41 protein-coding genes (2 of these 41 cut by a window edge) are annotated in these 57671 nt (G+C 69.4%); 23 read left to right on the top strand and 18 right to left on the bottom strand.

Going from position 1 to position 57671, the window contains the following annotated elements; translation table 11 throughout:
- Positions 1-47: the 5' end (the start) of a hypothetical protein gene (locus tag HUA74_RS40310; RefSeq protein ID WP_174458786.1), read on the bottom strand. The gene continues 211 nt to the left of window position 1, outside the view; only the first 47 of its 258 coding nucleotides appear in the window; the start codon lies at positions 45-47; its stop codon lies beyond the left edge, outside the window.
- 155 nt (positions 48-202) lie between these two features.
- On the opposite strand from HUA74_RS40310, the gene HUA74_RS46975 reads away from it, so the two are divergent.
- Positions 203-499 carry a transposase gene (locus tag HUA74_RS46975; protein WP_174458845.1) on the top strand — a complete coding sequence of 99 codons (297 nt, stop codon included), beginning with the start codon at positions 203-205 and terminating at the stop codon, positions 497-499.
- Between the two features lie 569 nt (positions 500-1068).
- On the opposite strand, the gene HUA74_RS40300 is transcribed toward HUA74_RS46975, so the two are convergent.
- Positions 1069-1518 carry a hypothetical protein gene (locus HUA74_RS40300; protein ID WP_174458844.1) on the bottom strand — a complete coding sequence of 150 codons (450 nt, stop codon included), beginning with the start codon at positions 1516-1518 and terminating at the stop codon, positions 1069-1071.
- 250 nt (positions 1519-1768) lie between these two features.
- Between HUA74_RS40300 and HUA74_RS40295 the strand changes: the two genes are divergently transcribed.
- Entirely contained in the window at positions 1769-2731 is a 963-nt protein-coding gene (locus HUA74_RS40295) for a hypothetical protein (RefSeq protein ID WP_174458843.1), read from the top strand.
- A gap of 36 nt (positions 2732-2767) precedes the next feature.
- Here the strand turns inward: HUA74_RS40295 and HUA74_RS40290 are convergent, their stop codons facing one another.
- Entirely contained in the window at positions 2768-3427 is a 660-nt protein-coding gene (locus HUA74_RS40290) for a pentapeptide repeat-containing protein (protein ID WP_174458842.1), read from the bottom strand.
- A gap of 208 nt (positions 3428-3635) precedes the next feature.
- On the opposite strand from HUA74_RS40290, the gene HUA74_RS40285 reads away from it, so the two are divergent.
- The 3 genes from HUA74_RS40285 to HUA74_RS40275 all read left to right on the top strand — a co-directional run bounded on the left by HUA74_RS40285 (position 3636) and on the right by HUA74_RS40275 (position 5988).
- Positions 3636-4307 (top strand): carbonic anhydrase, encoded by a 672-nt coding sequence (locus HUA74_RS40285; RefSeq protein WP_141642377.1) that lies wholly within the window; start codon positions 3636-3638, stop codon positions 4305-4307.
- A gap of 114 nt (positions 4308-4421) precedes the next feature.
- The gene (locus HUA74_RS40280; protein WP_174458841.1) at positions 4422-5462 is read left to right on the top strand and encodes a cytochrome-c peroxidase; all 1041 of its coding nucleotides are present in this window, start codon (positions 4422-4424) and stop codon (positions 5460-5462) included.
- A 139-nt stretch (positions 5463-5601) separates the two neighbouring features.
- On the top strand, positions 5602-5988 hold the full coding sequence (locus HUA74_RS40275) for a hypothetical protein (RefSeq protein ID WP_174458840.1): 387 nt from the start codon (positions 5602-5604) through the stop codon (positions 5986-5988).
- 6 nt (positions 5989-5994) lie between these two features.
- Here HUA74_RS40275 and opgC read toward each other — a convergent pair whose 3' ends face one another.
- Complete coding sequence (gene opgC / locus HUA74_RS40270; protein ID WP_174458839.1) at positions 5995-7083, bottom strand: OpgC domain-containing protein; 1089 nt, start codon at positions 7081-7083, stop codon at positions 5995-5997.
- Positions 7084-7130: 47 nt separating this feature from the next.
- Entirely contained in the window at positions 7131-9005 is a 1875-nt protein-coding gene (locus HUA74_RS40265) for a CotH kinase family protein (RefSeq protein ID WP_254625474.1), read from the bottom strand.
- A 291-nt stretch (positions 9006-9296) separates the two neighbouring features.
- Here HUA74_RS40265 and HUA74_RS40260 point away from each other — a divergent pair, with 291 nt between their 5' ends.
- Positions 9297-9602: a hypothetical protein gene (locus HUA74_RS40260; protein ID WP_141642372.1), complete on the top strand. Its 306-nt coding sequence runs from the start codon at positions 9297-9299 to the stop codon at positions 9600-9602.
- Between the two features lie 37 nt (positions 9603-9639).
- On the opposite strand, the gene HUA74_RS40255 is transcribed toward HUA74_RS40260, so the two are convergent.
- Entirely contained in the window at positions 9640-11649 is a 2010-nt protein-coding gene (locus HUA74_RS40255) for a S8 family serine peptidase (RefSeq protein ID WP_174458837.1), read from the bottom strand.
- 242 nt (positions 11650-11891) lie between these two features.
- On the opposite strand from HUA74_RS40255, the gene HUA74_RS40250 reads away from it, so the two are divergent.
- Positions 11892-13220: a ferritin-like domain-containing protein gene (locus HUA74_RS40250; protein ID WP_174458836.1), complete on the top strand. Its 1329-nt coding sequence runs from the start codon at positions 11892-11894 to the stop codon at positions 13218-13220.
- 29 nt (positions 13221-13249) lie between these two features.
- Positions 13250-14584, top strand: a complete 1335-nt coding sequence (locus HUA74_RS40245) for a ferritin-like domain-containing protein (protein ID WP_174458835.1) — start codon at positions 13250-13252, stop codon at positions 14582-14584.
- A 109-nt stretch (positions 14585-14693) separates the two neighbouring features.
- Here HUA74_RS40245 and HUA74_RS40240 read toward each other — a convergent pair whose 3' ends face one another.
- From HUA74_RS40240 to HUA74_RS40225, 4 genes are all read right to left on the bottom strand, one after another.
- Complete coding sequence (locus tag HUA74_RS40240; RefSeq protein WP_174458834.1) at positions 14694-15965, bottom strand: RNA polymerase sigma factor; 1272 nt, start codon at positions 15963-15965, stop codon at positions 14694-14696.
- A 52-nt stretch (positions 15966-16017) separates the two neighbouring features.
- Positions 16018-16380, bottom strand: a complete 363-nt coding sequence (locus HUA74_RS40235; RefSeq protein WP_174458833.1) for a YciI family protein — start codon at positions 16378-16380, stop codon at positions 16018-16020.
- Between the two features lie 102 nt (positions 16381-16482).
- Positions 16483-17307 (bottom strand): bifunctional hydroxymethylpyrimidine kinase/phosphomethylpyrimidine kinase, encoded by an 825-nt coding sequence (gene thiD / locus HUA74_RS40230; RefSeq protein WP_174458832.1) that lies wholly within the window; start codon positions 17305-17307, stop codon positions 16483-16485.
- An 87-nt stretch (positions 17308-17394) separates the two neighbouring features.
- A complete protein-coding gene (locus HUA74_RS40225; protein WP_174458831.1) occupies positions 17395-21834 on the bottom strand; it encodes a hypothetical protein in 4440 nt (1479 codons plus the stop codon).
- A 108-nt stretch (positions 21835-21942) separates the two neighbouring features.
- On the opposite strand from HUA74_RS40225, the gene HUA74_RS40220 reads away from it, so the two are divergent.
- From HUA74_RS40220 to HUA74_RS40165, 12 genes are all read left to right on the top strand, one after another.
- Positions 21943-23271, top strand: a complete 1329-nt coding sequence (locus HUA74_RS40220; RefSeq protein ID WP_141642364.1) for a glycoside hydrolase family 2 TIM barrel-domain containing protein — start codon at positions 21943-21945, stop codon at positions 23269-23271.
- A gap of 135 nt (positions 23272-23406) precedes the next feature.
- Positions 23407-24624, top strand: a complete 1218-nt coding sequence (locus HUA74_RS40215; protein ID WP_174458830.1) for a hypothetical protein — start codon at positions 23407-23409, stop codon at positions 24622-24624.
- A 7-nt stretch (positions 24625-24631) separates the two neighbouring features.
- Positions 24632-25630: a HEAT repeat domain-containing protein gene (locus HUA74_RS40210; RefSeq protein ID WP_174458829.1), complete on the top strand. Its 999-nt coding sequence runs from the start codon at positions 24632-24634 to the stop codon at positions 25628-25630.
- Positions 25631-25677: 47 nt separating this feature from the next.
- Entirely contained in the window at positions 25678-26196 is a 519-nt protein-coding gene (locus HUA74_RS40205) for a hypothetical protein (protein ID WP_141642361.1), read from the top strand.
- 160 nt (positions 26197-26356) lie between these two features.
- Complete coding sequence (locus HUA74_RS40200) at positions 26357-27739, top strand: ATP-binding protein (protein WP_141642360.1); 1383 nt, start codon at positions 26357-26359, stop codon at positions 27737-27739.
- Positions 27726-28277, top strand: a complete 552-nt coding sequence (locus HUA74_RS40195) for a response regulator transcription factor (protein ID WP_174458828.1) — start codon at positions 27726-27728, stop codon at positions 28275-28277. The genes HUA74_RS40200 and HUA74_RS40195 overlap by 14 nt, the downstream gene beginning before the upstream one ends.
- 170 nt (positions 28278-28447) lie before the next feature.
- Positions 28448-28918 (top strand): hypothetical protein, encoded by a 471-nt coding sequence (locus HUA74_RS40190; RefSeq protein ID WP_174458848.1) that lies wholly within the window; start codon positions 28448-28450, stop codon positions 28916-28918.
- Between the two features lie 11 nt (positions 28919-28929).
- The gene (locus HUA74_RS40185) at positions 28930-29124 is read left to right on the top strand and encodes a hypothetical protein (protein ID WP_174458827.1); all 195 of its coding nucleotides are present in this window, start codon (positions 28930-28932) and stop codon (positions 29122-29124) included.
- Positions 29125-29222: 98 nt separating this feature from the next.
- Positions 29223-29876 carry an Isoquinoline 1-oxidoreductase subunit gene (locus tag HUA74_RS40180; protein WP_141642357.1) on the top strand — a complete coding sequence of 218 codons (654 nt, stop codon included), beginning with the start codon at positions 29223-29225 and terminating at the stop codon, positions 29874-29876.
- On the top strand, positions 29873-30337 hold the full coding sequence (locus HUA74_RS40175; RefSeq protein ID WP_141642356.1) for a (2Fe-2S)-binding protein: 465 nt from the start codon (positions 29873-29875) through the stop codon (positions 30335-30337). Before HUA74_RS40180 ends, HUA74_RS40175 begins: the two co-directional genes overlap by 4 nt.
- A 10-nt stretch (positions 30338-30347) precedes the next feature.
- Positions 30348-32612, top strand: a complete 2265-nt coding sequence (locus HUA74_RS40170; protein WP_174458826.1) for a molybdopterin cofactor-binding domain-containing protein — start codon at positions 30348-30350, stop codon at positions 32610-32612.
- Between the two features lie 205 nt (positions 32613-32817).
- On the top strand, positions 32818-33768 hold the full coding sequence (locus HUA74_RS40165; protein ID WP_174458825.1) for a hypothetical protein: 951 nt from the start codon (positions 32818-32820) through the stop codon (positions 33766-33768).
- A gap of 10 nt (positions 33769-33778) precedes the next feature.
- Here the strand turns inward: HUA74_RS40165 and HUA74_RS40160 are convergent, their stop codons facing one another.
- The 3 genes from HUA74_RS40160 to HUA74_RS40150 form a co-directional block, all read right to left on the bottom strand.
- Positions 33779-34309 (bottom strand): hypothetical protein, encoded by a 531-nt coding sequence (locus HUA74_RS40160; protein ID WP_174458824.1) that lies wholly within the window; start codon positions 34307-34309, stop codon positions 33779-33781.
- Between the two features lie 288 nt (positions 34310-34597).
- Entirely contained in the window at positions 34598-37912 is a 3315-nt protein-coding gene (locus HUA74_RS40155) for a PAS domain-containing protein (protein ID WP_174458823.1), read from the bottom strand.
- A gap of 105 nt (positions 37913-38017) precedes the next feature.
- Positions 38018-39013 (bottom strand): hypothetical protein, encoded by a 996-nt coding sequence (locus HUA74_RS40150; protein ID WP_174458822.1) that lies wholly within the window; start codon positions 39011-39013, stop codon positions 38018-38020.
- 206 nt (positions 39014-39219) lie between these two features.
- Between HUA74_RS40150 and HUA74_RS40145 the strand changes: the two genes are divergently transcribed.
- The gene (locus HUA74_RS40145; RefSeq protein ID WP_254625473.1) at positions 39220-40758 is read left to right on the top strand and encodes a M28 family peptidase; all 1539 of its coding nucleotides are present in this window, start codon (positions 39220-39222) and stop codon (positions 40756-40758) included.
- A gap of 15 nt (positions 40759-40773) precedes the next feature.
- Here the strand turns inward: HUA74_RS40145 and HUA74_RS40140 are convergent, their stop codons facing one another.
- Positions 40774-43779, bottom strand: a complete 3006-nt coding sequence (locus HUA74_RS40140; RefSeq protein ID WP_174458821.1) for a tetratricopeptide repeat protein — start codon at positions 43777-43779, stop codon at positions 40774-40776.
- Between the two features lie 391 nt (positions 43780-44170).
- On the opposite strand from HUA74_RS40140, the gene HUA74_RS40135 reads away from it, so the two are divergent.
- A complete protein-coding gene (locus tag HUA74_RS40135; protein ID WP_174458820.1) occupies positions 44171-45121 on the top strand; it encodes a D-2-hydroxyacid dehydrogenase family protein in 951 nt (316 codons plus the stop codon).
- Between the two features lies 1 nt (position 45122).
- Here HUA74_RS40135 and HUA74_RS40130 read toward each other — a convergent pair whose 3' ends face one another.
- From HUA74_RS40130 to HUA74_RS40120, 3 genes are read right to left on the bottom strand one after another with little or no spacing between them, the layout of a single operon-like run.
- The gene (locus tag HUA74_RS40130; RefSeq protein WP_174458819.1) at positions 45123-47426 is read right to left on the bottom strand and encodes an AAA family ATPase; all 2304 of its coding nucleotides are present in this window, start codon (positions 47424-47426) and stop codon (positions 45123-45125) included.
- 1 nt (position 47427) lies between these two features.
- Complete coding sequence (locus tag HUA74_RS40125) at positions 47428-50817, bottom strand: AAA family ATPase (protein WP_174458818.1); 3390 nt, start codon at positions 50815-50817, stop codon at positions 47428-47430.
- 2 nt (positions 50818-50819) lie between these two features.
- Positions 50820-54233: an AAA family ATPase gene (locus HUA74_RS40120; RefSeq protein WP_174458817.1), complete on the bottom strand. Its 3414-nt coding sequence runs from the start codon at positions 54231-54233 to the stop codon at positions 50820-50822.
- Positions 54234-54441: 208 nt separating this feature from the next.
- Between HUA74_RS40120 and HUA74_RS40115 the strand changes: the two genes are divergently transcribed.
- Positions 54442-56139, top strand: a complete 1698-nt coding sequence (locus tag HUA74_RS40115; RefSeq protein WP_254625472.1) for an aminotransferase class V-fold PLP-dependent enzyme — start codon at positions 54442-54444, stop codon at positions 56137-56139.
- Between the two features lie 6 nt (positions 56140-56145).
- Here the strand turns inward: HUA74_RS40115 and HUA74_RS40110 are convergent, their stop codons facing one another.
- Positions 56146-57671, bottom strand: the 3' portion of a protein-coding gene (locus HUA74_RS40110; protein ID WP_174458815.1) for a LamG domain-containing protein. Its footprint extends 1066 nt past the window's final position; the window shows 1526 of its 2592 coding nt (coding positions 1067-2592); its start codon lies beyond the right edge, outside the window — the gene reads right to left on this strand; it ends in the stop codon at positions 56146-56148.

Genomic DNA, 57671 nt, shown 5'->3' with positions numbered 1-57671 from the left:
ATGTCACCAGGGCGCTTGTCGGCGGGCATCTCCAGGAGCCACTTCAAGATGACTTCCTTCCGGCTGTCTCCGCAGTTCTCGGCACGGAGGGCGGCTTGCTGCTCGGCTCCCGCCGCTTCCTCGGACGTGAGCCACCACCCCCCTGTGTCAGGGAAGAAGTCGCCTCGGCTGAGTTGCCGAGCTGACCACCCGAAGGGGGCGAGTGCAGGCGGTTGAAGTGCCGTACACAGACGCATTCAAGGCGCAGATGGTGAAGCGGATGGTGGGACCGAGCGCGGTGAATGCCTCGACACTGGCCCGGCAGGTGGGAGTGTCCCAACCGACGTTGTCGCAGTGGTTGCGCGCGGCGAATAGAGTAGCGGCCATGGCGGGCCTGTCGAGGAGCCACCAAAAGACTGCCTCTGGGAGTTTGGGAATTCAATGCCGCACGAGTCCTTCGGTTTTGCGGCAAGCGCCGAAGGGGCTCTTGGATGCCCATGTTGTTAGGAATGTTGTGTGATGCTATGGTTTCTGCGTGGTCGTGACTCGAAAGGAAGGAATCGCATGGCGCGTAATGGGATTGTTGCCGTGGGACTCTCAGCGATCATTCTGTTTGGGTGTGGCGGCATTGAACCGGGCGCATCGCCGCAAGATCCGGTCAGCGATGAGGGCGCCCTGGAGTCCTGTTTGCTGTATCGCGCTGAACGAGAATCATATGCGGCTGCGTGTGCTCAATCACTTCAGTACGGACGGGAAGACTGCGCGCGTCGCGGCAGTAGCGTCAAGAGCTATGGGAAATGCACCGTCGTCAGGGGGGACGAGGGGGGCGGCTACACCGTTGATAGGTCTGTTTGTTGCGTTGACTAGCTGTTCGTGCCCACGCAAAAGGAATGCTGCGGGACGCCCGCCGAAGGCGACCATTTCAAATGTGCGACTCGATTTCGCTCATCTGAGCTGGTCGCGGCCGCCTGAAGCTGCCCACGCCGCCCGCCCACTTCTCGGTGGGCGGGTTCCGACGTTCGTCCGGGAGGTGTCACTGAGTATGCTTCTGCGAGACGTCAAGCACGCTCAGTCATATGCGGCGTGCTGTTAGTTTGGACTCCAGCAGCGGTACTTGACCTGAACCACGTTCGACACGTAGGTGTTGGCGTCGAGGACACGGAACCGGATGTATTTGTCGTAGTATGTCCCGTAGGTGTAGAGCCCCCACTGGCAGTAGTCACTATAGGTGGTCGAGTTGTTCCACCAGTCGTCGCCATACGGCCCATTCCCGAAGTCATCAATGATCGACCACTGGTAGGTATACGGCGCTACACCGTTACTGGCGCTGCCGGTGCAGGAGACCGCATAGGTCTGCGGGTTTCTTCCGCATCCCATGGTTGCCGTTGGAGGAGGGATGTCGAGGGCGGTGACGGTGTCTCCCGTGTCGATTCCCTCTTCCTCGGACGCAAGGGGCTCGCCACAGGCACCAAGCAAGACCCCTGCCGAAACTATCACCGCACCACGTAGAAAGTGCTTCACGATAGTCGGAACTGACATGAGGCGCTCCTGTGTGTTCAGGGTGGAAAGGCAGTCGTATATCAACTGACTTGCATGAGAGTCCTGGTTGCATGAGTGGCGAGTGTCCAGAATCGCTCAGATGAGGCTCTGTGCCCTCGGTGCCGACGCGATTTCGCGGGTCGCAACGCGAACAGGTCTATCCCTAGCCTTAGGGATGTTTGTTCGCGGGCCGTCGGGGTATGTGAATGGGCAGTTGGGCGTGCCCAATGACGTGATTGGAGGATACGCAATGAAGCGCAATGGCCTATTTCGACGGGGGTTCCTGCTGGCGGCCGCACTGGCGTCAACAGGGTGCAGTGATTCTCTGGATGATGGTCAAACGCCGATCAACCTCGCCCCTCCATCACTGGCTGAGGCGCAACTGTCACTCCAGCGCATCGATCAACTCTACGAATCCGACCCGGCGGCCGCATTGGACGCCACGCAGAAGCTGCGGCCGAAGCTCGATGAACTCAACAACCTGGTTGCCCGTGTCGAGATGGCACCCGCGCACTTCGTTGAATTCTACGATGTGCAGCCCGGTGGCCTCCTCGTCGTGGAGCGCGGGCCCGTTGAGGATGGGCGTTTCCTGCGCGACCAGGAGGGGGCCGACCGCTCCGCCGTCGCGCTCTATCGCCGGCTTACGGGAGGCGCCACGCCGCCGGACGCATTGGTCAGGGCCGAATCGCGCCGGGAGGCGCCCGAGGACTTCCATCTTCCTGCGTGGGATGCGGCCGTCCCGAGCCTGGACTACTCCGAGGGATTTGCCCCGGATCCTGGTGCGCAAACGGGAGACTCTGTCACCCAGTCATGGACGAGTGACCAGGGGCCACTTTGGCGAGATTCTGCCTGCTACAAGTGGGGAGAGTTTTTCGACTGTCTGCCCAATAGAACCGGCAATGGTGCGGCCTCCCGTAACGCCAAGACGGCGTTCATCCAGGCCGCACCCTATCGGGGGAGTTTGAGGTTGCAGCTCTCCTACGACAATGTCGCGAGAGGGGCCTGGGCCGTTTTCGCGGGGGAGATGGCGTCGTACTGGTGGCATTCCGCCAGCTATTGGGCCTGCCCGGGTGGCCAGGCCTGCGGCGTGCAGGAGTACTACATCCGAAACCATCGGTGGGATGTCTTGGACGCGGACGGTGATGGATATCACCTGACCTGGGCGTTCAGGTCGAACTGCAACTGGATCTCTTGCGACACGCCCCCCTTCTGACGGCTCCCTGCTGTTCGAGAAGGCTCGGCCCTGTCGCTACCGAGCCTTCTTCTTCGCTTTCGTGGACACCTCGTCGTGATACCCCGCCACGCGCATGCCGAGTGTCTTGGCCAGATTGACCACGGAGTCCAGCGGCACACGGGTGTCCTTCAGCCGGTTGTGCGCCGGGTCCAGGAACGCTCCCTGGGTCTCCGAGAAGTCCGTCCGTGTCAGCGTGCAGCCCCGGAAGTTGCTTCCGGAGAGGTCCGTCCCCTTGAAGTCCGAGTCGGTCAGGTCCAGGTCGTAGAAGTTCACCTCGCGGGCCACGCACCGCAGGAACTCCATCTTCCTCATGCTGAGCCCGACGAATGAGCAGTAGGACAGGCCCGAATCCACGAACGAGAACTCCGGGTTCGAGGCGATGTTGCTCCAGTCGATGCCGATCAGCTTGGAGCCCTCGAACCGGACCTCCCTGAGCGCGATCCGGCCGAATTGCGCGCGCGTGACGTTGCATCCCCGGACGACGCACGCTTCGAGGATGCTGTCCTTCCACCGGCTCTCCTGGAGCTGACAGTTCTCGAAGGTGCAGCGATAGAACTCCTTGTCGGCCAGTTCGGCGTTCTGGAGATCGAGGTTCGTGAAGGTCTCGTTCTCGAAGTACGTCTCTCGCAGCAGGCGCTGCGTTCCCTCGGCCCTGGCTCCGTCGGTCTCGCTCACAGTCCCAGTATCGCCTGTTCCCGCTGACTCAACGGCGACGATGAATGGGGCGATGCCTCACCGCTTCTGGCGAGAATCAGGAGTTCGAAGTTGCATCGCAGGGCCCGAGTGTGCGCAACGCGAGCCCTCCTCGATGTCGCACTGCGGACGACATTCTCCTCGACATCAGGGTTGTCGGCGCCCCCGCTCATGGGGAAGTCTCCGCTCCATGGAGAAACTCATCCCCGGCCTTCACCACTTCCAGACGGAGGTCTTTCGCTCCAAGCAGGAGCTGTACTCCCGGCTCGCCGAGGCGCAGAGCCCCGAGGTGCTCTTCATCACCTGCTCGGATTCGCGAGTCCTCCCCAACGAGCTGACCGGCGCGGGGCCGGGCGAGCTCTTCATCATCCGCAACGCGGGCAACCTCGTCCCGCCACACGGCACCCCCAACAACGGTGAGGCGGCCACCATCGAGTACGCCGTGGCGGCCCTGGAAGTGCGCCACATCATCGTCTGCGGCCACACCCGCTGCGGCGCGATGCAGGGCCTTCTCCACCCCGAGCAGTTGGCCCGCCTCCCGGAGATGCGCGACTGGCTCCGCCACGCTGAGCCCACCCGCCGCATCCTCCAGGAGAGCTACAGTCACCTGACCGGCCCCTCCTTGCAGACCGCGGCTGTGATGGAGAACGTCCTCGTCCAGGTCGAGCACCTGCGCTCGCTGCCCGTCGTCGCCGAAGGGCTCGCACGCCGCCAGCTCAACCTCTATGCCTGGGTGTACCAGCTCGAGTCCGGCTCGGTGCATGCCTATGACCCGGAACTCGGGCAGTACGCCCCCGTGGTCGCCGTGGACGGCGACTCCGCGCGCGCCCGCGGTCGCTTCGGGCTCCGTCAGGTGTTCTGAGCGAGCCCGTTCTCCCGGGTGCGAGTCCCCGGGCCTGGTGGTTGTTCGACACGGCTGGATTGACGTTGGAGAGGCAGGGGGCTTTCGTTGCGCCAACTCTTGAGCTGGGCCGTGATGTCCGGCCTTTGTCTGGCGATGACGGCGTCGGCGTCCGAGCGGCAGCGGGAGGTGCTCGGCCGCGCGCTGTTCTTCGATACCTCCTTGAGCGCCGATGGCCGGGTCGCCTGCATGTCTTGCCATCTGCCGGAGCGCGTCTTCTCCGACAGGGATGGTCGCTCTCTCGGCGCGCATCACCGCGTGGGCACGCGAAATGCTCCCAGCCTGCTCGATGTGGCGGATGCTCGGACGTTGTTCTGGGATGGGCGGAGGACCTCCCTGGAAGCGCTCATCCTCGACCCGCTCCTGCATCCTCAAGAGCACGCGCTGAGTTCTCCCGAGGACCTGGTGGCTCGTGTCCGTCAGCGCCATGCCGCGGCCCACGCCCTGGCTTTTCCCAACGAGGAGGTCTCCACCGGGACCATCACCCGGTCCATCGCGGCCTATGTGCGCACGCTCAAGTCCGGCCCTTCTCCGTTTGAGCGCTTCCACTTCGGCAAGGATTCCGCCGCGCTCGACGAGTCCCAGCGCCGGGGCCTCAAGCTGTTCCTGGGTCGCGCCGAGTGCGGTCGCTGCCACACCGTGGGCCCCCAGGCGGCCACCTTCACGGATGGGCGCTTCCACGCGGGCGAGCCGCGCGAGGACCTCAAGTCGCGGCTGCCCACGGTGGCTCGCGAAGTGACCCGAATGTCCGAGACCGAGCGCTTCTCCGCCGTGGCCACACGAGAGGACGTGGCCGCGCTGGGGCGCTTCGTCGTGACACTTCGCCCGGAGGACATGGGGCGCTTCCGGACGCCCAGCCTGCGCAATGCCGCCCTCACGGCGCCCTACATGCACGACGGCGGTGTTCCCTCGCTGCGCGAGGCCGTGGAGCGCGAGCTGGATTCCCGCGTCGGCCGAGGCGCCCGACGACCCCCGTTCTCCCCTCAAGAGCGGGCCGACCTGGTGGCTTTTGTCGAGGCGCTCACCAGCACCTCGTTCTCCGAACTCACGCACACCGAGGTGATCCAGAACCCCAGGAGTGAGCGCGCCCTCTCTGGGGAGAGGGTGACACCCTGAAGCTTCGCCCACCGATTTCGAGGCACGTTGTCAGGCGACGTGACATGACGGCTCGTCAGGACGGTGCTCCCGTCGAATGCTCGGGCTGCCTTGGCCCTTGTCAGTCCATTCCCGGCGAGTGACCTTGTCAGGAGAACCCATGTCGCGGCACGCAGAGACCACGTTCCTGAATGTCGACCTGGACCTCAAGAGTCAGTTCGGCCTGTCCAGGTTGCTGAGCGCGCTTGGCGACTCGGTCGCCCCGGTTCACGCCGAGGACGGGTTCGCGTGCCTGGAGCTCGACGAGCAACCCGAGTCGCCCGAGGAGGCGGTGATGCGTCTGGCGACCCTCATCACCCGCCTCCCCAAGGATGCGCGGGAGGAGTGGGACCGGTGTTCGGAGCGGACACTCGATATCGGCATCCAAGCTGGCGCCACGCCGCATCAGGTGCGCTACCAGCTCCCCGTGGCGGCACTCGCCCTCGCGGTGAGCATCAACGCGGAGGTCGTCATCACGGTCTACGCGTGCCCCGAGCCGTCGCCCTGACCGCCATCACCCCGGGAGCGCCGTGCGTCGCCGGTGACGCACGGCCACGAGGAGCATGCTGGCGAACGTCACCACCAGCACGGCCAGTTCCTCCAGGCTGTCGAGCGGCGCCTCGTTCTCGTTGATGAGCGCCAGGCTCAACAGGCACAGCACCAGGTGGACGCTGAAGACGGGAAGCGACGCGCTCCCCAGCAGCACCAGCACCCGCGGCTTCAGCCAGTGATAGACGCGCGGTGAGCCCCGGTCCGCGAGCACCGCCAGCGCCAGGAAGTTCACCAGGCGCAGCGGCGCCAACGTCCACTTGTCCAGGAGCACGGGCAGGCGCGTGAGCAACACGAAGGGCTCCACCTCGTACCGCGCCAGCAGGAACAGCAGGCTCACCACCCACGCGCCCCCCAGCAGCACCGAGGATGCGCGTCCCTGGGGCACCTTCGTCCTGGCCCGCTGGCTTCCCGTCCACACGCCCAGCACCCAGAGAAACTGCCAGGCGAACAAGTCGAACGCCCCGGACTGGTCAATCTTGACGGGCAGCCACGTGAGGTCTCCCAGCCATGTGTACAGCGCGCGCTTCAATCCGAGCTGCGCCCAGAGCCACACGAGCCCACTCAGGCACAGCACCTTCGCCCAGCCCGCCTCGCGCGCCGCGAGCAGCACGAACGGCGTCAGGAACAGCAGCACGACATACAGCGGCAGGATGTCGAGCAGTGGCGGGCAGTACAGCAGGACGAGGCTGCTCAGCAGCGCCGTGAGGGGCTCCTGGTGGTAGAAGTCGAGCAGGTTGCGGATGGCGGGCCGGTTCGCCAGCCACCCCATCGTGCCGATGACGGTGAAGGCGAAGAGCAACAGCCCGACATGGTGCGCGTAGACCTTCAGCGCCCGTCTTCGCAGGCTCGCCCACAGGCGCACGGGTGTGTCCCAGCTCTTCGCGTGCGAGCCCCCCACGAGGAACGCCGAGAGGAACACGAACCCCTCGGCCGCCGACACGAAGCCGAACGGCTGGCTGCTGTACGCGTTCAGCCGCGTGGGCAGGTGCGTCAGCGTCATCAAGACGAGAAGCAGTCCCCGCAGGGCATCCAGCTCGGGTCGGCGTGGCATGGAGACGTCGAGCGTCCGGGCGCGGAAGGGCGGGCGCCCTCGGCCCGTTACGGCGCGCCCAGCTCCTGCTCCAGGAACCCGCGCAGCGCGGCCGGTCGCCGCAGCGCGGTGTCTCGCATGAACTGGACGTCCTCACGCCAGCGCTCCATCGAGGTCGGGTACCGCCACCGCCCGATGTGCTCGGGCAGCTCGGGCTCGAGCCGCGCCGCCGCCGCGTCGAGAAACGCGACGACTCGCTCCGGCGCGAAGGTGTTCTCCAGGTGCCAGCGGAAGCGGGCGATGAACAGCCCCTTGAAGTCGGGCGACTTCAGCAGGCTCCGCAGCAGCACCACGAAGGGCTCGCCGAGGCGCTCGTCATGCAGGAGCCGTCCCAGCGAGTTGAACTCCGGCCCCGCGAAGAACGAGGCGTCCAGGTCGTACATCAGCCAGCGCCAGCGACCGTCCCCGGCTCCCGTCGCGCCGTTCCCCGCGCGATTGCGCCAGAACTTGACGTTGTTGTCCGGCCAGTCCTCGTTGCCGAAATAGAGCTGCGCGACGTGGTAGTCGATGAAGTCCTCCACATCCATGCGCTCCACGACGTGTGCATAGTGCTCGGGGACGGAGAGGTCGTGCTCCCGCACGTACGTCAGCAGCTCCGTGTACGGGAGGCTGTCCTCCGGCTCCCCCGTGTCGAGGTCGCCGGCATTCTCCAAGATGACGATGTCCTTCCGGTTCAGCCCATGGTGGCTCGCCAGGTAATACTCGTCATAGCGCTCGCGCAGCTCATGCAGCCCCCAGTACTCGCCATTGAGGAACACCACCGTGGGCCGACAGGCCTGGAGGGCCAGCGTCGTGTCGCGCAGCAGGCCCTGGAAGACGCAGTCCTTGAGCTTGGTGTATTGCTGGTCCTGTCCCGAGGTACGGACCAGCAGGCGCTTGAAGTCGCGCAGCGGATGGCCCGGGAAGATGTCGGCCTGGAACAGCTCGGGGCCATAATCTTCCTTGGCATACAGCCGCAGGCTCTTCTGCGGCAGCGCCGCGCTCCCCGAACCGTGGATGCGCACCCCCGCGTTCTGGGCAATCACAGGCGTGCCCGCTTCCTCGAACCACTCGACGTGGACCGGGCGCTCCCAATCCTTGCCATCCTGCATGTAATTGCCGGTGCCCCACCCCTCGAACCCACCAGGCGTCTCCTCGTAGACGCGGCCCGGGACATAGATTCCGCGGACGGCGTCGAAGAAGTTCTCCGCGTCCGTCACCAGTGACAGGACGGGCAGCGTGTAGGGCCGCTGGCCAATGAGATACGTGCGCGCCTGCCCCGTCTCCACCGGCGTCTCACCCGCGAACCGCTGCACGCGCACCACCGTGCCGAGCGTCACGGGCAGGGTGGGTGGCTTCCAGCGCCAATCCTCGGGCGAAACCTCGGGGTTGGTCCGGATGAGGCTGAGCGGCGCGGGCTGCCCGCTCCGATTCAACAGCGCCAGGGGGGCTGTGTAGACGGGAGAGGAGGGGCCCGGAGTCGAACCATCCAGGGTGTAGCGCGTCGTCGTGTCAGGTGACGTGGGCAGCGTGAGGAGCGCCTCGGATGCATACAGGCTCTCCGGCGACGTGAAGCTCAAGCGCTGGAAGTCGAGCCGGGTGCGGTTCTCCGTCCCGGTGTCGTGATATGCGATGACCTCCAGGGCCTCGCTCGCGTGACTCGGCTGCCAGGGAATGCTCCACCGACCCTCTCCCTCCAGCACCGCCTCACCGAGGAGCATCGAACCCTCGTAGACCTCTACCCGGACGACGCCCGCATCGACCCGGAAGCCGCCGCGCAGGACGTGCTGCTCGTTGTCCATGGCGTCGATGGTGAGGCCGACCGGATGGGGCGCCTCCTCCACCTGCTCACCGGGCTCCTGCTCCTCACGAGGCGTGTCCCGACAGGCACCGAGCGACAGCATGAGCAGGGCGAGCGCCCCAGAGAGCGTCCGTCTCCCGGGTGGGGTGAGGCTGCGCGGGCGCGCCAGGGCACGGTGCCCCGGGACTTCGGGAGAAAACGACTCATTCATGTTCGGGGCACGGTGGTGGGGGGGCCAGGGGCGACAAGCACCACGCGGCCACTCAGCAATACTCGTGCCTCAAACTATCTCCCTGAATTCACGGAGTGGTGTCGGGAGGGCGTGGCAGTGTGCCACGCTGGGGATGGCGGATTGCCATGGCTGCTGCTCACTCGAGCGAGGGTGGGACTTGCGATGACGGAGCCGAGACCCCGGCACTGTGCGACGTGTGGGCGCGCGCTGAGCCCCCGCGAGGTGTACTACCGCTTCAACCTGGTGCTGGAGGGTGAGCAGGACCTGCTCGACTCCGGTGACGAGCCCGGAGACGGGGAGCGGGACGCCCTCGCGGAGCTGGTCCAACGGCTGGAGGAAGGGCCCGAGGACGCCCGCGAGTTGGAAGACCAGGTCCACTGGGAGCGCGCGGGCGTGGTGTGCGGAGCGTGTCGCATCGTGGTGGTGCGCATGCTCGATGCGGGCCCGGGGACGCCTCGACCGCACTGACGTCCCGGGCCCTACGACGAGACTTCACAAGCGTGCTTCAGCGGCCCCGGCGCGCCACGGAGAAGGCGAGGTCGTCGTGGTCCAACCACATCCCGGGCTCGCAACTGGCGTGGGAGGGATTGGTTCCGAGCACGCCCCGAATCGCCTGGAGTCCTCCGTCGGGCAGGGTGAAGGTGGTGGACAGCTCATGTTCACCGGGGACCTCGACCTGGAGCCTCGCGACGTGTGTCCATTGAGGGGTGCGTGCGTCGGGGGCGTGAAAGAGATTCACCTCCTCCAGGAACGGCACGAAGCCAAAGACAGTCGCCGTGAGCGTCACCTGCCTGCCCGCGGTGAGGGGGCCGCCATCCTGGCTGGTGATGCGCAGGCCCTCCAGCGTCGCGGTGACGAGATAGGTGCCCTCTTCTCCATCCGGGCAGCTGCCGCCGAGCGTGTTGGGCGCATGGGGTTCCGGACCGACGCCTCCCATTCCCCGGACGAGCTGCCCGGTGTCGCACGAGGCCGTGAGCGCGGTGCATCGGGGGGCGAGGAGCGTCGAGTCGTAGTCGGCGATGCCAGGGTTGCGCACCGTCACCGTCACGGGCGCGGCCCGGTGGGCCTTGAGCGCCGTGTCATAGGCGCGGACCTCCAGGGTGGTGGGGCCATTGAGTTCCTGTCGCGTGTCCCAGGCGAAGTCGAAGGGGCGGGTGTCGTCGCTGGCGAGGAGCACTCCGTTGACCCAGAGGTCCACGCGGCGGATGGCGACGTCATCCCAGGCCAGCACATGCACGCGCGGCGTGTCTCGGACCGTGGTTCCCGGCAGCGGGGTCAGCAGGTGCGCCCAGGGGCGGTGGTCATCGCCAGGGGAGGGCGCGAGGCGGGCCTGGAGCAGCAGGTTGGGTGAGCGCGGCCCGGCCTCCTTCACCCGTCCCGGAATGGCGGCGCCCGCGAGTGCCTCCATCACCTGCGTCGGCGTGGCGGTGGGGTGCGCCTCCAGATAGAGCGCGGCGGCGCCCGCGACGTGCGGTGTGGCCATCGACGTACCGGAGAGCACCTCGGTCGCGCTGTCGTCGGCGATGCCCGCGGAGATGATTTCGTCACCCGGCGCGAACAGGTCGATGCAGGCGCCGTAGTTGGAGAACCACGCCTTCCTGTCCGCGAGGTTGGTGGCGCCCACGGTGAGGGCTTCCGGCGTACGGGCCGGTGATCCACCGCATGCGTCGCCGCTGCGATTGCCCGCCGCCACCACCGTGGTGATGCCCGCGGCCACGGCATTGCGGACCGCGAGGTCCAGCGCCTCCGAGGGCTCCATTCCCAGACTGAGGTTGGCGACGGCGGGAGACTCATGGTGGGCGGTGACCCAGTCGATGCCCTCGATGATTCCAGAGACGGTGCCCTCTCCGCCGCAGTCCAGGACGCGCACGGGATGCAGCGTCACCGCCCTGGCCACGCCCCACGTCGAACCGCCGAGCGTTCCCGCGACATGGGTGCCATGGCCGTCGCAGTCCTCCGCGCCACCGTCGGGGTCCACTCCGTCGAAGCCCGCTCCCAGGCGCCCCAGGAACTGCGTGTGCGTCGAACGGATGCCCGTGTCGATGACATAGGCGTGGACGCCCGCGCCGCCGTGCGTGGGCTGGTAGAGACCATCGAGTGGAAGGTCTTCCTGGTCCACGCGGTCCAGGCCCCAGGAGTCCGTCCTCGGCTCCGCGTACAGGCGCACCCAGGCGTCCTGTTCGACGAGCGCGACACGTGCATCCGCGCGCAGTGCCGCCACGCTCGCTTCATCGAGCTCGGCCGCGAAGCCCTGGAGCGCATGGGCATACGTGCGGCTCACCTTCGCCGCGTGGGTACTGGCGACGCTCAGTACGTGCTCGCGCGCCTTCTGGGGCAGGAGCATGGCTTGGGTCGCGGGTGGCTTGAGCACGACGATGTAGTGGTGAGGGACGCGCCGTGTCCCGGTGCGCTGGGATGTGGCGGCCTGGGGCGAGAGGTCGGTCGGGTTCGTGCAGCCGCCGAGGACAAACGCTGACAGGACAAGAGACAGGGGTGTGGTGGAACGGAACTTCATGGGTGTGGGCCTGAGAGTGGGCCGACCCCTCTTCCGGGCACAGGGGGGCCCGGAGCGAGGTGGCGTCATGGTGAGCCCGCTTGGACGCCGAAGGACTTCGGGTTGATCAATCCCCGCCTCAGGTTTCTGAGCAGGCTGGGGGAAATCAGGGTGTGCTTGTCAGCGTTCCGGATTGCGCGCCGAGTGACAGCTCGCTGGCACCATCATTGCTGTTGAAAGAGGCTCACTCGATGGGAGCCTTCATGGACTCGAATCAACTGCGCCAGCTCTTCGCGAAGGCCCTGCGAGCCTCGTTGGCTTCCCCCCTGTTGCTGGCCGGTTGCGGTGGCCTGGACCTGAAGGGCTACTCGCCTCCCGTGTGTGAGGACGATTGGAAGCTCGCGATGAGCGGCCTGTCTCCGGCGACCCAGCCGGACCTGGTGCAGCTCCGCCGGAGCCAGGACACCGGGGACGGGAGCAGCAACCCGCGCCTCCATACGGTGCTGTCGTCTTCGGGCACGGCTTGCGCGACGGCGTCCCAGCCCGCGACGTGTCAGGCGGAGCTCGCCGCCCTTGCACCTCAGGAGGGCTTTCGCTCCGTCTGCAACTTGTTCTGCGAGTCGTACTACCTGGCGACCACGGAAGGCGACACGGTGGCGGCCAAGACTTCGTTGGAGGCACTCATCGGCTTCCTGGGCGCCATCGACACGCCCCAGGAAGCCCTGCTGCGTGTCTTCGCTGACGGTTACACCCTGAGCTGCACCACGCTGGAGCGGGGGGCGGTGAAGGCGAACGGCGATGGCAGCTTCAACGTCGTCGCGACCCAGGGCTTCGCCTGCGGAGAGGGGACCCAGGAGACGCAGTTCGTCCTGGGGGTGTCGGCTTCGGGCGAGGTGGTCGAGAAGGAACGCGACGTCCTGAAGCGTGGCGACAAGGGCTGTTCAGTGGGACGTCGGCCCGCGGGACTCCAGTCGGAAGGCTTCGTCGAGTGCGCGGATGCCGTGGGGCGGCACCTGGCCCTCATCGCGCACCTGGAGGCTGCCTCCATCCAGGCGTTCCTTCGCCTGCGCGCGGAGCTGGCGCTGCACGGCGCGGACCTCGCGCTCCAGGACGCGGCGCTGCGCAGCGCGATGGACGAGGTGATGCACACGGAGGTCTGCGGACGTCTGGCCCGGAAGTACGGTGCGACGCCGGAGCGGCCCCAGGTGGCGTCGCTTCCGCCCAGGCCGCTCGCGGAGGTGATGCTCGACAACGCGGTGGAGGGCTGCGTGCGCGAGACGTACGGCGCGCTGGTCGCCCACCACCAGGCCCTGCACGCGGAGGACTCCGAGGTGCGCGAGGCCATGGCGCGCATCGCCGAGGATGAGACGCGGCACGCCGACCTGTCGTGGGCCATTGACCGCTGGGCGAGCACGAGTCTCCCCGAAAGCGAGCGGACGGCCGTGCGTGAGGCCCGGCTGCGCGCCATCGAGGCCCTGCGCGCGCAGGTGGCCGAACCGACGGACTCCGCGCTCATCCGTGAACTCGGCCTGCCCGCGCCCGCGGTCGCCGTGGCCCTGGTGGACACGCTCACTCGCGAGCTCTGGAACTAAGACCTTCTTTGCGACAGGAATCATGCTCCATGAATTCGAATCGATTGCGCGAAATCTTCACGCGAGCGCTGCGTGCCTCGCTGGCCTCGCCCCTGGTGCTGGCGGGCTGCGGCGGCCTGGACCTTGATGGGTATTCACCACCCGATTGCATTAGAAATAACCTCGCGATCAGAGGCCTTTCCCCCTCGGTGCCGACGGACTTCATCGAGCTGCGCCGTGTCTACTCGACCATGATGCGGCCGCCCTTCACCGAGTCCGCCCTTTCGTCCTCGGGTGTTCGCTGCGTGACGGCCACGGATGGACCGAGCTGTCGCTCCGAGCTCAAGGCCCTGACCTCCACGACGGGTTTCGGCACGAGCTGTGGCGAGCGTTCCCTGAGCTGCGTGACGCACTATCTCGCGACCACGCAGGGGGACGTGGTGACAGCGCACAACTCGTTGGAGGCGCTCCTGAGCTTCCTGGGCACCATCGACACGCCGCAGGAAGCGGTGCTGCGCGTCGTCGCTGAGGGCGACCGTTCCTATCAGGTGAGTTGCTCCGAACTGGAGCACGGGGCCGTGAAGGCGAACGCCGACGGTACTTACAACGTGGTCGCCACCACGGGTACCATCTGCGCGGGGGGAGGGCCGTGGACGCAGCACGTGCTGCTGGTTTCGCCCGAGGGTGAGGTGCGCGAGACGCGCAGCGAGATTCTGGAGAAAGGCCCCAGCAGCTGCGACGGACGCAGGCCCGCGGGGCTTCGCTCCAATGGCGTGGTCGACTGCTCGGATGCCCTGGGACACCACTTCGCCATCATCGCCCACATGGAGGCGGCCTCCATCCAGGCGTTCCTGCGGCTGCGCGAGGAGCTGGCGTTGCACGGCGCGGGCGTCGAACTCCAGGACGCGGCGCTGCGCAGCGCGATGGAGGAGGTGGAGCACGCGGAGGTCTGCGGCCGTCTGGCCCGGAAGCACGGCGCGACGCCGAGCCCCGCCGTGGTGGCAGCGCTTCCTCCGAGGCCGCTCGCGGAGGTGGTGCTCGACAATGCGGTGGAGGGGTGCGTGCGCGAGACGTACGGCGCCCTCGTGGCCTACCACCAGGCCCTGCACGCGGAGGACTCCGAGGTGCGCGAGGCCATGGCGCGCATCGCCGAGGATGAGACGCGGCACGCCGACTTGTCGTGGGCCATTGACCGCTGGGCGAGCCCGCGTCTCCCCGAAAGCGAGCGGACGGCCGTGCGCGAGGCTCAGGTGCGCGCCGTGGAGGCACTGCGCGCGAAGGTGGCCGAGCCGACCGATGCCGCCCTCATTCGCGAGCTCGGCCTGCCATCTCCTGAGGTCGCCGTGGCGCTGGTGGACACCCTTTCGCGCGAGCTCTGGAACTGAGGCACGACGCTCGATGACGACAGGCCGACAAGGGGCTCCGCGCGGGCCCTTGTCGTGCGAGGGGCTCGCGCGGGCGAATCCCGACGCTCTCGCACAGGCCCGCTTCGCGTCAGTCGGATGACGGGGGGCTCGCGAGCACCTCTCGCAAGCGCTCCTCCAGGAAGCGCCGCTCGGGCTCGGTGCGCACCAGCGCGAGCGCCCGTCGGTAGGCAGCCTCGGCTTCCCGCCAGCGGCCCAGTCGGCGCAGCAGCTCCGCGCGGGCCGCCGGCAGCAGGTGGTACGCGGTGAGCCTGCCAGAGGACTCCAGGTCATCGACCAGCGCGAGCCCTTGCTCCGGGCCGCGCGCCATCGCTACCGCCGCCGCGCGATTGAGCTCCACCACCGGGCCGGGGGTCAGTTCGGTGAGCCGTCCATAGAGAGCGGCGATCTGCTCCCAGTCGGTCTCTTCCGGACGCTTCGCCCGTGCATGGAGCGCCGCGATGGCCGCCTGGACGGTGTAGGGCCCGTGCGCGCCCAACGCCATCGCCGCATCGAGCTGCTTCAACCCCTCTTCAATCTCCTCGGCCTCCCACAAACTCCGGTCCTGCCGGTCCAACAGCACCAGCCCTCCGTCCTCGGCCACGCGCGCGCGGCGACGCGAGTGATGAAGCAGCATCAACGCCAACAGCGAGGCCACCTCGGGATGGAGCGGAAGCAGCGAGCGCGCCAGCCTCGCCAGCCGCAGTGCCTCCGCGCACAGGTCCGTGCGCAATAGCTCCGTGCCCTCCGTCGCGGCATGTCCCTCCGAGAAGAGCAGGTAGATGGCGTGCAGCACGCCCCGGGTGCGCTCGGCCAGCGCATCCGCCTCCGGAATGACGTAGGGGATGCGCGCGTCGCGAATCTTGCGCTGCGCCCGCACCAGTCGCTGCGCCATCGTCGCCGCGGGCACCAGGAACGCGCGGGCCACTTCCTCCGTCGTCAGGCCGCACAGCGTGCGCAGCGCCAGGGCCACCTGGATGTCCTCCGCCAGCGCCGGGTGGCAGCAGGTGAACAGCAGCCGGAGCGAGTCATCTGGATGGTCCTGCCAGTCCCTCCCATCCAGCGGCGAGGCGAGCTCCTGCTCCAGTCGCGCGATGACCTCCAGCGCATCCACGCGCGCGCCGAGCCGGGCCCCCCTGCGCACCCGGTCCACCGCCTTGTTCTTCGCCGCGCGCAGGAGCCACGCCCGAGGCTCCTTCGGCACACCCTCGCGCGGCCACTGGAGGAGCGCCGCCTCGAAGGCCTCCTGCACCACCTCCTCGGCCGAGCCGAAGTCTCCGCCCATGACCCGGATGACCGTGGCCACGATGCGGCCATAGTCGGCGCGCCAGGTCTGTTCGAGCAGCGACGGCAGGTCCGTCATGGAGACTCCACCCAGGCCCCGAGGCACCGCCCCGGGGCCCGAGCAGCGGGCCTCAGCCCGCGGACTCGGAGAGTTCCCACACCGGGCGGATCTCGATGCAGCCCAGCCGCGCACTGGGAATGCGCGAGGCGAGGGCGATGGCCTCGTCGAGGTCCTTGGCCTCCACCAGATAGAAGCCTCCGAGCTGCTCCCGCGTCTCCGCGAAAGGCCCGTCCGTCGTCAGCCGCTTGCCGTCGCGCACGCGCACCGTCGTCGCTGTCTGCGTCGGTTGCAGCGCCTCTCCCGCGATGAGGTTGCCGCTCTTCTGGACCGAGTCCGTGTAGGCGAAGTACTCACCCAGGAGTTGCTCGGACTCCTCCTTGGACTTCGACTCCCAGGCCTTCTCGTTCTCGTAAATCATCAGCAGGTACTTCATGGGTCGGTCCTCACGGTGTTGGGGGAGCAGACGCTCCCGCCCAGGAATCGAACGGGAGGGAGGCGAATCGACAGCCTATTTCCGGAGGATTTCCGGACCGCGTCAGGAGGGTGTCCCCAGAGGGGAGAAGTGACTGAAGGGGCCATGGCCCCGCCCCAGGGCAAGGGGGTGCTCCAGGGCGGCGGTGACGTGGGCCTTGGCGCGCCGGGTGGCCTCGCGGGCGTCCTGCCCCAGCGCGAGCCAGGCGGCGATGGCGGCGGACAGCGTGCAGCCGGTGCCGTGGGTGTTGTGCGTCTTCACCGCGCGCAGGAACAGCGTCTCCATTCGCTCGCCGTCGAACCAGACGTCCAGGCCGCGCAGCTCCCCGGACATGCCTCCGCCCTTGATGAGCACCGCGCGCGGCCCGAGCCCGTGGATTCGCCGCGCGGCCTCCTTCATGTCGTCCAGCGTGTTCAGCGCCATCCCCGCGAGCAGCTCCGCCTCATGGCGGTTGGGGGTGACGACGTCGGCGAGGGGAAGCAGGTGCTCCTTCAAGGCGCCGACGGCCGAGTCGTCGATGAGGCGCGCTCCGGCGCGGGACACCATGACGGGGTCCACCACGAGCGGGCCGGGCTTCAGGGCCTTCAGCCGCCAGGCGACGACGGAGATGATTTCGGCGTTGACGAGCATGCCCGTCTTCACCGCGCCCACGCCCAGGTCCTCGACGACGGCGTCCATCTGCGCGGCCACGGCGGCGGCGGGCAGGACGTCCACGCGGGTGACGCCCCGGGTGTTCTGCGCGGTGATGGCCGTGAGCGCGGTGGTGCCGTGGACACGGTGGAATGAGAAGGTGTTCAGGTCCGCCTGGATGCCGGCGCCACCACCGCTGTCGGAGCCGGCGATGGTGAGAGCCGTCGGCACGGGCTTGGGAGTCTCCATGGGCCGCATGCTGCGGCACCCGGAGCGTGGGAGCCACCCCAAACTCCGGGCACGGGCCCGCCTGGTCGCGAGCCCGCACCCGGAGTCATCCCGGCATCAGATGACGCTGCCTAGCGTCAGGAAGACGACCTCCGCCGCGCGCACCTCACCCAGGTTGGTGAAGCTCGTCGTGTCGATGAGCAGGGTCCACTCACCCAGGAGGCTCCGGTCATAGAAGGAGTTGGTGGCCGGGGTGGAACCGCCCAGGGCGATGCTGCACGAGTCCGTGAACGAGGCCGACTGGAAGGGCGTGGTGCAGGTCGCGTTGGCAAGGTCGCACGCCGGAGGGCCGGAAGCGCAGGCGGAGAAGGGCACGTAGTGCAGCACCTGCCGGTTGCCTCCGGAGGTGTAGTCGTCCTTGCTCAGCAGCTCGAACTCGGCGAAGTGGTTGCCGAGCTTGAAGCCATCCATCGTGTCGCGCACCAGCACGGCCGACACGTTGGCCGTCGCGCCGCTGGTGGTCACCACGTTGACGCGCACGTTGCGCACGCGGTGGCCCTTGCGCAGGGTCAGGTCCGGTGAGGCCGCCAGGTCCGTCGCCGTCACCTGGAAGCGCGCGCCCCGGTACGTCGTCGTCCCGTTGACCAGCTCGCCCAGGGGCTTGAGCCGCTCCAACTCGTTGACAGACAGCGCATGGAACGCGCTGGCGGGCAGGCGCCGGTAGTACTGCGCCGGACTCTGCACGGTGTGCGAGGCCAGGCTGTCCAGGCCCTCCACCAGCCGCGTCTTCATGTCCGGGTAGTTGCCCAGATGGAAGTCGATGTTGTCGCGGAAGGAGACGGGAATGGCGCTTTCACCGGTGCTCGGGTCGAAGGGCAGGTACTGGTACTCCGCCACGCGGATGAGCTCCCAGTAGCGCATCGTGAGCTGGTCCAACGTCCGCAGCGCCCGTGCGTACACCTGCTGGCCGATGAGCAACTGGTCGAACTTCCGCAGCTCCGTGCCGCTGCTGAAGTGGAGGATGTCGTTGAGCGCGTCGCGCGCCGCCACCGCGTTGCGCTGGCGCAGGAGCGTCGTGTCGCGCTCCATCAGCGCCAGCTTGTAGTCCGCCTGGGCCTTGATGAGCTGGGCCTGAAGGTCCAGCAGGTCCAGGGTTATCTCCACCTGGGACTGGGCCAGGATTTCCTTCTTCACCTCGTCCGAGATGACGCTGCGCGCCGGGTTCTTCTGGTTGCCGTTGATGATGTCCCAGAGCAGTGTGCCGCCCGTCTTCAGCGTGTCCTTGAAGGGCTTGCTCTTGGCCGCCTCGGCGCCGCTGGTCTTCAGGGCCTCCCACACCTGGGAGTGGAAGGACGTGCTCGCGCTGCTCGTCGACCCCGCGCCGGGCACGGGCGTGGCGCTGGCCTCCGACTTGAAACTCTTCTTCATCTCACTCCACATGCTCTCCGCGCCATTCCCAACCAGGTCGGCGGCGAATTGTCCCCCGTACGAGGCGGCCACCTTGCCGATGACGTCCAGGACGAAGTCCGCGAAGTCCTTGTTGTTGGCGTTGTAGTGGTTGGTGATGCGGGTGTCCGTCGCCTGGATGCTCTCGGTGAGCTGGGTGATGGCGGCCTTGCGGTTGTTCATGGACGTCTGCAGGGCGGTCAGCGCCGCGTTCGCCGCGGTGATGCGCTGGCTGTCCGCGGCCTCCTGGGCCTCCAGCGCGATGACTTCGGCGTTCATCGCGACCTGGTTCTGCGTCATCCAGGCGGACAACTGCATGCCATTGGAGAGCGCGAGCCACTGGTTCACGGAGCTGTCCAGCACGTCGTAGAGCGAGTCGAACTCCGCGCGGAGTTGCTCGTAGCGCAGGTGCGAGTTGAAGGGGGTCTCCCTGGCCAGACCGTAGAAGTTGCGCTGGCCCTGGAGGTAGCTCAGGCGGGTGACGTCGTGGGCCATCAGCGGGCACAGCGCGCCGTACAGGTACGCGGATGAGAAGGGCGCCTGCGCGCCGAGCGGCTCGTCACACACGAGGCCCGCCTGGGCGAGGATGCCCCCCATCTCCATGATGTTCTGCGTGTAGACGAAGGCGGCCCGCTCCAGCTCGCCGCGCTTGAAGAGGGTGTTGCCGTTCGCCTGGTTCACCCGCCATGACTGGGGAGCGAGCAGCGCGCGGAGCATGTCCACGTCCCGGCGCGCCGAGCGGAGGATGCGCTGCGTCCCGGCGATGCCCGCGGTGCCCGCGACGCCCGCGGTGGACTTGGTGCCCAGGAAGCAGGTGCGCTGCTCTTCCCGGGGAATGCACAGGTAGGTCTCCCAGTGCTCACAGGTGCCCGGAGGGGACTCGAGCACCGTCACCGTCACCGTCTTGGAGGGGCGGTTGCCGCCCAGGCCCTTCTTGCCGCCGCCGGGCGCCACGGTGACGAGCTCCGCGCGCGTGTCCACGTAGCGCCCGTTGTAGGACTCCGACAGGGACACGTCGTGGAAGGTCTGCACCTTATTCTTGCAGGCCAGGTCGCCGATGAAGGGGCTGTTGCGGCAGGTTTCGTCGGCGCAGTCCTTGAACCCGTCGTTGTCGTTGTCCAGCCCGTCCGTGCACTGCGCATAGGTGTTCTCCTGCGCGCCGCAGACGCTTCCCGTCAGCGGGCTGTTGCTGCACTGGAAGTCATAGCAGTCCGTCCAGTTGTCCCCGTCGTTGTCCACGCCGTCGCTGCACGTGGCAGCGGTGGCTTCCTGGAGGAAGGGGTAGTCGTCCGGCTCGCATACCTTCGCGTACGGATTGCTCGCGCAGTTCGAGTCCTGGCAGTCCGTCTTGCCGTCGCCGTCGTTGTCCAGGCCGTCCGAGCAGGCCTGCGGGGTGCGCTCGGTGCCGCAGGCGGAGAGCACGCGCGGGTTGAAGCGGCACTCGTAGTCCGCGCAGTCCTTGTGGCCGTCCAAGTCATTGTCGAGGCCGTCCGCGCACGCCGCGTCACTCGCTTCTTCCAGTCCGCTGGTGAGGACCAGCGCGGGGCCCAGGCCGCAGTAGGGATTGCCGAGGCAGCCCGGGTCCGAGCAGTCACCCAGCCCGTCGCCGTCATTGTCGAGCAGGTCGCGGCACTCCTCGTCGCCGCCCTCGCCCTGCGCTCCACACGTCGTCGAGTGGTTCAGGCACGAGTAGTCCGCGCAGTCGACGTACCCGTCGCCGTCGTTGTCCAGCGTGTCGCCGCAGGCGTCTTCGGAGAACTCGCTGTTGGACGGACGCGACTGCTGACAGAAGCCGCGCAGGCGGCACTTGGTGTCCGCGCAGTCCACGGCGCCATCTCCGTCGTTGTCCTTGGCGTCGCTGCAGGCCTCGGCGGAGGACTCCTTCTGGATGGGACCCCAGGACGCGTCAGCGCACACCGTGACGTGGGGGTTCTTGGAGCAGGCGTAGTCCTGGCAGTCCGCGAAGCCGTTGTGGTCATTGTCGATGCCGTCGGCGCACTGGGCGTTGTCCGCCTCGGTCAGCAAATCACACAGGGCGATGGCGGGGTTCCACCGACAGCGCAGGCTCTGGCAGTGCAGCGCCTCGTCCATGAAGCACTGCTCGGGCGTCACCGGGGAGGCCTTGTTCGGCTCGTTGACCAGGCCGGGGCCGCGCAGGGACGTGTAGCGGATGACGACGTCGCCGGAGCGTCCGCCGTTGCCGCCGTTGCTGCCGTTCTGCGGCGGCTTGACGATGGTGCCGGTGCAGTTGAGCTTGGGGTCGGGACCGTTGTTGCCGGTGATGGTGTGGGAGATGGCGATCGGCGGGCCATCCGCGCCCAGCCAGCCGTCCTCGCCCCGCTCGCCCGTGGTGTTGACGCGCACGCCGTCGAGGACGTTGGTGTAGAGCACGAAGCTGCCGCTGTTCTGCCCGTTGCGTCCGGGGGGGACAATCGCGTCGGTCGGGTCCGGGTCGGCCTGCGCGGTGCGCACCACGGGAAGGGTCCGCAGCGGGAAGCCTCGGGACGTGTAGGCGCCAGAGGCGATGACGAGCGTCGCGCCGCCCGTGTCCACCGGGCCCGCCAGCTCGACGACGGGGGCCACCACGACGACGGCCGCGTACTTGCGCTGGGTCGGGTCCTGCTCGGAGACCTCAAACAGGTTGGCGCACGCGTGACTGAATGAACAGGCGTTGCCGGGCAATGTCTGCCAGTTGACGACAGGGTTCTGCAGGGCGACGACACCGTCCGCGTGGGGCAGCAGGGCCTGATTGCCCTTGAGGAACACGGGATAGTCGCGGGCATAGGACGTCAGCACGCGCACCTTGTCGGTGGGCATGTGGCGCCCGGAGAGCACGCCGCGCAGGTCGTCGAAGCGGGGGCTGGGGAGCACCGAGAGCAGCTCGCCCACCGTGGTGTCCATCGTCGCGGGCGCCGCGGGAAGGCCGCGCAGCTCCGAGAACTCCATGGGCGAGGAGAAGGCCAGCGGCTGCGCGGTGGTGCCCGTCTCCAGCTCCGAGGATGTCCCATCGTCTCCTGGTGGCGTGCTGTCTCCACAGGCGCCCAGCACCAGCGCGCAGGCCATTCCCCAGACTCGCCGCCGGCTCCGGCGGATGCTTCCCAAGAAGTTCATCGTGGTTGCTCCTTTGCTGGCGAGCTGAACGGGGAGCCTGGGATTCCTTCTCCGAGATTTCGTGGCATGCCGGAAATGGGAGCTGAAAGGAGTTACCATCCACGCCCCATGGCCCCTCGCTTCCACCCCACTCGCGGCGTCCTGCTGTTGTTGTGTGCGTTCGTGCTGTGTCCGGCCCTGGCCGCCGAGGCCCGGACCGCCCTGCTGCGGGTGGACGGGCAATGGCAGCTCCAGGTGGATGGACGCCCCTATGTCGCCAAGGGTGTCACCTTCAGCGGCAGTGGCAGCTCCGCCGCGTATGAGCAGGACTGCGCGAAGCTGGCGGCCCTGGGCGTCAACACGCTGCGCACCTGGGGCGTGGGCGCGGAGACGCCGCTGCTCCTGGACGCCGCGCACAAACACGGCCTCAAGGTCCTCGTCGGGCTGTGGATGCGGCACGGCCAGCCCGGCGCGGAGGATGACGACTCCTTCGACTACCTCACCGACACGGCGGGCATGAAGAAGCAGCGCGCGGACACACTGGAGAGCGTGCGGCGCTTCAAGGACCACCCGGCGGTGCTGGCCTGGGGCGTGGGCAACGAGGTCATCCTCAACAGCCCCAGCGACGCGGCGAAGGAGGCCTACGCGCGCTTCCTGGAGGGCGTGGTCCAGGACATCAAGAAGTCGGACGCGAACCACCCGGTCATCTCCGTGGACGCGTGGGTGCTCGCGGTGAAGTGGTGGGAGAAGTTCGTCCCGTCGCTCGACGCGTATGGGCTCAACGTCTACGGCCGGGGCATCCATGCGCTTCCGGACGCGCTGAAGAAGGAGGGCGGCACCAAACCCTGGCTCATCACCGAGTTCGGCGCGCAGGGCGAGTGGGAGGCTCCCAAGGACGTCCACGGCATTGCCCGCGAGCCGGATGACCAGGAGAAGTACGCGGTCATCGTCGATGCGTGGAACAACGCGCTGGCGCCCCATGTGAAGGCGGGCAACTGCCTGGGCCTGTTCGTCTTCAACTTCAGCTCGACGTTCGACCACACCAGCCTCTGGCTCGGCATGTTGTCGGGCAAGTCGACGCGGCCCGCGTGGCACGCGGTGCGCGAGGCGTACTCCGGTCAGAAGCCGGCGACGCCCCTGCCCGAAATCAAGGGCCTCACCGTGGAGGGCGTGAAGAAGGAGCCCACGGGGACCTGGGCGGACGTGCGCCTCGAGGCGAAGCCGGCCGACGACAAGCCGCTGGAGATCTCCTTCGCCTACAACTTCCGGGGCGCGGCCACCCGGTTCGAGCGCGGCGAAGTCATCCGCCTGCGCTCCACGCCCGGCGCCACACCGGGCTCGTGGCGCGTGAAGGTCCCCTCGGTGAAGGGCCCCATCAAGCTGTACGCGCTCGCCAAGGACGCCTCCGGCAACCTGCTGATGGCGACCAGCTCCCTGGTGCCACCCTCGGCCCCGTGAGCCGGCTCACATGTCTCAAACACACACTCCGGGCGTTGGCGACAGGACTGCCCGTTTGTTGGATTGGGACGGATTTTTCCGATTTTTAAGAAATTAAAAGGAAGGCGAGGAGTCCGGTAGTAGGGTCGGCGGGGCATGAGTCCCGAATCGTCTTCGCGTCCCACACCCCCGGACGGGCCTTCGCGTTTCACTCGTCGCCGAGCCATCGCCTTGCTGGGCGGTGGGCTCCTGTTGTTGGCCGTGGGGCTCGTCGCCCGACGTGGCGGCGACGGCGTCGCCCCGGTCGAGTCGGTGGAGCCAGGCTCCGCCTCCGGTGTCGCCCCTTCACGCCGTGGGCCGGTCAAGGCAGGCGCTGCTCCAGGCGCTGAAGCAGGGGAGGAGGCCGCCGCGGGAGCGCCCCGGTACGACGCCACCACCTGCTGGAAGGACCTGGAGCGCTTCAACGAAGGCGTGAGTCTCGACACGTTCCGCGAGTGGGCCGCGCCGCTGCTCTCCTCCAGGGACCCGCTGGTCCGCATGTACTTGAAGGAGCGCCTGACGGAGCTCATCGGCAACGACGCGGGTCGGGCGAATGAGGTGCTGGGGTGGACGCGCGAGGCGGGGCCGAAGGAGTTCAAGGTCTTCGCGATGGCGCTGAAGGACTCGGAGGCCGTCCATCTGCCGGAGGTCTCCCGGAAGATTGTCGAGCTGGGGCTGGACGCGACGCTGGAGCCGGAGCGGCGTGCCGGGGTGCTGTCGTCGCTGGATACGCAGAAGCAGCTGTCGCCCGAGGTACTCACGCGCCTGACGGACTTCGCCAAGGACCCGGCGTCGGGCGAGGCGGGCTGGGCGGCGGCGCGGACCATCGCCCGGGTGATGAAGAACGACCATGAGCGGACCGCGAACGCGGCGCCATACCTGGACAAGCTGTTGAACATCGGCACGCAGTCGCTCGACGAGCACGTTCGGTACATGGCGCTGTCGACGCCCATGGAGACCGCGCCGGTGCTGGACGCGAGCGCCACCGACGGCTACGCGAAGGTCCTCACCACCGAGGGCAGTCCCGACGGACGCGGCGCGGCCGCGCACAACCTGTCGCTGTCCGAGGACCGGGCGAAGGTGTTGGAGACCTTCGCGAGCGCCTTCGAGCCGGAGAAGGACGTGTGCGTGCGCTGGGCGCTGTTCCGCTTCTCCGCGCGCGCCGCCGGAAAGGACGCGCTGCCCGTCATGGCGAACATGGCGCTCGTCGACCCGCGCTTCCAGGCGACGTACCAGGACTTCGAGCGCATCTACGCCAGTGGCGTCGTCGACTTCGAGCGCGTGTGGCTCGCGCTCGCGGACCAGGACCCCTACGGCTGCCTCCACCGCGACTGAGCTCTCCATGACGCGCACCTTCCTGCTGGCCCGGGCGCTCTGCCTGCTGACGTCGTTGTCCCTCCTGGCTCCCTCCCCGTCCCTCGCCCAGGCGACGGGGACTCCGCTCCCTCCACCCGCGCTCCAGCCGGAGACATGCTCCGTCGAGGGCTTGATGGACTCCATCCGGCGCGGGCTCCAGTCGAAGTCTCCGGCATACCGACGCTATCTGCGCGAGCTGCTGAAGGAGTCCGCCGTCACGCTGCCAGAGGAGCAGCTTCGCGCGGCCTTCGAGCGCGAGACGGAGCCCCTCATGGTGGAACACCTGGCGGCGGCGCTGGCCGCGAAGACGGACCGGGGCGAGAGCGTGGCCACCCTCCAGCTCGTGGGGAAGCGGGCCTCGCAAGACGCGGACCCCGCCGTGCGCGCCGCCGCCACGCGGGCCCTGCGCCGCACGAGCGCGGAAGAGCACACCGGGGATTTGTACTCGCGGCTGGTGCGCGATGCCTCGCCGGAGGTGCGGATGGAGGCCGCGACGAATCTCATCGAGGACAACCAGTTCGTCTACGCGGGGTTCCACGGGCCGGCATCGGACACGGCGGTGGCGGCGGCTGCGGCTTCGAGCGATTCGAAGGTGACGGCGCGAATCCTGGGCAACATCTCCACGGCGGCCATCAGCAAGGAGTCGGCCGAGCAGCTCCACACGCTCTTGCGCGGCGATGACGCGGAGGTGCGCGCGGCGGCGGCGAAGGCGCTGGGGGGCGTGCCCGCGCCGGAGATGTCCCGCGCGCGCCAGACGCTGGTGGCGCTGTACCGCGATGAGTCGGACGTGGGCGTGCGCACGTCCATCCTCCAGAGCCTCGCCCGGCTGGGCTTCGCCAGCGCGGTGCCGGAGCTGCGGGGCTTGCGCAACGTCGACCCGCGCCTCGTGCCGGAGGTCGACGCGTGGATTCGAGCATTGAGTACGGGTCTTCAGGAGTGGAGCCTGATCCTGAGGGAGAAGCAGCGGTTGCAGCAGGCTCGATGAGCAGCAGTCCTTCTGGGGGCCGCATGGGCGGCCCGAAAGGAACAACGATGCGTAGCCCCAAGTCGCGCCTCGCGGCGCTGACGGCCCTGGTAGCCCTCCCCACCGCCGCACTCGCCTACACCGCCGTCGCGCCGTACCCCAGCACGGTGACGGCCACCACGTACTACTCCAGCGGCACGTACCACGGTGCCGTGGACGTCGCGAACTCGCGCTGCAACTACTGGGGCGCCGAGACGGGCGTCTCCGCCACCGTCTATTGGAACGTGACGGTCCGCACCTCCGGCGTCGTCTGCAATGGCAATGGCAGCGGCAACCAGAACGAGGCGCTGCTCAACCTCGGCAGTGGTTGGTCCTTCCGCCAGTGGCATTGGATCAAGACCAGCGACTCCTATGACCGCACCTGCAACCGCTGCCAGGTCGGCAACCTGGGCGGCACCGGCAACGCCACCGGTGCGCACTCGCACTTCCAGAAGGACCAGTACGGGACGAAGAACACGTCCTGGTATTCGTCCTACACCTCGAAGGGCGAGGCCTTGGACCGTGGTGAGCTGATGGGCTACATCTGACAGCCCGTGGTTGTCTGACGACTCTCCACTGAGCGTCGTCGGACCCGCACCGGCCAGGGAAGCAGGGGCCCCGTGTCCCGCCTCCCTGGTCCGGTGTACGCGCGGCCCTGCGTCAACTTGACGCGCTCGCGAGGAGGGGACTCCCGGGGTAAGAAGAGGCGTGTTCCGCCCGCCCACCGACTCGCAGGCGGCCCCGCGCGGCCCCTTGTGGTCGAGACATCCGTCGCCGCGCTCCGCCTTTCATCGCTCCGCCCAGGACGTGGTGGACCTGTTGTCGTCCAGCGCGATTGCCCTGGGCTGGCTGGTGCGCCTGCGCTGGCACGCCGTCGGGGGCACCGCGCTGACGGTGTTCGTGGCCGTGCGAGTGCTGGGGCTGGACCTCCCCGTGATGCCGTTGCTCGCGGTGGTGGCGACGACAGGTGTATCCAACCTGCTCCTCGCGCTGTGGCTCCGCCGCGCGCCGGTGGTGAAGTCCCATCACCTGGGAGGAGTGCTCGCGTTCGACATCATGCTGCTGACAGCGCTGCTCGCGCTGTCCGGTGGCCCCGACAACCCGTTCGCCATGCTGTACCTGGTGCACGTGGCCCTGGCGGCGCTGGTGCTGGGGCCTCGCTGGACCTTCGGCCTGTCGCTCCTGTCCATCCTGGGGCCCGCGCTCCTGGTCAACTTCCATGTCCCGCTGCGGGAGCTGGCGCATGTCTCCGGTTCGATGCCGGCGAACTCGCGACATGTGTTGGGGATGTGGGTTGCCTTCACGCTGACGGTGATGCTCATCGCGCTGATGGTGGCGCGGGTGTCAGCCGCGCTGCGAGACAGGCAGGAGGCCCTGGTCCGTGCCCAACTGCTCACGGTGCGCGCGGAGAAGCTGGCGTCCTTGAGCACGCTGGCCGCGGGCGCGGCGCACGAGCTGGGGACGCCGCTGGGGACCATCGCCATCGCGGCCAACGAGCTGGAGGCCCTCATCCTGGAGGAGCCGCACGAGGCGCTCGAGGACGCGCGCCTCATCCGGGACCAGGTGGAGCGGTGTCGCGACATCCTGGAGCGGATGAGCGCGCGGGCGGGGCAGACCTATGGCGAGGTGCCGGAGCCAACGACGACCAGCGTCGTGCTGGAGCGCCTTCGCGAGCAGCTGTCCGCGGGGGAGCTTGCGCGCCTGCGCTTCGCGGAGGGCCCGGACCTGTCGCTGTGTTTCCCCATGCGCGGACTGGTCCAGGTGCTGGCCAACCTGGTGCGCAATGGCCTGCACGCGAGTGACGCCTCCCAGTCACCTGTCACGGTGAGCGTGCGCGGCGACGCGGGGCGGACGACCTTCGTGGTGGAGGACCAGGGCACGGGCATTCCGCGTGACGTGCTGGCGCGCCTGGGCGAGCCGTTCTTCACCACCAAGCCCGCGGGGCAGGGCATGGGGCTGGGTTTGTTCCTGGGACAGACTTTCGCGGAGCTGTGCGGCGGACGGTTGGAGCTGTCGTCGGAAGAGGGCAAGGGAACGCGCGCCACGCTCGACCTGCCGTGCCGGAGGGAGCCTGTCCATGCCGCGGCTTGAGGTGTCCCCCGTGGTGCTCGTCATCGACGACGACGAGCCCTATCGCGAGCGACTGGTGAAGGCCTTCGGTCGCAAGGGCTTCGCGGCGCATGGCGCGGGCAGCGCGAAGGAGGCGCTCGAGTGTGCGCCCGTGCTGCGCCCTGGCTACGCCGTCATCGACCTGCGTCTGCCGGACGGCTCCGGGTTGGACCTGGTCCGTGAGCTGAAGGCGCTGGATGCGCGCACGACGATGGTGGTCCTCACCGGCTACGGGAGCATCGCCACCGCGGTGGAGGCCGTGCGGCGGGGTGCCACGCACTACCTCTCCAAGCCCGTGGACGTGGACGACATCCTGCTCGCCTTCGCGGGGGCCACGCTGCCAGCGGGCGAGGCCGTGGCGTTGGAACATCAGGTGCCGTCCCTGGCGCGCGCGGAGTGGGAGCACATCCAGCGCGTGCTCGCGGATTGCGGTGGCAACATCTCCCAGGCGGCTCGGCTGCTGCGCATCCAACGCAGGAGCCTTCAGCGAAAGCTATCCAAGCACCCCGTGCGGCAGTGATTGACGCGGGGTGCGTCACCAAGACGCACGAGGCGGCGCGCGCGGTCCGGTAGGGTGACAGGCGTCGGAGGCTCGATGTCCCTGCCGCGCGCCGTCTCGCTCCCGCGCTTCTTCATTCGGCGACGACGCCACGAGCGCCGGTCCTCGTCGGAGGCGAAGCGGTGAGTGCGATGGCGTACCCGGTGGTGCTCTTCATCCATTCGTGGCTGCGCTGGGCGGTGGTGCTGCTCGTCCTGCTCGCGCTGGGCAAGGCCCTGCGGGGCTGGTTCGGCGGCGGGGCCTGGACTCCCGCGGACCGGCGGCTCCAGGTGCTCGCGGTCTCCGCCTTCGATACCCAGATGTTGCTGGGGATGATTCTCTACTTCGGCCTGAGTCCCTTCACGCCCCCCGCGCTGGAGGGCGGGCTGCGCGCGAGCCTGTCCGTTCCCTCGCTCCGGTTCTTCAGTGTCGAGCATCCGACGTTGATGCTGCTGGCGCTCGCCACCGTGCACGTGGCGTCCGCGCTGAGTCAGCGCGCGGAAGCACCCGTGTCGCGTCACCGCCTGTGGGCCCTGGGCCTCCTGCTCGCGATGCTCCTGGTCTCATTCGCGATTCCCTGGGCTGGACTGTCCCACGGCCGTCCCCTGTTCCGAGGCTTCTGAGGTCCGCGTCCATGTATGACTTCCTCTGGCTGCTGATGATGGCTCCTCTCGCGCCGAGCAAGCCTCGCGTGGGGAGGACTCCCGTGTCCTATCTGTCCGAGGTGCCTCGGCAGAGCCCGCGCATCGCTCCGCCCGCGCCGCCCGTGCGTCGCTCCCGCCGCACGCGGGCGAACTCGCGGCGTCCGCGAGACCCGGCCTCGCGGTGAGGCGCGAAACAGGGGCGTGACTCCCACCTTCGTTGAGTGGCGCGTGCCCCGGAACATTCGGCTTGTGGTGACGGGCGACATGCCGGAACCTTGTCGCGATGATGCGTGCTCTTCCGGTCATGGCCTCGGTGGTCTTCCTCGCGAGTGCCGGAGGATGTCGGCGTCAGCCCGACTCCGAGGCGGCGCGATGGGAGTCGTTACCTCCGGTGGACGCGCGCGAGCTGCGTTCGCTGGACATGTTCCAGCGCATCGAGGACCCGGCGCAGCGCTCACGCGCGCTGTTCCTGGAGACCAGTCGTGTCTACCTCCATCCGCGCTGCTCGAACTGTCACCCCGACGGCGACAGCCCCTATCAAGACTCCGGTGAGATGCTCCACAACCCTCCGGTGACGCGAGGCCCCGAGGACAAGGGGGTCGTGGGCATGGAGTGCACGGGGTGTCACCAGGAGCGGAACCTGGAGCTCGCGCGGGTGCCGGGGGCGCCGAACTGGCACCTGGCTCCGCGCTCCATGTCCTGGGTGGGCAAGAGCCCCCGCCAGCTGTGTGAGCAGCTCAAGGACCCCGCGCGGAACGGAGGCAAGACGTTGGAGCAACTGGTCGAGCACAACGCTCATGACAAGCTGGTGGCGTGGGGATGGGCTCCGGGCTCGGGCAGGCAGCCGGCGCCGGGGACCCAGGCGAGGTTCGGGGAGCTGGTCGCGGCCTGGGTGGCCACGGGCGCGCAGTGCCCCAGCGAGGAGGTACGGCCATGAGCATCCGGGTGCGAGTCAACGGAGTCGAGCAGGAGCTGGACGTCGACCCGGAGATGCCGTTGCTGTGGGCCCTGCGCGACGTGCTCGGCCTCACCGGGACGAAGTACGGCTGCGGTCAGGCGTTGTGTGGCGCGTGCAGCGTGCACCTGGATGGACAGGTGGTGCGCGCGTGCGTGACGCCCATTCGTCGCGCGGACGGGCGCGAGGTCACCACCATCGAGGGGTTGTCTCCCGATGGGGGCCATCCGCTCCAGCGCGCGTGGGTGGAGCTGGGCGTGCCGCAGTGTGGGTTCTGCCAGTCCGGGCAGCTCATGTGCGCGGCGGCGCTGCTGGCGAAGAAGCCACAGCCCACGGACGCGGACATCGACCAGTCGCTCGCGGGCAACCTCTGCCGCTGTGGGACGTACACGCGCATCCGCGCGGCCGTGAAGAAGGCCGCGGGCGTGCCTGACTCGAAGTAGCGAGGATGCGATGAGCCAGCAGCCCGTGGTGTTCACCCGGCGTTCCTTTCTCGAAGGACTCAACCTCTCCGTCGGCGGGCTGGCCCTGGGCCTGGTGCCCACGGTGTCGGCCGAGGCGGCGGCTCCGGGCGTGGGCGCGAAGTCGGCGCCGGAATTGCGGCCCAACGTCTTCGTGCACATCGCGGCGGATGGCCTTGTCACCATCGTCTGTCACCGCTCGGAGATGGGGCAGGGCATCCGCAGCTCGATGCCGGTGGTCATCGCGGACGAGCTGGGCGCGGACATGGCCCGGGTGAAGGTCGTCCAGGCGGTGGGAGACGCCGTCTACGGGGACCAGAACACCGACGGCTCCAGCAGCATCCGAGGCGTCTTCCAGGCGCTGCGCCGCACGGGCGCCACGGCGCGCACCATGCTGGTGGCCGCGGCGGCGAAGCGTTGGAAGGTGAAGCCGGAGCAGTGCGAGGCGCGTGACCACGCCGTGTACCTCCGGGGGTCGGAACGCTCACTGGGCTTTGGTGAGCTGGTGGCGGACGCGGTGAAGCTGCCCGTTCCCAAGCCGGAGGCCGTCCAGCTCCGGCCGCTCTCGGAGCTGCGCCGGGTGGGCACGGAGCTGCCGCTGCTCGACGGGCCCGCGTACGTCACGGGCAAGGCCGTGTACGGCGCGGACGTGAAGTTGCCGGGGATGCTCATCGCGGTGGTGGCCCGTCCGCCCGTGGTGGGCGGAAAGGTGACCCGCTTCGACGCGACGCGGGCGCTCGCGATTCCCGGGGTGAAGCAGGTGCTGGAGCTGCCTACGCCTCAGCGGCCCTATCTGTTCCAGGGCTGGGGCGGCGTGGCGGTGCTGGCGGAGAACACCTGGGCGGCGATGCGCGGTCGCGAGGCGCTGGACATCACGTGGGAGAACGGTCCCAACGTTTCCTACGACTCGGAGAAGTACCGCGAGGCGCTGCTGGAGTCGGTCCGAGCGCCGGGCAAGCCGGCCCGGTCCGTGGGCGACGTGGACAAGGCGCTGGCCAGTGCGGCGCGTGTGGTGGAGGCCGAGTACTACGCGCCTCACCTGTCCCATGCGCCCATGGAGCCGCCGGTAGCCCTAGCTCGTGTGGAAGGGGGCGTGTGCGAGGTGTGGGCGCCCACGCAGCACCCGCAGGCGGCGCGCTCCGAGGCGGCGAAGATGGCGGGGCTGCCGGAGGACAAGGTGACGGTGAACGTCACGCTCCTCGGTGGTGGCTTCGGACGCAAGTCGAAGGCGGACTTCGTCGCGGAGGCGGTGTTCCTCGCGAAGGCGGCCGGGGTGCCGGTGCGCGTGCAGTGGACGCGCGAGGACGACATCCGTCACGACTACTACCATTCGGCCAGTGCGCAGCGGTTGAGCGCGGGATTGGATGCGAAGGGCAAGCCGACGGCGTGGCTGCATCGCACGGCCTTTCCGGCCATCCGCTCGACGTTCTCCGAGGACGTGACGGGGCCGGTGGCCAGGGACTTGAACCAGGGTGTGTTGGACCTGGCGCTCGACATTCCCAATGTCCGGGCGGAGATGGGCGAGGCGCTGGCGAAGGTGCGCATTGGCTGGCTGCGGTCCGTGAACAACATCTTCCACGGGTTCGCGGTGGGCTCGTTCATGGACGAGCTGGCGCATGCGCGAGGCGTGGACCCACGTGACAACCTGCTGGAGGTGATTGGGCCCGCGCGTCACGTGTCGGTGGCGGAGCTGGGCGTCACGGCGCTGCCGAACTACGGCGCGCCGGTGGAGAACCATCCGGTCGACGCGGGGCGTCTGCGAGGGGTCATCGAGCGCGTCACGGAGCTGTCGGGCTGGAGCGAGCGCGAGAAGAACGGGCGCACGCTGGGGCTCGCCGCGCACCGCAGCTTCCTGAGCTATGTGGGCGTGGTGGTGTCGGTGAAGAAGGACGCGGTGGGCAAGGCGCGGGTGGACGAGGCCTGGGTGGTGGTGGACGCGGGGCTCGTCGTCAATCCGGACCGGGTCCGCTCGCAGATGGAGGGCTCGATCATCTTCGGGATGAGTCTGGCGATGTATGGCTCCATCACCATGAAGGACGGAGCGACGGAGCAGTCGAACTTCCGGGACTACCGGCTGGTGCGCATCGTCGATGCGCCTCGGGCCATCCACGTCGACATCGTGCGCAGCGAAGCGGCGCCCGGTGGAGTGGGGGAGCCCGGCGTGCCGCCCGTGGCCCCCGCCATCGTCAATGCCATCTTCGCGCTCACGGGGACTCGTGTCCGTGAGCTGCCCATCATCCGGACGGTGCCTGTGTAGAATTGGGGTGGCGCTGGCCGTGCTGTGTGGGGATGGGCGGCGGCTGGCCGCGTCAATGTGTGGATTTGCCGGGGGGAATGGCGTCCTGTCAGTGGCAATGCTATCCGAGCTGAGCGCCTTCCTGGTGCCTGCGGTTGGATGTGCCTCGAAGTGATGTTCCCGCTTTGAAGTCTGTCTCGCATTGCATGACGGGAGCCATGGGACCATGAAGAAGACAAGCAGGCTGACGCTGTCCATATTGGGGACGGGGATGGCGATTGTCGCCCTGGGTGGACTGGGCTGGCCTCACGCGGAGGCCGCCGAGTCCACCTTCGTCGACCCCACGCTGGCACCCGCGCCGTTCTCGTGTCCCTCCGTGCGCGCCACCGGTGACCGCGCGGATGGCACCACGGACTACAAGGTGAAGATCCTCTATGTGGTGCCCTCGGATGGGGTGGACCGCGCGCTCGACACGAGCGGGGCTCTCTGCCGGTCCGTCCAGGCTCAGTATTCGTGGTTCACCTCCCAGACGACGAACGGAGCGGCGCTCCGCTACGACGTCTCGGGCTCCGTGTTGGACATCCAGTTCGTCCGTCTGTCGAAGACGGACGCGGTGATGAAGGGCACGGCGAACACTGGCAATGTGAACACGGGTTATGCCTATGTCCGTGATCGCATCGAACTCGAGTTGGCCGCGATGGGCTTGCTCAGCGACACGCGGAAGCTGTACGCGGTCTACTATGACGGCACCAGTGAGTGGTCTTGTGGTGGCGCCCCGTGGCCTCCGACGCTGATGGGCAGGGTCACCGCCCTCTACCTCAAGGGATTGCCGAGCGGCCCGGTGCCTTGCGCCTCGAATCCCATCGGTGGGTCGAGCACGCTGCCGGGGTACATCGAGTTCGCCATGCTGCATGAGACGCTGCACGGGCTGGGCATCGTCCCCGCAGCCGCGCCCAATCAACACGCCTCGGGCCATGTCTTCGATTCGGCGAGAGACTTGATGTACGCCGCGAGGCCCGGGACGTCGGACCCCGGTTGGGACATCTACTCCGGAGCGGTGGTGCTCGATTCGGGTCGAGACCAGTACTACGGCCACTCGGGCAGTCAGCTCGACCTGGACCAGAGCGCTTTTCTCTCTCCTCTTCCTCCGGGCGCGCTGGCGCCGCCGGGCTGGTGAGTCGTCGTCGCTAGGGACGTCGTTCGATGTGCAGGGGACCCTGGAAGGACGCGGGCGGGGTCAACTCCCGCTCGGTTTCGAGCGGGAAGCCTTCCCATTCCCGGACCGGGGGGCGCCCCTGGAACCCATCGCAGGAGCCATCGTCTCGCCATGCGGAGCGGAACGAGTGCGTGGACCACGTCGAGTCATCCGAGCGCACCCGGTACTTGCCCAGCACGGGGAACGGCATGCGCGGGAAGATGGGGAACGTCATGAACGCCGTTCCCGTGCAATCCGCCGTCTCGAAATGGACCAGGGCCGCCAGGTCAGAGAGGGGCGTGGAGTGCCATGGGAGGGAGGCCTCGTGCGTGGGCTGGCCCGATTCGAAGTCGAACCTCCAGGTAAACCCTTGCGAATCGACGAGGTACGGCGCGCAGACAGGGAAGGCCACGGTTCCCTTCGCATCCACGAAATACAAACCATCACACGTCTGGGTCTCCCCAGGGACACCCTGTTCTCCGGAGGGGCCAGGCTCTCCCTGGGGCCCCGGGGGTCCTTCCATTCCCTCACCACACCCCGCCATCGCGAACATCACTGCGCACAGCCCTCCACGCATCGTCACGGTTCCACTCATGCTGGGTTCTCGAGGATGACCTTCGGTGTCGAACTCACGGGCCCCGGGTCGCTCGTCATGGAGCAACGCGGAGGCGCCGTGCCGGCCGCCGTGGCTTGAGTGCAAGCGCCGTGCTGCCACGTGTCGCGGGTGAAGAGCGAAGCCACGAGGGCCATTCTGTGCGCCGGGCGATGCACGATGTGCAGCCGCGTGCTCGACTCCCGCTCCCGCCGCCCGTCAGTGAATGGACGGCGGCGAGGACGGCTCCGGCCCCGTGAGCGGCAATTCGACGACGAACGTGGCGCCATGCCCGCGCTGGCTCTCCGCGCGGATGGTGCCCTGGTGGGCCTCGACGATGCGACGACTGATGAAGAGCCCCAGCCCCAGCCCGCCATAGTTTCGCGCCGACACGGCGCGTCCGAATTTCTCGAAGATGCGGCTCAGGTCCTCGGGGGCGATGCCGATGCCCTCGTCCCGCACGGTGAGTCGCCCGCGTCCCTCGCGCTCCTCCACCCGGATTCGCACGGGCCTGCCGGACCCATACTTGATGGCATTGGACACGAGCCCCCGCACCACCTGCTCCAGCCTGCGCGCGTCCCACCGGCCCATCACCGGCACGGGCGCCTGGACGTCGAGCGCGCAGTCCGCCTGTGCCGCCTGCGCCCGAAGCTGCTCCGCCACTTCTCGAGCGACGGCCGACAGGTCCACCCGGCCCAGCTCCAGGGGCAGCGGCGCGCCCGTGAGCTGGGTGACGTCCAGCAAGTCGTTGATGAGCGCGGCGAGCTTGCGCACCTGGAGCGAGGTGCTCTCCGAGGCCCGCAGCACGCTCTCACGCAGGTGCTCCTCGGACGTGGACGTCGCGGCCTCGCGCGCGAGCCCCTGGAGCTTGATTTGAAGCGGCGTGAGCGGCGTCTTGAGCTCGTGGGAGGCCACGGTGAGGAACTCGTCGCGCAGCCGCACCGCTTCTTGGAGCCGCACCTCGATATCCTTCAGCTGCGTCACGTCCTGGAGCGCCAGGACAATCGTCGCCGGATGCCCGTACATGGAGGGCAACTGCTCTGAATCCACCAGGAACTCCCGCGGAATCCCCGGGCCGAGCTGCCACGTCAGCGGTGTCCGTCTCAGGGTCTCCCCCCGCGCTGCCCGCGCACCCGGAGTCTGTTCATTGGGGATGACCCCGCCCTGGGGGTCGAGGACGCGGTAGACGGTGTCGTAGCGCTGCACGGGGACACCCAACGGGAACTGGCCTCCGGTGAGGTTGCGGGCCGATTGATTGGCGAAGAGCACCTTGCCGGTGTGAGGCTCCATCAACAGCAGGGCGATGGGGCTGAGGTCCAGCACCGACTCCATCCACTTCTGCTGACTGCCCAGGTGCGCGGCCAGCTCCTCGGCCTGATGCCGGGCACGGACCTGCTCCGTCACATCCAGCGCGAAGGACATCACCGAGTCCACCTGCCCGCGCGCGTCCCGCAGGGGCTGATAGGTGATGTTGAAGTAGCGCTGCTCCAGGCCCTTGCCGTGGAGGTTCAGCAGCAGCGGCATCTCGGTGGTCTTCACCTGCTGGCCTGTCTCGTAGACCTTCGCCAGCGTCTGGGAATACTCCCGGCCCTTCTCGTTCCTCTCCGCGAGCTCACGCAGCGACTGCCCCACCAGCTCCGCGTCATTCGACATCCCCTTGAAGATGGGATTGACGAGGGTGAAGAGCTGCTCGTGTCCGGAGATGATGGCGATGGAGGCAGGCGCGCTCATCAGGATGTCGTAGAGCCGCGCGCGCTGGCTCTCCACCTCGGCCTCCGTGCGCTTGCGGTCGGTGATGTCGTTGACCAGGACGACACAGCCCTGGATGCGGCCCTGGGCGTCCGCGCTCGGTACATACGTCGACTGGACATGGAGCGTCCGGCCATCGCGCAGCGCGAGCGCCGTCTCGTACGTGACATGCTCGCCCGCCAGGGCCTTGCGCACCCAGTCCTTGAAGAGGGGATAGAGCGTCTCTCCACCCACCTCTCGAATCGTCCGTCCCACCACGTCGCTGGGGCGCAGGCCGAACCAGGTCTCGAAGGCGCGGTTGCAGAAGAGGTAGCGCTCGTCCTGGTCCAGGTAGCTCACCAGGGCGGGGAGCGCGTCGGTGATGGTGCGCAGCTGGTGCTCCCGTTGCCTCGCCTGCTCCCGGCTCTGCTCCAGCGCCTCCTTCGCCAGGGCCTGCTCCGTCATGTCCCGCTGCGTCCCCCACACCCGCACGAGCCATCCGTCCACGACGACGCCGAAGAGATTGGCCAGGCGCACCCGCATGACGCCGTCCCGGTCCGGCAGCCGCGTCTCCATGTCCTGCACGCGGAATCCGCCGCGGACGAAGCCGCGGATGGAGGCGCCCTGGGTGTCCCCGACGCGGGTGACGAGCTGACGCAGGGTGCAGCCCACCATGGCGCGAGCCGATTCGAAGCCGCTCATGCGCGCCATGACCTCGTTGGTCTCCGCGATGCGCCCCGTGCTGGCCATGGCCTCGACGAGCGCGTCCTCCGTCATGCGCGTGTCGAGCGGCGGCTCCATCTCCAGGCGCCAGATGCCCTCCGTGCTCTGGGCGACGAAGGTCCGGTAGCGCTCGTCGCTCGCCGCGAGCGCCAGGGTCGTCTGGCGCAGCTCCTGCTCCGCCTGCTTTCGCTCGCTGACGTCCTCCGCGGTGGACATCCACTCGCGCACCAGGCCGTCCTCATCGAACACCGGCACGCCCCGGACGATGACGTCGCGCCAGGTGCCGTCGTGGAACTGCAGCCGCAGCTCACCCCGGTAGGGCTCCCGGGTCTCCAGCGCGCGGACCCACTCCTTCATGAAGCGGCCACGGTCCCCGGGGTGGATGGCGTCGAGCCAGCCGAGTCCCAGGTGCGCGCCCAGGGCCTGGCCGGTGAAGGCCATCCAACGGGGCGCGGGCTCGTTCAGCGCGCCCCGGCCATCGGTGGTCCAGACCGTCTGCGCGGTGGCCTCCACGAGCGAGCGATAGCGTTGCTCGTTCATCCGGATGGCCTGATTCGCCCGTTTCTGCTCGGTCGTCTCCACCACGGTGATGCCCACGCCTTGCAGCGCGCCGCCCGCGTCCCGCACCGGGAAGTAGTTGATGACGAAGTTGCGGGGGACTCCGGCCTCCTTGGCCGTGCTCCCGACAATCTCCAGATTTCGCACCGCCAGCCCGTGCTCGATGACCTGCCGGTAGTGTGGCTCGATGGTGGGCCACAGGTCGGGGACGACGTCGCGAACCTTGCGGCCCAGATGGGCCTCGCGTGGCAGGCCGTTCATCTCCGCCAGCGCGTCGTTGATGTGGATGAAGCGCAGCTCCAGGTCCACGAAGGCCAGGCCCACGGGGGCGCCGGCGACCATCGTCTCGAGGAAGAAGCGCGACTGCTCCGGGGAAACGCCCTCGATGCTCTCCTTCTCCGTCTCGCTGGCGCCTGGTCCCCGCACGGTGCCCCCGGCCGTTTCACCCTGGACGAGCTGGCAGGGTGACGGTGCCTGCTCGCTGTTCCGGGAGCACGACACCTCCACCGGAAGCTGTGCATCCACGGCGGCTCGGGGGAGCCACGAGCTCCCGAGGAAGCGAGCTGGCCGCCGCCCGGAGACGCGCGGGAGGCGGAGGGCTGGCGCTCGACGGGCCGCCAGCCCGGGCCCTCAGATTTCGTGGGCCGTCTGCTCGTACACGAGGACCTTGTACGACTGGGGGAAGAGGATGACGTAGAGGCTGCGCCAGTTGTCCCCGTTGGGGCCCGTGGAGAACGTGCGGTAGTAGCGCTTCACCTGCACCGTCTCCACGCCGTTGCCGTACGTCTCCAGCATGACGGGCAGCAGCGGCCGGAACTGCGAGTACATGGCGTCGTTCAGCTCCGGCAGGCTCAGCACGAGCGGCGCCGGGTCGCTGCGGTAGCCGATGTAGCGACCCTGGGCGAGCACGGCCGCGGCGGCCTGCGTGAGCGTGGCCTCGCCCGAGTACGGCCACTGGTAGTCGAGCCGACGCAGGTACGACGTCGCGTCCTCGCGCACCTGATTGGCGGTGTCGAGCGTGTACTGGAGGCGCTCGGTGAGCGGATTTTCCACGTACGTGAGCACGGCCCCCGCGGGCGCCGGCTGCGGGTTGGGCAGGCACGTGCCGCCCACACACGCCGCCTGGAGGCGGAACTGCTTGTCCACTCCGTTCACGAAGCCCACCACCACCAGGTACTCGCCCGTCTTCGGCACCGTCACCAGCCCCACCTTGCTCAACGTGCCGTAGCCGGAGTCGTCATCCTGCGCGTGCAGCGTGGCGCCGTAGCTGCCGCTCGCGTCCTTGGGGCCATAGAGGAACAGGCCGGTGTCCAGGTACATGGAGCTGCCCAGGTGCGTCACCTCCAACGCGAGCTGCGCGCCCGCGTTCGCCTGGAGCGTGTAGCCGAAGTACCCCGGCAAGGTGCTCGGGTAGCCCGCCACCGCGCCGCCGATGGCCAGGGGACCCTTGAGGGTGGTGCTGTCCGCGATGTTGCCGCTGGCGGGAAGCGTCGGCGCGGAGATGAGCGCCTGCGTGCCTTCCTCCAGCGTCCCGTCTTCCAGCGCGGCCTCGGGCGCACCACCACAGGCGCCCAGGAAGGCCACCGGCAACATCCACAGCCAGGCTTGCTTCAGGTTTCCACGCATCGTCTCGGCCCCGTGTCAGTGAGGACGGAGGCGCGGGTTTCGCTCTCCGGCGACCGCCCTGGGTGTTCGGGCCCGTCTGCCATTCCTCAACCTGAAACTCAAGCAACCGAATTGAAACTTCATTCGCGCTTGTAGTCCGATGTGCCGAGAAGACCTTGGCACCTCGCGCCTTGAATGAAACCCATGAGGCTGGGAATGCTGGCGCCATGTTCCCATCCCGCATGTCCTGGCGCTGGAGCGCCGCGTTGCTGTCGCTGGTCCTCGTTTCATCCGTGCGAGGGGAGGCCCAGGAGGCCGCCGCGCCCGGGGGGCGGGAGCGCGAGGTGATGTTGCTGACGGGGGCCCTGTTGGGCCCGACGCCGATGGTGGAGGACCTGCGCTCGCTGGTGGACGAGGTGGGTGGGCGGGCCACGGGCTCGGAGTCCAACCGGCGCTCGGTGGCGTGGGCGCTGGAGCGCTTCCGCGCGGCGGGCGTCCCCGCGACGAGTGAGCCCTTCCGCATGCCGGCGCTGTGGTTGGAGCAGTCGGCGAGCGCGACGGTGCAGGGCCAGGGCGTGCGCTTCGCGCCCCGGGTGGCCGCGATGCCCTTCTCCACGGCGACGCCGAAGGGAGGCCTCGCCGCGCCGCTGCTGGACGTCGGACGCGGCGCGGAGGCGGACTTCACGCGCGTGGGGACGAAGGTGAAGGGTGCGTTCGTGCTGGTGGAGACGGAGGAGCTGCGGGACGTGGAGGGCCTCTTCCGCGAGTACGAGGAGGCGGTGGGAATCGAGGCGCGCGCGGTGGGCGCCGGCGCGGCGGGCGTCGTCTACATGGGCAGCCGTCCGGGCAATCAGCTCTACCGGCACAACGTGTCGACGGGCGCGAAGAACACCCGGCCGATGATGGTGATGGAGCGCGATGGAGCCCGGCGCGCGCAGCGGCTGCTGCGGGCCGGCATCGCGCTCACGATGAAGGCCGCGCTGGAGCTGAAGACGGGCGGACCCTACGAGGCGCACAACGTCATCGGTGAGATTCGAGGCGCCACGCGACCGGAGGAGGTCGTCGTGCTGGGCGCGCACCTGGACAGCTGGGACCTGGGCGGAGGCGCGCTCGACAACGGCGCCAACGTGGCGATGCTCATCGACCTGGCGCGGCAGCTGCGGCGGCTGGGACTGAAGCCCGCGCGCACCATCCGCTTCGCCCTGTGGAACGGCGAGGAGCAGGGCATGCACGGCTCGGCCGGGTACGTGCGCTCGCACGCGGCGGAGCTGGATGGACATGCCATGGCGTTGTCGGTGGACATCGGCTGTGGCCGCATCAACGGCTTCTTCACCAATGGCCGCCCTCCGCTGGTTCCGCTGGTGGACAAGGCGCTCCTCCCGGTGGCGGGCCTGGGGCCCTTCACGCAGGTGGATGTGCCGGTGGTGGGCACCGACAACCTGGACTTCATGCTGAGCGGCGTGGCCAACCTCATCGCCAACCAGGAGTCCGCCACGTATGGGCCGAACTACCATGCGCGCTCGGACGAGTTCGAGCAGTGCGACGCACGCACGCTGCGCGCCAATGCCGCGGTGGTGGGCGCGCTGGCGTGGGGCTTCGCCACCATGGAGGAGCGGCTCCCCCGGCAGGGACGCGCGGAGGTGGAGGCGCTCATGAAGGCCACCGACCTGACCGAGCAGATGAAGTCCTTCAACCTCTGGGATGAGTGGGAGGCGGGGAGCCGAGGTCGTCCCGCCGAGCGTCAGGTGTCACCCACGCCGCGCTGAGCGGGGCCCCAGGCTTCAGCGGACCTTGTGCGCCGCGAGCCACGCGTCGATGAGAGGGAGCGTCTTCTCCGAGGGGTCGTCTGTCATGGCCATGATTCGCGCCTCGGCGACGAGGCGCAGGGCCCGTGGGCGGTCCTTGCCGGACTCCCACAGGGCCTGGGCGAGCAGGAACTTCACCTCGGTGCGCTGGCCGACCTCCGGCCGCGCCTTGTCCCAGCCGGTGACGGCCCGCTCCAGGGGCACGAGCGCCTCCGTGGGCCGTTTCAGCTTGAGGAAGGCGATGCCCAAATCCCTCAGGCTGAGCGTCCACTGTCCGGAGCTGTCATCCGGTTGCAGGAGCATGATGTCCACGGCCCGCTGACAGTAGTGCACCATGTCCGCGTAGCGCTCCTTGAGGGACATGAGCTTCCCGACGAGGCGCAGCGGGCTCACCAGCGACGGGTCCATCAGTCCGCGCGACTTGTCGCGCAGGGCGATGGTCCGCAGGAAGTGCTCCAGGGAGAGGTCGAAGTGGCCCTTCTGGAAGAAGAGGACGCCCAGGTTGGCGTGGATGACGGAGGCGCCGTAGCTCTCCGGCCCGTCCGTCTTCGCGACGATGGTGAGGGCGCGCTCGTAGAAAGGGAGGGCCTCGTCCATGCGCGATTGGACGACGAGCGTCGAGGCCAGGTCGTTGAGCGCGTCGTAGACGCGAGGGTGGTCCGGGCCGAGCGTCCGCTCGAAGACGCCGAGCGCCTCGCGGGCGACCACCTCCGCCAGCTTCAGCTCCTCCTGGTCCCTGAGCACGGGGACCACGGCCAGGCGCACCCGGGCGACCTCCGGGTGCTCGGGGCCCAGGGCCTGCCGGGTGATGGTGGCGGCGCGCTCCAGGTGGGCCCGGGCCTCGGCGAGGCGGGGGTGGACCCACTGCGTGGAGCCCAGCTCCAGGAGCACGTCCGCCACTTCCAGGCTGTCCGGTCCGAAGGTGCTCTCCGCGAACAGCAGGGCCTGCTCCTGCAACGCCACGGCCTCCTCGAAGCGCCGCTGCTTGCGCAGGACGGTGCCGGAGTAGGTGAGGAGGTGGACGCGGGTCAGCTCGTTTCCACCGCCCAGCCGTTCGATGGCGGCCGCGGCGCGGTCCTTCCAGCGCGAGGCCAGTTCGTACTCGTCCAGGCCGATGCAGGACACGCGCACCAGCAGCGTCCACGCGCGGGCGGCCACGGCGTCCTGACGCGTGGCCTCCGCCGCGTTCAGCGCCTCGAAGAGCGCGGCCTCCGCGCCACGCCAGTCTCCAGCTCCCTCGCGCAGCTCGCCGAGCAGCAGGGAGATTTCGGCGCCGTCGTGACGGTTCGCCGCCCGCTTCGCCGCCACGGCCGTCGGCTCCACCAGCGTGACGCCTTCCGCGTAGCGACCGGTGGCCAGGAGCGCTCGGCCTCGTGCGAGCGTCGCGCGCAGCGCCTCGTGGCGCTCGCGTGCTTCAGGCCCCTCGGGCAGGGTGGCCCCGCCGGGTGCCAGCGCCTCCGAGCAGCCCGACAGGGGGGGCAGGCCCTTCACCGCGCGGTGCGCCTCGTCCACCGTTCGGGCGTCCGCCTGGGACAGCAGCCGCGTGAGCGCGGAGACATCCGCCAGCCGATTGTCGAGGCAGCGCATGCGCCACGCCATCACCTCTTCGGGCTGCTCGCCCCGGACGCGTGTGGCCTCGCACGCGGTGGTGCGCGTGGTCGTCCAGGCGGCGGTGTACGCGTCCAGCTCCCGGCGCACGCGCTCCCAGGCGGCGGAGGCATAGGGCCGGCCGGTGGCGGTGAACGCGGCCTGGATGGCGGCGGCCTGCTCCGGGCCCCAGATGGTGGTCATCTCCTGCGGCGCGCTCGCGCAGGCCCGTGCTCCACGGGTGTGCACCGCGTGAGTGAGGCCCACCGCGGTGGCGAGGATGGCCACCGCGCTGGCGAACTGGAGGCCTCGCTTCCACCTCGTGGCCGGGTCGTTCTGGAGCGCGTCGAGCAGGGCCTCCAGGTTCGGGAATCGGTCCTCCGCGCGACGGGCGAGCCCTCTCAGCAACACGCGACGCAGCCACGGAGGGACGCGTGTGCCGTGGGGCGGAGGCCGCACCTGTCCCGAGGACACCTGGGAGGCCAGCTCGGCCAGGGTGGCGCCTTCGAAGGGGCGTGCGCCGTACAGGGCTTCGTGGAGCGCCACGCAGAAGGAGAACTGGTCCCCGGCCGCGCCCGCGCGCGTCTCGCCCAGCAGTTGCTCCGGGGCCATGTAGGCCGGCGTGCCGCCCGTCAGCGAGCGCTCCACGGTCTTGTCGCGCAGAGGGTCCGCGCGCGCGGGCAGCGCGCTCTCGCGTGTGGTGGGAGCGCCCAGGCGCGCGAGGCCGAAGTCGGTGACGTGGACATTGTCGTCGCCGCCGACGAGGAGATTGGCGGGCTTGAAGTCGCCGTGCACCACGCCCGCGGCATGCGCCGCCGCGAGTCCCCGGCCCGCGTCGAGGAAAAGGTCCAGCACCTCGCGCCAGGGGCGGGGCGCGGCCTTCAGCCACTCGCCCAGCGTCTGGGCCTCCACCCGCTCCATGGCCAGGAACACGTGCTGGCCGAAGGTGCCCACGTCATAGACGGCCACCACGTTCGGGTGGGAGACGCGGGCCATGGCCTGCGCCTCGCGCAGCAGGTGGGCGCGCTCCTTCTCCATGTCGAGGCCCAGGGCGCCGGTGCGCAGCAGCTTGAGGGCGACGCGGCGGTCCAGCTCCGGGTCATAGGCGCCGTACACGACGCCCATGGCTCCCGCGCCCAGCAGCTCCAGGACGAGGTAGCGGCCCACCGCCGTGCCTTTCTCCAGCGGCGAGTCCTCGCGGCGGGGGGAAAGGGGCATGGGCTCGGTGGGCGTCGCGCTGGTGATGAGGTCCGGAGACTGCGCGCGCAGTCCCTCGGCCACGAGCGTCCGACACGAGGCGCACGTGTCGAGGTGGGCATCCACCTCGGCGCTCTCCGCGGGCGACAGCTCACCCAGGAGCAACTTCATGAAGACGGTCTCATCGACGCAGCGCATGAAGGGTGTCCCCTCCCACGGGAGGGTTCCTGTACCGGGGTGGGAAGTGGGCGCGGGCGACGATAGCAGAGAGTCCCCGCGCGACAGGGGCGAGGGTGCCACGTGGCGGCTTCGTCACGGTGGAGCGCTCGTGCGGTGCGGCGTCGAGGGGGGCAGGCGGGCGCGGGCCGCAAGGCGCGGGCGCTGGGCGGAGCCTGAGCGCCCCAGGGGCGAGCCACGTTCGAGGCCTCGGTCTTCATGCCGACACGGAGGGAGCCGTCGCATGCGCGTGCGGCCCCGTCTAGGAACCGTGGCGGCGCGGTATGCCACGGTCTCCGCGCCGACAATGGGAGGAGGTCTCGCGTGAGTCCTCCGTCGTGTCCTGGCAGTGTGATGGCGAGGAGGGATGCACGTGAAAGTCGCGGTCCTCGATGACTATCTGGAGGTCGCACGAGCTTCGACGGACTGGTCCCGACTCCCTGTTGGGGCCGAGCCGCGCTTCTTCCGCGAGCCCCTCGCGGGAGAGGACGCCGTTGCGGAGGCGCTCCAGGAGTTCGACGTCATCGTCGCGATGCGTGAGCGCACGGCGTTCCCCGCGTCGCTCATCACACGGCTCCCCCGGCTTCGCCTGCTGGTGACGACGGGAATGCGCAACGCGGCCATCGACGTCGAGGCCTGCCGACGCCAGTGCATCACCGTGTGTGGCACGGGCGCGGTGGGCGCACCCGCCGCCGAGCTGACGTGGGCGCTGATTCTCGCGCTGCTCAAGCGCATCCCGGACGAAGCCTCATCGCTGCGTGCGGGGGGATGGCAGACGGGGCTGACGGAGACGGTGTCCGGCAAGCGCCTGGGCGTCGTGGGGCTCGGCAAGTTGGGGACACAGGTGGCGCGCGTGGGGCTCGCCTTCGGGATGGAGGTCGTGGCGTGGAGTCCCGGCCTGACGGCCGAGCGCGCGGAGGCGGCTGGAGCTCGCCTCGTCGACAAGGCCACGCTCTTCGCCTCGTCGGATGTCGTCACGCTGCACCTGGTGCTGGGCGAGCGGACGCAGGGCGTGGTGGGCCCGACGGAGCTGGGGGCGATGAAGCGCTCGGCCTACCTCGTCAACACCTCTCGCGCGGGGCTCGTGGACGAGCAGTCCCTGGTGTCGGCCCTGCGCGAAGGGCGCATCGCCGGTGCGGGGCTGGATGTCTTCTCCGTCGAGCCGCTGCCGCGCGAGCACCCGTTGAGGTCCCTTCCCAACACGGTGCTCACGCCGCATCTCGGCTACGTCACGCGGGAGAATTACGCTGTCTATTACCGCGACGCCGTGGAGGACATCCTGGCCTGGAGCCAGGGCAGTCTCGTGAGGCTGCTCGGCGCGTGAGTCATGCCCGGGCCTCCAGCTCCAACTGGCCCTGGGCGCCCACTCGCAGCGTCACCTGTCGGTGCGGAGTGCCCGCATGTGTCGCGAGCCACTGCGCCAGCGGGACGATGGCGTGCTGCTCCACCGCGCGCTTCAGCGGACGCGCACCGTAGCGCGCGTCGAAGCCGGCCTTCGCGAGGAAGTCCACCACGTCCTCGCCAAAGCTCACCTTCACCCCACGCCGCGCGAGTCCCTCGCGGCCCAGCGCCGCTTCCAGGGTGCGTCGCGCGAGCGTCCGGATGACGTCCGGCGCGAGGGCGCGGTAGGGCACCACCTGGTCCAACCGGTTGAGCAGCTCCGGCCGGAAGAAGGCCGTGGCCGCGCCCAGGTAGTGCGCCTCCATGTCCCGAGGCGTGTCACCACCAAAGCCCAGCGAGCGCGCCGCCGACTCCGCGCCCAGGTTGCTGGTGAGCAGCACCACCGTGTTCCGGAAGCTGACGGTGCGCCCCGTGCCGTCCGTCAGCCGTCCCTCGCCGAGGACCTGGAGCAGCAGGTCATGCACACCCGCGTCCGCCTTCTCCACCTCGTCCAGCAGCACCACGCCGAAGGGCTGCTCGCGCACGCGCCGCGCGAGGCCTCCCTGCTGGCCTCCCACTTCACCCACCAGCCGTCCCGCGCTGCCGGGCGCGGCGTACTCCGCCATGTCGAAGCGGGCCAGCCGGGCGATGTCGCCGAAGAGGTACTCCGCCAGCGCCAGCGCCGACTCCGTCTTGCCCACGCCCGTGGGTCCCAGGAGCAGGAACGCCCCCAGGGGACGCGAGGGGTCCGCCAGTCCCGTCTTCAGCGTGACGACGAGGTTGCGCAAGAGCAGCGTGGCCTCATCCTGGCCGACGATGCGCTCGCGGAAGCGGCGCAGCAACGCATCCGGGTCCAGGCGAATCGAGGAGTCCACCAGCTCCCTCGGGTAGCCCGTGCGCGTGCAGAACGCGGAGGTCACCGCGCCCGCGTCCACTTCCGTTCCCGTGGCGGCCTGCGCCGTCGCGGCGCGAAGCAGCGACACCGCGCCACCCGGAGGCGGCCCCTCTCCGAAGCGCTCCGTCAGCTCCGCCGCGCGCTCCAACGAGGCGGGCGTGAAGCGCACCTTGCGCGCCTTCGCGACGCGCTGGGATGCCTGCTGCACGGCGGCCCGAGCCTTCTCGGGAGCCAGCGGCTCCACGACGACGTGTCGCAGCGCCTGGAGGAAGGCGCCATGGGTGCGCTCCGCTCGCGCGACGTCCTCCGGCGTGGCCTCCAGCACCAGCGCCACCTCGCCCCCTTCCAGCGCCGGCAGCAGGTGCCGCGCGACGTCCAGGCCCGTGTCACCGCCACCCAGGGAGAGCAGCTCGGAGAGGCTGTCCAGGTGGAGCACCGCGCGCCGCACCCGCAGCTCGTTGACCATGAGCTGCACGCGCTTCTGCCACTGCCCCAGATAGCGCATGCCGGCCATGATGCGACCGCCCGAGGTGCTGAAGACCTCCAGTCCCTGGAGCGCATTCCCGGCCGCCGCGGACTCCGCCCGGTGCACCAGCTCATGCACCAGCGACGTCTTGCCCACGGAAGGGGGACCCACGAGCAGCACGCTGGCGCGCGCTCTCGAGGTGACGGCTTCCGCCAGCAGGCCGACCTCCGTGTCGCGCTCCCAGGCACGCTCCAGCAGTCCCGCACGGGCCTCCTCGTTGAGGCAACGACTCGCCTCGGCGAGCCCAGGAGGTGGGGGAGGGCGGCGCACCGGCCCTCGGGGCTCCTCGATGATGCGCGCGCGGGTCGCCTCACGAGACTTCACCGTCACGGAGATGGTTTCGACGGTCTCATCGCCCAGGTAGGCCAGCGAGTGCAGGCGCTCCAGCGGTGCCATGTAGAGCTCGTGGCGGACCAACTCCTCCACATAGGCCTCCAGGTCCCCGAGGTCCTGCAGCGAGCCCTCCACGTCCACGCGAGGAACCCAGACGTGCACGGCCCCCTTCGCCGCGCCCTTCCGGCCGCCGCGCTCCGCCTTCCCTCGTCCACCGCGCGTCACCACCGTGAGCTTGAGTGGCACGGGCAACAGCCGCCCGTGCTGCACGGCGCGCACGGTGAGGTTCATCTTCTTCGTGCGCAGGTCCGGCCAGTGGGTCTGCGCGTCGCGCAAGTCCCCCCGCTTGAGCAGTCGGCCCAGAACCTCGGCCACATCCAGTCGCGCGGTCGCCAGGTCCGGCGCGAACGAGGCCAGATGCGGGTGCGTCAATACGTGCGCGGCCACCCCCACGCCGGGGTAGTTCCGCACGAACAGATGGAAGTTCTTGTCCATGTCAGTGCCCTCCTCGCGCGGGGTCGCGCAGCACTCGCGCCGCCCAGGCCACGGACTCGGAGGGAGTTCTTCCGCTCCCCAGATGAACGACGTTCTCGGGCTCGCCCTCCATGACGACTCGGCCCTGGGGCGACTCGGGCGCAAGGCCCGCGCGACGGGCTTCCCGCTCCGCCAGCTTCACCGCGTCGCGAGTCGCCACCGCCCGGGACACGTCCTTCATCAAGTCGGGAGCGTCCGCTAGCAGCTCCACGCGGACCAGCGCGGGCCGCACGCCCAGATGCACCAGCGCATAGCCCTCCAGCGTCGCGAGCACCTCCGACAGACCGAACGCCGCCATGCTCACCACCTGCCGCCGCACACGCACCCCCGCGGGACGCGCCGAGCCCGGTGCCGCCCAGCCGATGGTGCCATCCGGCTCCACGTGCTCCTCGTGGACCACCACGCGTCCCAGGCCCTGGGGAAGCCCCTTCACCACGGAGTCCAGCGCGGAGGTCGGCGAGTCCGCGAGCCCTTCCACCAGCAACGCGTGCACCTCCATTCCGCGCGCTCGCGTCGCCAGCTGATGCGCGAGCCACTCCACCTCATCGCGCAGGTTCACCACCTTGGGGCGGCAGCGACGCAGCCGCTCCTCGGGGGACACCGGCATCGGCTCCGGGACATAGGAGGGCCGAGGCCGCAGCCCGCCCCGTCCCTTGTTGTGCCTCCAGCTGTCCTGGTACCCGTCGCGCTCCAGCTTGCCCACGCGCTCCTCTGTCTCCAGGAAGTCGCGGTCCGCCAGTTCATTCTCCCGGATGTCCAGGGCCTCCGCCGACAGGCGCTCCAGCCGCTCTCCCAGCTCCACGGCCTCGACACCACCGGGCGGTGCCTCTCCGTCCGAGCGCCTCGCCTCCGCCGCCTGGAGCGACTCCAGTCGCGTCGTCACTTCCTCCAGGACGCGCGACACGCCAGGGAGCGTCCAGGTGGTGGGGTCCTGCTCACGGGCCCACGCGGGCTCCCTCATGAGCAGCTCCACCGACAGCCCCATGTCCTCGCCCCGGCGGAACAGCTCCACGCGGGCCAGGTCCTCGCCGCCGCGCCGCACCAGGTGGTGGGCCAGGGGCACGGTGAGGCGTCGCTCCAGCGCGCGCTTCAAGGGACGCGCGCCGTAGCGCGGGTCATATGCCTGCTCCACCAGCAGGTCGAGCAGCGCGGACTCCACCTCCACCAGCACGTTGCCCCGGCGGATGCCTCGCCGCGACAGCAGCGACTCCAGGGCGTGCTCCACGACGACGCGCAGCGCGGCGGGCGTGAGGGAGCGGAAGGGCACCACGCGGTCCAGGCGGTTGAAGAACTCCGGGCGGAAGAAGGCGCGCACCGAGGAGAGGTAGTGCGCCTCCGCGCCTTCCGGAGCGCGGTGGAAGCCCGTGCGGGCGGCGGCCTCGCGCACGCCCAGGTTGGACGTGAGCACCACCACCGCCTGTCGCGCGTCCACGGTGCGCCCCGCGCCGTCCGTCAGCCGGCCTTCACCGAGGAACTGGAGGAGCGCGTCGAAGATGCGCGGGTGCGCCTTCTCCACCTCGTCGAACAGCACCACGCAGAACGGCTGGGTGCGCAGCGCCGTCGTCAGCTCGCCGTCCGGTGCGCCGGGCAGGCCCAAGAGCCGGGTGATGCTGGAGGCGGAGACGAACTCCGACATGTCGAAGCGGACCATCCGCTCCTCGCTGCCGAAGAGGGTGCGCGCCAGCGCCTTGGCCGTCTCCGTCTTGCCCACGCCGGTGGGGCCCACGAAGAGGTAGGTGGCCAGCGGCTTGTCCGGCGGCTGCAGCGAGCGCTGGAGCGTGAGGATGGCATCCACCACGGCGGCGACGGCCTCCGGCTGTCCGGCGACCTGAGCGGCCAGCTCGCGCTCCAGCACGTCCCGGGACTTCGGAGGCGCGCTCCCCAGCACGAAGTCCGGCAGGCCCGTCTGCGCGCGCATCGCGGCGGTGACGTCCTCCTCCGTGAAGCGGCGCACGTTCTGGTCCACCGTGCCGGGCCTCGCGAGCACCCGGCGCAAGAGCCGCACCGCCTTGCCCGGGAAGGCCTCGTGCGCGACGAAGCGCTGCTGGAGGTCCAGCAGGGTCTCCAGCGCGAGCGGGGACAGCCGCACCGCGGGCCCGCCTTCGCCCGAGCCCTCCAGTTCTCGCAGTGTCCCCAGCAGGGCAGGCAACGTCGTGCGGGGCTCCAACGCGGGCACGTGCACCACGCGGAACAGCGAGGCGAGCGTCGGGGCCTCCTCGCGCACCCGCTCGAAGCGCTCGGGCGTGGACTCCGCGAGCACGGTCAATTCGCCGCGCGCCATGTGGGGTTCCAGGAACTGCGCGACGTTGGTGCGCTCGCTGGAGGTGCGCCCCGCGTAGACGAGCGAGGCCAGGTCGTCCACGTAGAGCAGGTCACCCACCTCCACCAGCTCCTTCACCACGCCGCGCGCGCGGGCCTCCCACTGGCCCACGTACATCATCCCCGCGATGAACTGATTGCCATCCACGCGCCACACGTCGCGGCGCTGTCCCGCGGCGTCCTGGCGCGCGGTGAGCCGGCGCACCACCTCGTGCACCAGCGCCGTCTTGCCGGAGCCCGGCGGTCCTACCAGGACGATGGCCGCGCCCTCCCGGCCCTCCAGCGCGTCCACCACTTCGCGCACCAGCGCCTCGCGGCCGTAGCAGTGCTCCAGCCCGTCATCTCTGGCGGAGTGGCTCAGGTTGCGCGCCACCTCCCGCAGCTCGGTGAGCGTGAGGCGGCGGCGGTTGCGGCGCGCCTCGCGCTGCTCGGGCGTCTCCGGCGGAGTGGCCGTCCCCTTCGAGTCCTTCCCAGGAGTCCGGCGGCGCCGGGGTGGCTTGGGTGGCTTGGGCGGCGTCCGGGGGAGGATGGTGGGGGCATAGGCATCCACCTCCAGCAACTCCAGCCGCTCGCGGCCCTGCGCCCAGAAGCCCTCCAGGTTCGTCAGCCCATGCTCCAGACACCACGCGCCCAGCCTGCGTCCGAGCGCGAGGGGCAGGGACTCCGCGTTGGGAATCGCGAAGCGGGCCTCCGCGAGCCGCGTGGGCGTCACGACCCAGAAGTCATCGCGAGGCCACTTCTCCAGCAGCACGGCCATGCGTCCCTTGAGCACGACGCGCAGGCCCTTCTCGCGATCTCTCGCCTCGGTGTCGACCTTCACGTGCTTGAGCGACAGGTGGGGTGGCAGCTGGTAGCTGGCCACCCGCGAGGGGTGGTCCTTCTCGAAGCGCTCCATGACTGCGAGCGCCAGGTCATCCTTCAGCGATGACAGGCTGGGGCCCACGCGGTGAATCCTGGGCCAGAAGGCGGGGACCCACGCCTCGACGAGACGGCCGCCCAGGGGCGCGACGACCAGGGGGAGCTTGAGTTCCATGGTCAGTCCTCCTCCGCTTCGCCGAACACGCGCCAGTTCATCCAGGGCTCCAACAAGACATCCAACTCCAGGCCTCCGCCGCCGTAGCGCAAGCGGGTTCCGGTGCGCATGTCCTCCACCGAGCCGCCCGAGGTGTCCGTCGAGCCCGGACGGATTCGCCGGGCCTCGGTCTTCGGCAGCAGCGTCTCGAGCTTCGACCAGTCCGGCAGCACGTCCCGGCTGCGAGGGTGGGGGGTGAAGAGCACGCGCACCAGCGACGCCTGACTGCCCTCCACGAAGCGGTGTACTCCGTGCTCGGCGGAGAGCAGCAACGGGCGCGTCTCGCCGGAGATCTGCAGGGCGTACGCGAGGGGCGCGGGCTTGAGCTCCAGCAGCTCATCCACCTTGGGGTAGACCCAGTCCGGCGGAGGCGGATGGCGTGGTGGCTTCTCCCCGTCCGGTGGCTTGGGCGTCCAGAGCAGCGCGCGCTGGAAGCCCAGGGAGTAGCGGTTGCACCAGCGCTCATAGGCCTTCGCCAGGAAGCACAGCTGCGGCCATGCACCACGGCCGGGCACCAGTATCAGGGTGGAGCCCCGCGAGTACTGGTAGAGGCTGGCGTACAGCCGCTCCCGCAGGGGATGGAACGTCGAGCGCAGCGTGGAGACGTCGCGCGCGAGCGACTCCGCCTGCCCCACCGCGCGCGACAGGTGCGCCTCGAAGAGCAGGTCCTCGATGGCCTCCGTCTGCTGCGAGCATTCGCGGAAGGCCTTGTCCAACTCGCGCGCGTCTCCGGACTTCCTCGCGGACTCCTCCGCCAGCGCGCGCTCCTCCCAGTACGAGGCCTGTCGGGACACCTTGTCGAAGACCGCCAGCTCCCGCCGCAGCGCGAGCATGGGCGGCGAGCGGCTCCAGCGCTGCACCTCCGCGCGCAGCGTGGCGGCGTCCTCCAGCACCTGCTCGATGGCCTGCCGTCCCACGCCCTCCGCCGCGCCACCCACGGCCTCCGCGCGTAGCGTGAGCCCGTCGCCGCCGGCCTCCGCGTGCAGGCGCACAGGCCCCGTCTTCGGATGCGTCGCGAGCCACGCCGCCACCGGCACCACCAGCTCCCGCTCCAGCGCGCGCTTCAGGGGCCGCGCGCCATAACGCGGGTCGAAGCCGCGCGCCGACAACCAGTCCAGCGCCGACTCGGAGACGACGAGGCTGGCGTCATGGCGCGACAGGCCGGAGCGCTGGCGGATGGCGTCCACCTCGCGCACCACCAGCCGGCGCAGCAGCTCCTCGGAGAGCGGCGAGAAGACGACGGTGTCGTCCAGGCGGTTGAACAGCTCCGGGCGGAAGAAGCGCTGCACCTCCGCCAGGTAGTGCGTGCGCAGCGCGGCGACGTCGGGCGCGCCGCCCAGCGAGTCGAAGCCCACGCGCGCGCGCCACGTGTCCGCGCCCAGGTTGCTGGTGAGCACGAGGACGGCGTTGCGGAAGTCGGTGAAGCGGCCCGACGCGTCGGTGAGGCGCCCCTCGCCCAGCACGCCCAGGAGCGCGTCGTGGACGGCGGGGTGGGCCTTCTCGATTTCATCCAGCAGCACCACGCAGAAGGGCTGGCGGCGCACGGCGGCGGAGAGGTAGCCCGGCGTCGCGCCGTCGCCCAGCAGGCGCAGCAGGGCGTCCGGCCCCGCGTACTCGCCCATGTCCAGGCGCACCATGCGCTCACGCGAGCCGAAGAGCAGCTCCGCCAGGGCCTTGGACAGCTCCGTCTTGCCCACGCCGGTGGGGCCCACGAAGAGCAGCACGCCCAGGGGCCTGCGCGTGTCCGCGAGCCCCGCCTTGAGCACGGACACCACGGAGGAGACGCGCTCCACCGCCGCCTGCTGCCCCAACACTCGCGTGGTGAGGAACTCGCGGACCTGGGCGGGCTCCAGCGGCATGTCGTCGCGCAAGAGCGCCTCGGGGATGCCGGACTCGGAGGCGAACTGGCGCACGGCGTCCAGCCGGATGACCCGAGGCTGGGCCGCGTGGGCGCACGTGGCGATCAACCGGCGGAGGAAGGCCACCGCGTTGCCCACCTGCGCGCCATACGGCAGGAAGCGCCGACACAGGAAGCGACTCTCCTCCAGCGCCTCGGGCAGCACCTCCAGGGGCGTGGCGCTCGGAGTGTCCTGGGCCACGCGCGCCAGGATGTTGGCGAGTGCCTCCGGTGTCGGCTCCTCCACCCGGACGACGGAGAAGAGGCGGGCGAAGCTGGCGTTGCGCCGCTCCACCTGGGCCCAGGCCTCGGGGGTGGCCTCGGCCACCACGGACACCTCGCGGGTGACGAGCAGCGGCAACAGGAGCTGGGCCACGTTCTGGTCGCTGTGCGCGCTCTTGCCCGCGTCGAGCAGGTCGATGGCGTGTCCCAGCGAGAGGATGGCGCGGGAATCGTTCGCCTCGCGGAAGGACTTGAGCACCTGCTGCTGCCAGTCACCCCACATGCCCTCGCCCGCGATGAGGCGACTGCCGTCGACGAAGAAGAAGGGCCGGGCCTTCTCGGCGGGAGTGGCGGTGGAGGACTGGAGCGCCTCGGCGACCGCATGGAGGACCGCGGACTTGCCCACGCCCGAGGGGCCCACCAGCACCACGGCCTCCGCGTCCTTCGCGGCCAGCCGGGCTCGCAGCAGCGTCACCAGGGCGTCCTGCTCATAGGCGGGGTCGAGCTGCCCTTCCGTCGCCAGCCGATGCCAGGGCACCGCGATGCGGTCCAGCGTGGGCGTGGGCGGCGGCTTCTCCGGCTTCGCTCCCGGCTCCCGACGACGGGAGCGCTTGCGGGGCTCCCACGTGTCCTCGTCGAGCGCGTCCTCGTCGTCCCCATCGATGCTCACCGACAGGCCCGACTCTCGCGGCTCCTCGGGCTCCGCGTCCGGTGGACGGGGCGGCGGGCGGATATCCAGGTGGAGCTGACGGGGCGTGAGGGCCGACAGGCGCGTCGGCGTGGCCTCCACCTCCACGTCCAGCAGGGCCTCTCCACCATCCGCGCGCAGGGCCAGGAGCCGCGCGTCGGGGAGTCCTTCCAACTGTTCACGCAATCGCTCGGCGGCATCCTCGGGCACCTTCTTGCCCTGGAACCACAGGTGCGTCTCCAGCCGGGGCGCGTGCAGCCCGAGATAGGACTGATGCGTGGGCGCGACAGCGGCGGCGAAGGTGAGGGGCGCGAGGGTGTTCTCCTCGTTTCCCCAGACAGGAATCGCGTCCAGCTCCAGCGTGTGCAGCGTGCCCCCGGTCGCGGCGATGAACTCCGGCACGCGACGCGGATGGATGCGGGTGAGCTGGTCATCCAGCGCGAGCGCCAGCTCCTCGGTGGCCTTCTCCACGGTGTCCGCGTGCACCGCGAGATGAGGCAGGGACAGGGGTGTGAGCGTCACTCGACCGCTGGCGTGACGCTGCACCCAGCATTGGAAGCGAAAGTTCATGGAGTGTGCTCAGGCTAACATGGGGCGGCGCAGGGACGATGCGAGCTCTGGGGGACTGACGCGGCCGGTCGCGCATGATGGCCTCCACGCGCTGGACAGGCCGTGAGGTTCGGCGGGAGTCTGTCGTCATCGAGAGGTGCGAGTGATGGAAGACGCGTGTCCTCTGTTGGTCGAGTCCATTCGAAGCGCCGTTGTCGGTGAGGACCGGATGCTCGATGGACCCTACGGTCCCCGCCGGCTCACGTACGCGGACCATGCCGCGTCCGGGCGCTCGCTCGCCTTTATCGAGGACTTCATCCGGGAGCACGTCCTCCCGCTCTACGCCAACACGCATTCGGAGACGTCGGGCACGGGCGCTCAGACGACGCGCTATCGCGAGGACGCGCGCGACCTCATCCACCGCGCCGTGGGAGGAGGGCCCGACGACATCGTCCTCTTCTGCGGCTCCGGCGCGACGGCCGCCATCTGCAAGCTCATCGACATCCTCAACCTGCGCCTCCCCGCGGACCTGGATGCGCGCTTCGATTTGGGCTCGCGCATTCCCCGCGCCGAGCGCCCCGTCGTCTTCGTGGGCCCCTACGAGCACCACAGCAACGACCTGCCGTGGCGCGAGTCCATCGCGGAGGTCGTCACCATCGACGAAGACGCCGACGGGCGCATCGACCTGGCCCACCTGGAGCGCGAGCTGGCGCGCCACCAGGGCCGGCCGCTGCGCATCGGCAGCTTCTCCGCGGCGAGCAACGTCACCGGCATCCTCAGCGACCAGGAGGGAATCGGCGCGCTCCTGCGCCGTCACGGAGCGCTGTGCTTCTGGGATTTCGCCGCGGCGGGGCCCTATGTCCGCGTCGAGATGAACGGGCGTGGCGATGGCACCGCCGGCCCGCGCGTGCGGAAGGACGCCGCGTTCCTGTCGCCGCACAAGTTCATCGGTGGGCCGGGGACGACGGGAGTGCTGGTCGTGAAGCGCCAGTTGCTCGGCAATCGCATCCCCACCGTGCCCGGGGGCGGCACTGTTTCGTACGTGAGCGGCAGCGAGCACGTCTATCAGCGAGACCTCGTGCACCGCGAGGAAGGGGGCACTCCCGCCATCGTCGACTCCATTCGCGCGGGGCTGGTGTTCCAGCTCCGGGAGGCGGTGGGCGTGGAGACCATCGACGCGCTCGAACAGGACTTCGTCCGGCGGGCCCTCGCGCGCTGGGGGGCGAATCCCGCCCTGCGCATCCTCGGCAACCCGGCGCTCCGGCGGCTGCCCATCGTGAGCTTCCTGGTTCGACACGGGGACGCCTACCTTCACCACAACTTCGTGGTGGCCCTGCTCAATGACTTGTTCGGCATCCAGGCGCGGGGCGGTTGCTCCTGCGCGGGGCCCTACGGTCACCGGCTGCTGGCCATCGACCCCGTCACCAGCCACCGCTTCCAGGACGTCATCCTGCAAGGCACCGACGGCGTGAAGCCCGGCTGGGTGCGGCTGGGCTTCAACTACTTCCTCTCCGAGACGACGTTCGGCTTCCTGCTGGACGCCGTGGACTTCATCGCCCGAGAGGGGTGGAAACTCTTGCCACACTACGCGCTCGAGCCTTCCACCGGACAGTGGCGCCACCGGGCGCACCAGCGGCGGCTGGGGCGACTGGGTGACGTCTCCTATGCGAGCGGCCGGTGCGTCTTCCCGCCCCCCGGGCCGACCGTGCCGGAGGCGGAGCTGGGGGACTACGTCGCGCGGGCCCAGGCCATCGTCGAGCAGGCGCTCCAGGACTTCGGGAGCCGGACACAGGCGGATGCTTCGCTCGCGCCCGACGCGGAGCGCCTGCGCTGGTTCCCGCTGCCCGGGGAGGTGCTGGAGATGCTCAAGCGCGAGCGCGTCGGCACGACCTCGGAGGCCCCCTTCCGACTCCAGGGGGCCCCTTGAGCCGCCTCAGGGATTGAGCTTCCAGGGCACCGTCACGGCGGGCTGGAAGCAGTGCACGTTGGCGTAGAGGCCCGCGCCCAGCTCCTGCACCACGCCCGCGCCATAGCCCTTCGTCTGGCACCACCTGCTGACCTCCAGCTTGGAGTCGGTGGAGCTGAAGCTGCCCGCGTTGGAGGCGGGCCCGAGCTGGTCCTTCGCGACGTCCTGGATGAGCCCGGCGTTGAAGCAGCCCACCCACGGGCGCGAGGTCATCTCGAAAATCTGACCCGTGCTCCATCCCAGGCTGTTGCACCAGCGGTGCACGGCGGCCGAGCAGTCGAAGCTCTGCGCGACGCGCTCGTCCACGCAGCCGGCGTGCTTGCGCGCCAGCTCCTCGAAGGTGACGCCCAGGCTCTCGTGCTGGATGGGCGCGCACGCCACCGTCACGTCCGTCGTCGTGGCTCCCGCCAGCGCGCCCAGCAGCGAGATGGGCGGACGGTTTCCGATGAGCTGCTGAATCGTCTCGAGGACGTTGGTGCTGGTGGCCAGGGCGTCATGGGCGCCGCGCTGAGCGCAGACCCGGTGCATGGACGAGGCACAGGCCAGCGTGCCCAGGGCCGCGTAGCTGTTGCAGGCCGGCTGCTGCTGGCTCATGCCGAACTGTCCCGCCGTGGGAGTCTCCTGGAGGGCCTCGTCGCGGCAGTCCGCGCCATACGACGTCATGCAGATGGAGCGGGCCGAGCGCGCATGGGTGAAGAAGCGCACCTCATCGATGGCGCCCCGGAAGGAGCCCTCGCCATTGGCGGGACAGGTCTGCGTGTCCAGCGTGTTGCCAGCGCCGATGGACAGCGCGCCGGTGCCCAGGCGGAACGTCCCCGTGGCCACGGGCAGTGAGCGCCCCGTGGGCACGCCATTGAGGTACTCGCCAAAGGCGCCGGTGACGCCGTCCCAGGTGTAGGCCAGGTGGGTCCACGCGCCCACGGGCAGCGCGGGGCTGCGGCCCAGGCGCACGCGCGCGCCGTTGATGACGAAGGACATCTGCACCGTGTTGTCGGACTCGTAGATGAGGTCCAGTGCTCCGCCCTTCTGGAAGAGGTAGCGGTAGGGGTTCCCCGTGGTGCAGCCCTGGTGGATGTTCGCGTCCGGGCGCACGGCGAGCTGCACGGTGAAGCCCCGCACGAAGCCGCCCACGCCGGGCACGGTGGACGTCGCGTCCGTCAGGTTCATCGCGAGCGCTCCGCCACCCGGGACGACCAGCGCCTTGCCCTTGCCGTGCGGTTCCCACAGGGAGCCGGACGTCGGCTGGGTCACCGCGTTGCCGGCGGAGATGGACGCCGTGCCCACGAGAGTGCCCGTGAAGAAGCGCCCGGACAGGTCCGGCGTGCGCGTCAGGTCATACGCGCCCGCGCGCGTCACCAGCTCGTTCATGGGCAGGTAGAGCACGTGGAAGGGGTCCACCAGCTCACCGATGTCCACCTCGTTGTAGTCCGCCGTGTTGCTGCCGAAGAGGGCGAGCACGTCGTGGGTCTTGGTGACGGGCAGGTAGTGGCTCT

It is taken from the genome of Myxococcus sp. CA051A, assembly GCF_013336705.1.
Taxonomy (GTDB): domain Bacteria; phylum Myxococcota; class Myxococcia; order Myxococcales; family Myxococcaceae; genus Myxococcus; species Myxococcus llanfairpwllgwyngyllgogerychwyrndrobwllllantysiliogogogochensis.
This window is presented reverse-complemented; position numbering and strand designations above follow the sequence as displayed.

Excerpts from the sequence above, each read along its gene's own strand:
- HUA74_RS40300 (WP_174458844.1), bottom strand. The coding sequence starts at position 1,518 with ATGTCAGTTCCGACTATCGTGAAGCACTTTCTACGTGGTGCGGTGATA.
- HUA74_RS40295 (WP_174458843.1), top strand. The coding sequence starts at position 1,769 with ATGAAGCGCAATGGCCTATTTCGACGGGGGTTCCTGCTGGCGGCCGCA.
- HUA74_RS40285 (WP_141642377.1), top strand. The coding sequence starts at position 3,636 with ATGGAGAAACTCATCCCCGGCCTTCACCACTTCCAGACGGAGGTCTTT.
- HUA74_RS40280 (WP_174458841.1), top strand. The coding sequence starts at position 4,422 with ATGTCCGGCCTTTGTCTGGCGATGACGGCGTCGGCGTCCGAGCGGCAG.
- HUA74_RS40275 (WP_174458840.1), top strand. The coding sequence starts at position 5,602 with ATGTCGCGGCACGCAGAGACCACGTTCCTGAATGTCGACCTGGACCTC.
- opgC (WP_174458839.1), bottom strand. The coding sequence starts at position 7,083 with ATGCCACGCCGACCCGAGCTGGATGCCCTGCGGGGACTGCTTCTCGTC.
- HUA74_RS40265 (WP_254625474.1), bottom strand. The coding sequence starts at position 9,005 with ATGCTGTCGCTCGGTGCCTGTCGGGACACGCCTCGTGAGGAGCAGGAG.
- HUA74_RS40260 (WP_141642372.1), top strand. The coding sequence starts at position 9,297 with ATGACGGAGCCGAGACCCCGGCACTGTGCGACGTGTGGGCGCGCGCTG.
- HUA74_RS40255 (WP_174458837.1), bottom strand. The coding sequence starts at position 11,649 with ATGAAGTTCCGTTCCACCACACCCCTGTCTCTTGTCCTGTCAGCGTTT.
- HUA74_RS40250 (WP_174458836.1), top strand. The coding sequence starts at position 11,892 with ATGGACTCGAATCAACTGCGCCAGCTCTTCGCGAAGGCCCTGCGAGCC.
- HUA74_RS40245 (WP_174458835.1), top strand. The coding sequence starts at position 13,250 with ATGAATTCGAATCGATTGCGCGAAATCTTCACGCGAGCGCTGCGTGCC.
- HUA74_RS40240 (WP_174458834.1), bottom strand. The coding sequence starts at position 15,965 with ATGACGGACCTGCCGTCGCTGCTCGAACAGACCTGGCGCGCCGACTAT.
- HUA74_RS40235 (WP_174458833.1), bottom strand. The coding sequence starts at position 16,380 with ATGAAGTACCTGCTGATGATTTACGAGAACGAGAAGGCCTGGGAGTCG.
- thiD (WP_174458832.1), bottom strand. The coding sequence starts at position 17,307 with ATGCGGCCCATGGAGACTCCCAAGCCCGTGCCGACGGCTCTCACCATC.
- HUA74_RS40225 (WP_174458831.1), bottom strand. The coding sequence starts at position 21,834 with ATGAACTTCTTGGGAAGCATCCGCCGGAGCCGGCGGCGAGTCTGGGGA.
- HUA74_RS40220 (WP_141642364.1), top strand. The coding sequence starts at position 21,943 with ATGGCCCCTCGCTTCCACCCCACTCGCGGCGTCCTGCTGTTGTTGTGT.
- HUA74_RS40215 (WP_174458830.1), top strand. The coding sequence starts at position 23,407 with ATGAGTCCCGAATCGTCTTCGCGTCCCACACCCCCGGACGGGCCTTCG.
- HUA74_RS40210 (WP_174458829.1), top strand. The coding sequence starts at position 24,632 with ATGACGCGCACCTTCCTGCTGGCCCGGGCGCTCTGCCTGCTGACGTCG.
- HUA74_RS40205 (WP_141642361.1), top strand. The coding sequence starts at position 25,678 with ATGCGTAGCCCCAAGTCGCGCCTCGCGGCGCTGACGGCCCTGGTAGCC.
- HUA74_RS40195 (WP_174458828.1), top strand. The coding sequence starts at position 27,726 with ATGCCGCGGCTTGAGGTGTCCCCCGTGGTGCTCGTCATCGACGACGAC.
- HUA74_RS40190 (WP_174458848.1), top strand. The coding sequence starts at position 28,448 with ATGGCGTACCCGGTGGTGCTCTTCATCCATTCGTGGCTGCGCTGGGCG.
- HUA74_RS40185 (WP_174458827.1), top strand. The coding sequence starts at position 28,930 with ATGTATGACTTCCTCTGGCTGCTGATGATGGCTCCTCTCGCGCCGAGC.
- HUA74_RS40180 (WP_141642357.1), top strand. The coding sequence starts at position 29,223 with ATGATGCGTGCTCTTCCGGTCATGGCCTCGGTGGTCTTCCTCGCGAGT.
- HUA74_RS40175 (WP_141642356.1), top strand. The coding sequence starts at position 29,873 with ATGAGCATCCGGGTGCGAGTCAACGGAGTCGAGCAGGAGCTGGACGTC.
- HUA74_RS40170 (WP_174458826.1), top strand. The coding sequence starts at position 30,348 with ATGAGCCAGCAGCCCGTGGTGTTCACCCGGCGTTCCTTTCTCGAAGGA.
- HUA74_RS40165 (WP_174458825.1), top strand. The coding sequence starts at position 32,818 with ATGAAGAAGACAAGCAGGCTGACGCTGTCCATATTGGGGACGGGGATG.
- HUA74_RS40160 (WP_174458824.1), bottom strand. The coding sequence starts at position 34,309 with ATGGAAGGACCCCCGGGGCCCCAGGGAGAGCCTGGCCCCTCCGGAGAA.
- HUA74_RS40150 (WP_174458822.1), bottom strand. The coding sequence starts at position 39,013 with ATGCGTGGAAACCTGAAGCAAGCCTGGCTGTGGATGTTGCCGGTGGCC.
- HUA74_RS40145 (WP_254625473.1), top strand. The coding sequence starts at position 39,220 with ATGTTCCCATCCCGCATGTCCTGGCGCTGGAGCGCCGCGTTGCTGTCG.
- HUA74_RS40140 (WP_174458821.1), bottom strand. The coding sequence starts at position 43,779 with ATGCGCTGCGTCGATGAGACCGTCTTCATGAAGTTGCTCCTGGGTGAG.
- HUA74_RS40130 (WP_174458819.1), bottom strand. The coding sequence starts at position 47,426 with ATGGACAAGAACTTCCATCTGTTCGTGCGGAACTACCCCGGCGTGGGG.
- HUA74_RS40125 (WP_174458818.1), bottom strand. The coding sequence starts at position 50,817 with ATGGAACTCAAGCTCCCCCTGGTCGTCGCGCCCCTGGGCGGCCGTCTC.
- HUA74_RS40120 (WP_174458817.1), bottom strand. The coding sequence starts at position 54,233 with ATGAACTTTCGCTTCCAATGCTGGGTGCAGCGTCACGCCAGCGGTCGA.
- HUA74_RS40115 (WP_254625472.1), top strand. The coding sequence starts at position 54,442 with ATGCTCGATGGACCCTACGGTCCCCGCCGGCTCACGTACGCGGACCAT.